Genomic DNA, 57,671 nt, shown 5'->3' on the forward strand with positions numbered 1-57,671 from the left:
GGGATTACGTGATTAACGGTAAAAGAGAATCCCTCTAAAAGCCCGAACAGCAGAAATTACTCGGTTAACGGTAGAAGAGAAGCCTTCTCTAAGCCCGAACGGCAGGAACTACGTGGAAAACGGTAGAAGAGAAGCCTTATTTAAACCCGAACGGGAGGGTTTACTTGGATAACGGTAGTATAGACACTCTCAATAAACCCTGCTTCTTTTAGCCATCAAGTCAAAATCCATCCATCCAAACAATCCACATACTCCTAAACACCCCCACCAGCAAACTCTTCCCTTTCTCCTTTGATTCAAGCACAGATTTTCCATAGGTTACATAAGATGTGGAAGTAAGAAAAACTTGAGCCAGATTTACAAACTTTCACGAAGTAGAAGAAGGTGAACGATATATGCTGACCGGTTTGCACATAGCTGTCATTGGCGGTGATGCAAGGCAGCTGGAAGTGATACGTAAGCTTATTGAGCTAGACGCGAAGCTTTCGCTTGTAGGATTTGACCAATTAGATCACGGCTTTACAGGTGCTTCAAAAGAGCAGATGAATGAAGTGGATTTTTCGACTGTCAATGCCATTATCCTTCCTGTACCCGGCACAAATTTAGAGGGGCAGGTTGATACAATTTTCTCAAATGAAAAAATTGTGCTAACAGAGGAATTAGTGAAGAATACACCAGAGCACTGCACCATTTATTCAGGAATCACCAATCCGTATTTGAATCAACTGGTTGCAAGTACAAATAGAAAGTTGGTTCAATTGTTTGATCGTGATGATGTTGCCATCTATAATGCAATTCCGACTGTGGAAGGTACCATCATGATGGTGATTCAACATACAGATATTACAATCCATAACTCCAATGTAGCGGTACTGGGGTTAGGGAGAGTAGGAATGAGTGTAGCACGATCTTTTGCCGCACTAGGTGCCAATGTTCGTGTAGGCGCAAGAAAATCAGAACATATTGCACGGATATTTGAGATGGGCGTCACTCCTTTTTATCTAAACGATTTGGCTGAGAATGTCACAGATGTCGATGTCTGTATTAATACTATTCCACACCTAATCGTTACATCGGATGTAATCTCTAAAATGCCTGCTCATACTCTCATTATTGATTTGGCATCCAAACCAGGAGGGACTGATTTCCGGTATGCCGAGAAAAGAGGAATTAAAGCATTATTAGCTCCAGGACTTCCAGGGATTGTTGCTCCGAAAACTGCGGGGCAGATCGTGGCGAATGTTTTGTCACAATTACTTAAAGAAGAAATGGAAGGGAGAAAGGGGAATTAACCATGCAATTAAAAGGAAAACGGCTAGGTTTTGGTTTAACGGGGTCTCATTGTACGTATGATGCGGTTATTCCGGAAATACAAAAACTACTAGATGCTGGTGCTGAAGTAAGGCCAGTAGTTACTTCGACCGTTCAACATACAAATACAAGATTCGGTCAAGGGGAAGATTGGATTAAACTGATTGAAGACATGACAGGATTTAAAGTGATAGATTCCATTGTAAAAGCAGAACCGCTTGGTCCTAAGATTCCATTGGATTGTATGATCATTGCCCCTTTAACCGGAAACTCAATGAGTAAATTGGCTAATGCCCTTACAGATTCACCTGTACTAATGGCTGCCAAGGCAACACTGAGAAATCATAACCCAGTAGTCTTAGGGATATCAACCAATGATGCCCTCGGATTAAATGGATTAAATTTGATGAGATTAATGGCTACTAAAAATATATACTTTATTCCTTATGGGCAAGATGCACCGGACAAAAAACCAAATTCCATGGTTGCAAGAATGGGTATGTTAATGCCAACAGTAGAGCATGCATTAGAGCATAAACAAATACAACCCGTCATCGTAGAAAGGTACAAAGACGATTTATAATAAAATTTGTTCAGAAGAGAAGAAAAGTAAGAATTTCTTCTCTTCTTTATTTCAGTAATATGATAAAATTAAAAACTATATATGAATATATATTCTGAAAGCTCAGTGAAATAGTAATAGAGCTATTTTAATAATGGAGAGGTGCTTAATAGATGAGTGGTTTACATGTAGCAGTTGTAGGCGCAACAGGAGCAGTAGGACAGCAAATGCTTCATACATTAGAAGAGAGAAATTTCCCGGTCAAGAAGCTTACGCTATTATCTTCGGAGCGCTCTGCAGGTAAAAAAGTATTATTTAAAGGGGAAGAAGTGACAATTGAAGTTGCGACACCTGATAAATTTGAGGGTGTTCATATAGCATTGTTCAGTGCAGGAGGAAGTGTTTCCAAGGAGCTTGCGCCTGAAGCGGCAAAGCGTGGAGCAATAGTGGTTGATAACACTAGTTTCTTCCGTATGGATCCAAATGTGCCTTTAGTAGTTCCAGAAGTAAATGAACAAGACATCAAATCCCATAACGGAATCATTGCCAACCCAAACTGTTCTACTATTCAAATGGTGGTTGCACTAGAACCGATTAGGAAGTCATATGGCCTGACTAAAGTTATTGTCAGCACTTATCAAGCAGTATCAGGAGCAGGTGCGGCGGCAATCGAAGAACTTGAATCCCAATCACAAGCCATTCTAAACAACGAAACATTTACACCAAGCATTCTTCCCGTTAAAGGGGATAAGAAACACTATCAAATTGCTTTCAATGCCATCCCGCAAATTGATAAGTTCGAAGAGAATGGTTTTACATTTGAAGAATTAAAAATGATAAACGAAACGAAAAAAATTATGCACGACCAGAACCTACAGGTTGCAGCTACTTGTGTACGTCTTCCAGTTGTAACAGGACATTCCGAGTCTGTATATATTGAAGTAGAAGACGAAAATGTGACTGTTCAAGATTTAAAGGCGTTGCTTGAAAAAGCTCCTGGCGTTGTACTGCAAGACAATCCTGCCGAACAGGTTTACCCGATGCCTGCTGATTGTGTAGGATCGAACGACGTGTTTGTTGGACGAATCAGGAAGGACTTAGATAACAAAAAAGGCTTCCATTTATGGATTGTATCTGACAACTTGTTAAAAGGTGCAGCTTGGAATTCCGTACAAATTGCAGAGAGCTTAGTGAAACTCGGCGTAATCAACCAATAACATGATAAAGAAAAGGTCTTTCAAAGACCTTTTCTTTTCGGAAGAAAGTCTCGTTTACCCCATCGCCATTCTTGAACAGTAAGCGCCTTCTGAGAAGGTACTATTTTCATCACATCTTTCGTATGTATTAAGGATGTTTCTAAACCGCGATGAGGTGTCAATATATGAAAATAATAGTTCAAAAGTTTGGTGGAACGTCAGTCAGGGATGAAGCCAGTAGACATGCTGCAGTCAAACATATTAAAAAGGCAGTGAACGATGGATACAAAGTGGTTGTCGTCGTATCTGCTATGGGAAGAAAAGGGGAGCCATACGCAACAGACACCCTTCTAAACCTTGTGGAACCAGGTAAGAACAACGTCTCAAAACGTGAAATAGATATGTTATTATCTTGTGGAGAAATCATCTCTTCCATCGTATTCAGTAGCCTGTTGCAAAAGGAAGGAATTTCTGCAACTGCGTTAAACGGTCCACAGGCGGGGTTTCGAACCAATAACGACCACACAAATGCCCGGATTATTGAGATGAAATGTGAGAGACTTCAAGAAATGCTAGACTTGCACCAAGTAGTAGTTGTGGCAGGATTCCAAGGGGAAACGAAAAACGGAGATATTTCGACCATTGGGCGTGGAGGAAGTGATACATCAGCAGCCGCATTAGGTGCAGCCCTTCATGCAGAATGGATCGATATTTTTACAGATGTAGAAGGGGTTATGACAGCAGATCCACGCATTGTAAAAGATGCTTCTCCATTGCCAGTTGTCACCTATAACGAAATATGTAACATGGCATATCAAGGGGCTAAAGTGATTCATCCGCGCGCAGTGGAAATTGCTATGCAAGCAAAGATTCCCATTCGAATAAGGTCTACTTATTCCAATTCAACTGGGACCTTAGTAACATCCCTAGATAAGATAGGAAAAGGTGCAGATGTAAAAGACCGCTTGATTACGGGAATAGCCCATGTACCTAATGTTACACAAATAAAGGTCTTTGCAAAAGAAGGCAATTATGGCATCCAAACCGAAGTCTTTCGGGCAATGGCCAATGAACAAATTAGCGTCGACTTTTTCAATATCTCCCCAACTAGTGTGGTCTACACCGTTACAGATGAGATGAGTGAAAAAGCGATACATGTACTGCAAAAATTGGGATATGAACCAAAAGTAAACCGTCATTGTGCTAAAGTGGCAACTGTTGGAGCGGGAATGACAGGAGTACCAGGGGTAACGTCTAAAATAGTGACAGCACTCTCAGAACTCGGCATACAAATTCTTCAATCTGCAGATAGCCATACCACAATCTGGGTACTTGTAAAACAAGAAGATATGATTAAAGCGGTGAATGCTTTACACAAGGCTTTCAATTTAGCAAGAAAACAAATAACGATCTTACATCCAACCGCAGAAGAAGGAGAGAAAACAGTTCATGATTAACTTTGGTAAAGTTTCTACAGCTATGGTAACTCCATTTGATAATAAAGGAAACATAGATTTTGAGAAAACAACACAATTGATCAACTATCTTATAAAAAACGGTACGGATTCCGTTGTTGTTGCCGGAACAACAGGAGAATCTCCTACACTATCAACAGAAGAAAAGCTTGCCCTTTTCGCTCATGTTGTAAAGGTGGTCGACGGTAGAATCCCTGTAATTGCAGGGACGGGAAGTAATAATACCAGAGCATCCATTGACCTTACCAAAAAAGCGGAGGCAGCAGGTGTTGATGCCATCATGCTAGTAGCGCCATACTACAATAAGCCAAGTCAAGAAGGACTTTATCAACATTTTAGTACCATCGCATCTGAAACTTCACTGCCTGTGATGTTATACAATATACCAGGAAGGTCCGTTGTTAACATGTCGGTTGAAACGATTGTTCGACTTTCTGAGATTGATAATATCGTTGCTGTTAAAGAAGCAAGCGGAAACTTGGATGCCATGACGGAAATCATTGCAGCTACACCAGATGAGTTTGTCCTTTACAGTGGTGATGACGGTTTAACCTTGCCGGTGCTTTCAATCGGAGGAAATGGTGTAGTTTCTGTAGCTTCACATGTGTTGGGAAATGAAATGCAAGAGATGATTCGTTCTTTTGAGGCAGGAGAATTTGCGAGTGCTGCGAAACAGCATCAAACATTGCTGCCTGTCATGAAGGGGTTATTCAGTGCACCAAGCCCTTCCCCAGTAAAAACAGCCCTTCAATTAAAAGGAATGGATGTCGGCGGTGTTAGACTTCCATTGGTGCCATTAACAGAACAGGAAAGAAATACGTTAACCAAACTTATAGAAACTATCTAATATGCAAAAAAACCAAGGCTTAATAGGAAGCTTTGGTTTTTTTTTGAGAAAAATTTTGATAACTGTTGATTTCCGTTCCAGGCGCTTCGCTTGCCTGCTGGCGGTCCGTGAGCCTCCTCACTCCGTTGCGGGGTCTCACCTGTCCCTTCCTCCCGCGGGCGTCTACGCGCCTTCCACTACAATCAACTTGGCTACTGCATTTACCTAAGGGTTTATGAAGACTATGTACCTGAGTAAACTCAAAAAGCAGTAGCGTTTCGTCATAGCAATCTATAGCTGTTGATTGGAGCAAAAGGCGGAGACTCCTCGAAAATGCTACGCATTTTCTTCGTGCGATGAATCGCTGCCGAAGCCTTCCTTGTCCTGAGGGAGATAGTGCTAGGTGGAGACCCCGCAGGCGTAGCCGAGGAGGCTCCAGCAGCGCCCCTAGGAAAGCGAAGCCATTTGCGGAAATCAACAGCGGTGCATAACTAGCAACTAAGATTAAAACCGGGCGGTTCGCCAGGTTTTCCTTAAATAAACCCATTAAATTCCAGTTGTTATAATATTTCTTGTATTCCAATTCTTTCATACGTTATAATTATTTCAAATGACATGGAGCGGATATTGATTTGGCACTAGGTAGCTGAAAATTTAATAGATCTCTTGATGCAAAGCGTGCATTATCGTCATAATTCGGTTTACAGATATATAGGAGGTAAAAAAGTGAATACACCACAGACAGAGAAACTTAAAGTGTTTGCCCTCGGGGGGATCGGGGAAATCGGTAAAAATATGTACGTTTTAGAAATAGAAGATTCCATTTATATTATGGATACTGGTGTTATGATCCCAGAAGATGGGATGCTCGGTATTGATATGGTCATACCAGATACGACATATCTTGAAGATAATAAGGACAAGATTCAAGGGATTTTCCTTACACATGGGCATGAAGAACATATAGGAGGACTTGCATATATCCTTAGAAAATTTAAAACTCCTGTGTATGGTACAAAGTTTACACTGGCACTTGCAAAAGAACTTGTGAACGGGCTTGGATTAAAAGGACAGGTGGAGTTTAAAGAGGTAGATGACAGCACTGTCTTAGAATTGCCACATACAACAGTAACCTTTTTTAGAACGAACCATAGCATTCCGGATTCAGTAGGCATTTGCTTTGATACCCCACAAGGGGCAATCGTTCATACAGGTGACTTTAAATTTGATCAATCCCAGTTATCCCAGAATGCTGATCTGGGCAAAATTGCGGAAATCGGGAATAAAGGTGTATTGTGTGTTCTTTCTGATAGCACAAATGCAGAGAAACCTGGGTATACAATTTCTGAATCCGTTGTCAGACAAGAGATTGCGGATGTAACCTATAATGCTAAGGGTCGTGTGTTTGCTGCGTGCCTGTCTACAAATGTCGGTCGAATTCAACAGATTGTTCAAGCTGCAGTGGACAGCAACAGAAAGCTTGTCGTCGTTTCACATCCAACAGATCGCAACTTCACGATTGCAACAGAACTGGAATATTTACACATTCCAGATAACTTGCTTGTACCAGTTAATGAACTTGGCAACCTAAAAGATGACAATGTAGTTGTGCTTACAATTGGGACGCATTCTCAACTTATGTCATCCCTTTTAAAAATGGCCAAAGGTACTCATAAACATGCTCAAATCAAACAACAGGACATTGTGATGATTGCAGCTTCCCCGTCACCTGGGACAGAATTAACCGTAGCTAAAGTGATAGACAAGCTCTACAGGGCCGGAGCAGTTGTCATTTACGGTCAAAAGAAAATTCATTCTTCCGGGCACGGTTGTCAGGAAGAACTTAAGTTAATGTTAAACTTACTTAAACCAAAATATGTTCTTCCTATCCAAGGAGAATTCAAAATGCAAAGAGCGCTCTCCAAAGTGGCAGAAAGCGTCGGAATCGAAAAAGACAACATCTTCTTATTGAATAAAGGAGAAGTAGTTGAGTTTAAAAAGGGTACTGGAAAATATGCTGGGAAAGTATATGCCGGAAATGTCCTAATTGACGGTCTTGGAGTTGGGGATATCGGTAATATCGTATTAAGAGATCGCAGGTTATTGTCTCAAGACGGCATTATGGTTGTGGTTGTGTCCATCAGTAAAAGCCAAAAAAGAATTATTGCCGGTCCAGAAATTCTTTCAAGAGGTTTTGTATATGTGCGTGAGTCAGAAGAACTTCTAGACAGAGCAAATGCTATCGTGACAGAAATTCTCGACAATGCCGTAAAAGAACAGATTCTTGAGTGGTCAAGCTTGAAGTTGAAAATTAGAGAATCCCTTAATCAGCACTTATATGAAAAGACTAGACGTCGACCAATGATTCTCCCTATTATTATGGAAGTCTGATACCGTTTCTTACCCGCAATGTGGCAGTTCCTGTCATGTTGCGGGTTTTGTTTTTGTTTTAGTTGCGAATGAAAAAAAGCATCGCGTCAATACTATACTGGAGAAAACTTATTTTATAAGGGACGGAAGGAGATTGTCGCATGTCTGATTTTACATACCAGTCATCGGAACAACCACAAGGAGAGCCTAACAAACCTGATGCAGGAAAGGATTCCTTAGTAAATAAAATTCAGCAGCTTGGTCAAACGAATGTTGCGCAAATGCCATCTGACTCCAAAATACATTGCCTGACCATTGTGGGTCAAATTGAGGGACACGTCCAATTACCTCCTCAAAATAAAACAACCAAATACGAACATGTTATACCTCAAATCGTTGCAATCGAGCAAAATCCAAATATTGAAGGACTGCTAGTAATATTAAATACGGTTGGTGGAGATGTCGAAGCTGGATTGGCTATTTCTGAAATGCTAGCTTCCTTGTCAAAACCAACAGTCTCACTCGTACTTGGTGGCGGGCATTCTATTGGGGTGCCTATTGCGGTATCTTGTGACTATTCTTTTATTGCTGAAACTGCCACCATGACTATTCACCCTGTGCGATTGACAGGTTTGGTCATTGGTGTTCCTCAAACCTTTGAATACCTGGATAAAATGCAAGATAGAGTCATCAACTTTGTAACAAAAAATTCGGGTATTCCTGAAGAGAAATTCAAGGAATTGATGCTTTCAAAAGGAAATTTGACTCGTGATATTGGGACCAATGTGGTTGGTGCGGACGCTGTCGAGTATGGATTGATTGATCAAGTAGGGGGAGTAGGAGAAGCCATCCGAAAGCTAAACGAGATGGTAGAGGAAAAAAATCCAGGTAAAACAGAAGAAGGGAAGATGCTGCAATGATTCTCTATACAACCATGCCTCAGGAATTAATCTTTCCTGTGGAAAATGGAGAATATGAAAAACAACGTGTGATTGATGTTAACGGCGTATCTTTGGTTGTTCAACAAACAGATATGAACGCCTATCAAATCGTCCGAAATTTGAGCACAGACCCTGCACACTATCTTAGTAACGAGTATTCCCCAGGTCAAACCATTAATTTTCTTTAACAATGTTTCAAGAGTTAGGGCTTATGTTATAATACAAGCATCAGAGGAAAAAGCAGCCAGTTTTTGTTGGCTGCTTTCGTCTTCTCATTATGGTTAGATAGGTGAGAATTATGTCAAAACGAAAAAAAAGACAAAGAAAAACCAAAAACCGGGATGAATGGAAACGCACAGTCACCTTTGAAGTAATGGGGCTGCTATTGTTGGCCATTACATGTATAGCGATTGCCAAACTTGGTATGGTAGGACAAACCTTTGTTCTATTATTTCGTTTTTTTAGTGGAGAATGGTATATGCTCATGCTTCTTGGGTTATTGCTCTTATCTGGATATATCATCTGGAAAAGAGAATTACCTACCTTCTTCTCAAGGCAATTGGTTGGTGTGTATGTTATTATGATGTCTGTTTTGTTGCTGAGCCATGTTACCTTGTTCAGGATGCTTTCACGCGGAGGCTCATTTGCTGATCCATCCGTTATCGGCAATACATGGGAGCTTTTTTGGCTGGAAGTAAACGGAGAAACAAGTACATCAGACCTCGGTGGGGGAATGATGGGTGCCATATTATTTGCTCTGTTCCATCTCCTGTTTGATGCAAGAGGTGCACAGTGGATCGCAATGATATTCATTGTAATTGGAATTATTTTAGTTACAGGTAAATCCCTCAATGACACTGTGATCAAAGTCGCTGCAGGCTTATTTGGATTTGCAAAGAACCAATGGCTAGCATTCATGGAAGATATGAAAGGCTGGAAAGAGGACAGTAACAAACGTAAAAAAGAAAAACAAGCAGAAGAGAAAAAACAGAAAGAAGAGAAAAAAGAAAAAACAGAAGAAGTCCTGGTTGTCGAGGATACCTCAACAGAAGAACTTATCTCTCCTCCTATCATCTCTTCTTTTAATGACCGAGAAACAGAACTAAATCAGGTGGAGGCGGAGCCTGTAGCTTCTACTAATAGAAGTGATGACAAAGATTCGGGCCAAGAAGAAGCCAGAGAACTAATTGCAAGCCCAATGGCGTTTACAGAAGTCGAAAATAAGGAATATGTTCTTCCGTCCCTTGATCTTCTAAACAAGCCAATAGCGAATCATCAAACTACAGAACATGAAAACATCTACCAAAACGCTAGAAAATTAGAGAAGACATTTGCTAGTTTCGGTGTTAAAGCAAAAGTGACAAAGGTTCATCTTGGTCCAGCCGTGACAAAGTATGAGGTATATCCAGATGTGGGTGTTAAGGTAAGTAAAATTGTAAACTTAAGCGACGATTTGGCGCTTGCCTTGGCCGCCAAAGATATACGAATAGAAGCCCCGATACCTGGTAAATCAGCTATTGGAATAGAAGTGCCTAATAATGAAGTCGCAATGGTTTCCTTAAGAGAAGTATTAGATACTAAACAGGCCGAAAAGCCAGATGCAAAATTATTGATTGGCTTAGGTCGAGATATTTCTGGAGATTCTGTTGTGGCAGAGCTGAATAAAATGCCCCATCTACTTGTTGCAGGTGCAACAGGGAGCGGAAAAAGTGTTTGCATAAACGGAATCATCACTAGTATTTTAGTACGTGCTAAGCCTCATGAAGTGAAAATGATGATGATTGACCCGAAAATGGTAGAGTTGAACATGTATAACGGGGTGCCTCATCTTTTAGCACCGGTTGTAACAGATCCTAAAAAGGCTTCCCAAGCACTGAAAAAAGTAGTAAACGAAATGGAACGTCGTTATGAACTGTTTTCCCACACCGGTACTAGGAATATCGAGGGTTATAATGATTACATAAAGAGGCACAACCAAGATGAAGAGGCGAAACAGCCATCCTTGCCTTACATTGTGGTAATCGTTGATGAGCTTGCAGACCTAATGATGGTAGCATCCTCTGATGTGGAAGACTGCATAACAAGGCTTGCTCAAATGGCCCGTGCAGCTGGAATACATCTAATCATTGCCACCCAACGACCATCTGTAGATGTTATCACTGGAGTGATTAAAGCAAATATTCCATCCCGGATTGCCTTTAGTGTTTCTTCTCAAACAGATTCTAGAACGATATTGGATATGGGGGGAGCGGAAAAACTTCTTGGTAGAGGGGACATGCTGTTTCTACCGGTCGGTGCTTCCAAACCTATAAGGGTACAGGGCGCATTTCTTTCCGATGAGGAAGTCGAACGAATTGTGGACTTTGTAATCGATCAGCAGAAAGCACAATATCAAGAAGAAATGATTCCTCAAGATATTAATGAAGAAGTGGAAGATGTAAATGATGACCTATATGATGATGCAGTTCAGCTTGTCTTAGAGATGCAGACTGCCTCTGTATCCATGCTTCAGCGTCGTTTCCGTATTGGCTATACAAGAGCAGCAAGGCTTATTGACGCCATGGAAGTAAGGGGAGTAGTCGGTCCGTATGAAGGCAGCAAACCGCGTACAGTATTAGTATCAGGAAATCAAAGTGAAGATGTAGGTTCATAAAATGTAAAGGTAAAGGCGGCTAAGAATAGCCGTCTTTTATTTTTCATAAAGAACGATAAGCTTATAAATCGCTTACTTTTTCGACAAAATCCTGTAATTTCTATTTATTTTACCCCTAAAAAGTGTTATATTATTTTGGATTAATAGGAAAACATGTAAAGTGTTTTGTAAACGGTTAATGGGGGATCAGTTATGACGATTCGGTCAGACAGCAGACATTTGTATTTACTAGTTGTAGACAAATTAAAGCAAGATATTGAGAACAAGGTGTATAAAGAAAAAGAGAAATTACCTTCTGAGTTCGAATTGTCTCGACGACTAGGAGTTAGCAGAGCAACATTGCGAGAAGCATTGCGGGTATTGGAAGAAGAAAATATTGTTGTAAGAAGGCACGGAGTTGGAACATTTGTTAATTCAAAGCCGCTATTCTCGTCAGGTATTGAACAGCTAAATTCTGTAACGGAAATGATTTCACAAGCTGGAATGAAACCAGGGACAGTCTTCTTGACTTCCACCATTGAGACACCAAGCGAGGAAGAATTAATTAAATTCAATGATAAAGAAATTCGCGAAGTTCTTCATTTTGAACGTGTACGAACAGCAAATGATCTTCCGGTTGTTTATTGTATTGATAAAATTCCTACTACGATTGTGGAAGACTATCAATCTTATAAAAACGAATCACTCTTAAAACTTCTGGAAAAAGAAGCAGGAAGATATATATCTTATGCCGTAACACATATTGAACCATTAGGCTATCATGATAAAATTTCACCTATCCTCGAATGTGAACCTGAAACGGCATTACTTGTACTAAAGCAAATGCATTACGATCAAAATGATGAACCAATTCTTTATTCACTTAATTACTTTAGAGCAGATAAATTTAGTTTCCATGTACTAAGAAAGCGTCCATAGAAGTTGTAAAAACACCACATAATCGTGGTGTTTTTATTTTGTGCATCTCTAGGTTGTCTGACTTGTAAATCTTTCTAATTTAACGTTATATTGGGTTTAGGACTATTTTTTGAACGTTATAGAAAGAATAGTACTGTCTATATTTTTATACGATTAATTAACAGGATGAAATCTGTTGTGCCCCCATCAAAGTAAAGGAGGAGATTTCTTGAAATTAGTTGATGAAAGAACGTACACCCTTAATGGAATTAACGTTCACACTATCCCGACCAATAAATTCAAGACGAATACTATTGTATTAAAAGTAAAGGCTCCGTTATCAGAAGAAGATGTGACAGTTCGAGCATTAATGCCGTATGTTCTTCAAAACGCAACAGAGTCCCATCCCCAACCTTCCCAATTCAGGGCATATCTTGATGAATTATATGGAGCTAGCCTTGCAGTGGATCTAAGCAAAAAAGGGGAAGATCACATCATTTCTATGAGGTTGGAGATTGCAAACGAGAAGTTTCTAAAAGATTCCACACCGCTCCTTGAAAAAGGGATTGAACTGTTGAGTGAAGTACTATTGAAGCCCGTAACCGAAGGAAATGGCTTTAAGACATCGACAGTGGATAAAGAAAAAAGGGCGTTAAAACAAAGAATTCAATCTGTATACGATGATAAAATGCGTTATGCAAGCCAACGTCTGATTGAAGAGATGTGTGCAGAAGAACCTTACCGCCTGAGTGCAAATGGTGAGAAGGAAAAAGTAGATGCCATAACATCAGAATCCCTGTATAACTATTATCAAAACATGCTAAAAACAAATGATATTCATCTTTACTTGGTTGGTGATATAAAAGAGGAAGTAGTAGATGAATATGTAAAAAGATACTTTGTATTGCCTGATCAGGATAACAAAGTAACGTCTTCTATTACACAACCTAATAAAGATAATAAAGAACCGAACGAAGTAATAGAACGCCAGGATATTAAGCAAGGGAAATTAAATATTGGGTACAGAACGAATGTGACTTTCAAAGATGACCTTTATTATGCTCTGCAAGTCTTTAACGGAATCTTTGGCGGATTCTCCCACTCCAAACTCTTTATCAATGTAAGGGAAAAGGAAAGTTTAGCGTACTATGCTGCGTCAAGGGTGGAAAGTCATAAAGGATTGTTGCTCGTCATGTCAGGTATTGACTTTTCCAATTACGAAAAAGCGGTAACAATCATTAACAAACAAATTGAAGCGATGAGGCATGGAGAATATACCGATGGGGAAATTTCTCAGACCAAAGCGGTCATAAAAAATCAAATTCTAGAAACCATTGATACTGCAAGAGGATTGATTGAAATCCTCTACAACAATGAGGTTTCAGAAGTTGACAAACCAATTGAGGCATTCCTTGAAGGGGTAGAAAATGTTACAAAAGAGCAGATTCAGGAAGTTGCCAAGTTGGTGGAACTCGATACAACCTATTTTTTAACTGGGAAGGAGGCGTAAGAGATGGAAAAAATCGAATTTAAACAACTAGAAGAGAACTTATATCATGAAACGCTTGAGAATGGATTACAAGTGTACCTTCTGCCGAAATCTGGGTTTCATAAGACATATGCAACATTCACGACAAAATACGGATCAATCGATAATAAATTTGTACCACTTGGTCAGGATGATTTTGTAACGGTACCAGATGGAATTGCTCATTTTCTCGAGCATAAGCTTTTTGAAAAAGAGCAGGGGGACGTTTTCCAAGATTTCAGTAAACAAGGTGCCTCTGCCAATGCCTTTACATCTTTTACAAGAACGGCCTATCTCTTCTCCAGTACATCAAATGTTGAACAAAACTTGGAAACGTTGATGGATTTTGTGCAAGCACCGTATTTTACGGAAAAAACAGTTGAGAAAGAGAAAGGAATTATCGGTCAAGAGATCACGATGTATGAGGATAATGCCGATTGGCGTGCCTATTTCGGATTGATTGAAAGCATGTTCCATACTCATCCAGTTAAAATAGATATCGCAGGGACTATTGATTCTATTTCCAACATAACAAAGGATTTGTTATACACATGTTATGAAACCTTTTACCATCCGAGCAACATGCTCCTATTCGTTGTAGGACCGATGGATACAACAGAGATGATGCAATTCATCAAAGATAATCAAGGAAAGAAAACATTTAAAGAGAAAGAAGAAATAAAACGTCAATTTGATGATGAACCTACATCGGTGAACGAAAAGAAGAAAGTCTTAAAAATGAATGTCCATACGTCAAAATGTATGGTGGGTATCAAGGAGTCGAATCCAACCAAACAAGGAACGGAGCTTCTCAAGCATGAATTAACAGTGAACATATTACTTGACCTTTTATTCGGAAAAAGCTCTGATCACTACCAAAAGCTTTATGATGACGGCCTGATTGATGAGACTTTTGCTTATGACTATACGGGAGAAAAGGGATTTGGCTTTGCAATGCTAGGCGGAGATACTTCAGAACCTGACAAGTTAGCAGAAAGAGTTCAAAATATATTGCTGCAGTTTGACCCAAATTCCATTCAAGAACAGGAACTGGAAAGAGTTAAAAAGAAAAAAATCGGATCCTTCTTGCGTGCTCTTAACTCACCTGAGTTTATCGCAAACCAATTTACGCGTTATGCATTTAACAATATGGACCTTTTTGAGGTCACACCTCAACTTGAGAAAATTACGCTTGAAGACCTACAAGCTGTAGCTAAGGATTTTATCAAAGAAGAAGCATTTACAACGTGCCAAGTTGTGCCAAAATAAAGATGCCACGAAGTCCGGTTCGCGACTACACGAACCGGCTTCTTTTTATAAGAGGGAGATTGACATGACCAAAACAGCACTTTTAATAGGAGCGAGTGGAGATATTGGCAGAGAAATTGCCAGAACCATTTTGAAAGAAGGCTACATAACCTATCTTCATTATCATCAAGATAAACAATCGGTACTTCATTTACAAGAAGAATTTGGCGAGGAAAAAGCCATTCCCATTCAAGCAGACTTAACGTGTGATGAAGGCGTGCATAAGCTCAAAAATAGCACCTATTCATCTGTTGATGCAATTATCTATAATGCAGGTACAACCTTTTATGGTTTGATGACAGACATCGATGAACAAACAAAGCAACAGATGATTCAACTTAACATAACATCATTATATTCAACCGTCCAAGCGTTTCTACCGGAAATGGTGAGAAAGAGATGGGGCAATATTGTGGTGGTTTCTTCGATCTGGGGAGAAATAGGGGCTTCATGTGAAGTGCTTTATTCTATGACTAAAGGAGCACAGCTCTCTTTTGTAAAAGCGTTGGCTAAAGAAGTAGCATTGAATGGAATTAGAGTCAACGCGTTAGCACCCGGCGCGGTGTCTACAAAAATGCTGAATAATTTATCAGAGGAAGAAAAACAGGAAATAAGTGATGATATACCTATGGGCAGATTAGCTCAACCTTCTGAAATTGCCGATTCCGTAAGCTTTTTACTTTCTGAGAAGTCTTCTTATATTACAGGACAAACGCTGGGAGTAAACGGAGGATGGAATTAACAGACCATGCATAAATCAGGAAGGAGCATCGCATACTAACTCTTGAACAAATGTGGAAGGAGGAGTTAATATGTCAGTACTTGATAACTGGGAACAATGGAAAGGTTTTTTAGGTGACCGTCTAAATCATGCAGAGCATGATGGGATGGACAATGGAGCTATTTCTCAACTTGCTTATGAAATCGGTGACTATCTTGCAAAAGAAGTAGAAGCAAAAAACCCGCAAGAGAAAGTTTTAGCTGATCTTTGGAAAGTGGCAAGCCCAGAAGAGCAACATGCAATTGCCAATATGATGGTTAAATTGGTTCAAAACGACGGAACGCATTAAGAGAGGCCTCTACCTCTCTTTTTTTTGTTGCCAAATTCATAAGGAATCACTTTCTTATTAAAGAAATATTGGATATGATAGAAGTAACATATATAAGAACGATTTGTTAGAGAGGGTGAAGGGGTTTGATGGAGAAAAAAGAGTGGTATTTAGAATATGAAATTCATATCAATAGGCCAGGACTACTTGGAGACATTGCTTCCCTTTTAGGAATGCTATCCATCAATATTGTGACAATTAACGGGGTGGATGATGCAAGAAGGGGAATGTTATTGCTAAGCGACTCAAATGAGCAAATAGTCCGGCTTGAATCTATCCTTAATACAATGGATAATATAACTGTTACAAAGCTGCGTGAGCCCAAATTGCGCGATCGGTTAGCTGTGCGACATGGAAGATACATACAGCGAGATGCAGATGATAAAAAGACGTTCCGCTTTGTACGGGATGAACTAGGATTATTGGTTGATTTCCTTGCAGAACTTTTTAAACAGGATGGTCATAAGTTAATTGGAATCAGAGGGATGCCTCGTGTAGGGAAAACCGAGTCCATTGTAGCTTCAAGTGTCTGTGCTAACAAAAGATGGTTATTTGTATCCAGCACATTGTTAAAGCAGACCATTCGAAGTCAATTAATAGAAGATGAATATAATGTGGACAACCTATTTATTATAGATGGTATAGTGTCAACCAAAAGGGCAAATGAAAAACATTGGCAGCTGATTCGTGAAATAATGCGGATATCTGCTGTAAAAGTGGTTGAACATCCTGATATTTTCGTGCAAAATACAGAATATAAAATAGATGATTTCGATTATATTATTGAGCTTAGAAATAATGAAGACGAAGAAATCACCTACGATGTAGTGCAACCAAATAATATGTTTGATGAGAATCCTTTTGGGGGTTTTGATTTCTAAAAATGTTGGAAGGTGTAATTGTTGACAGAACTAGGTAATAGACTGAAACAAGCAAGAGAAGAAAAAGGCTTGTCATTAGAAGATTTACAAACCGTTACAAAAATACAAAAAAGATATTTAATCGGAATAGAAGAAGGCAATTATTCCATTATGCCTGGTCAATTCTATGCCCGTGCATTTATCAGACAATACTCTGAGGCTGTGGGACTTGATCCTGAACTAATCTTTGAAGAATACAAAAACGATATCCCTGCAAATGACAAAGATGAAATTCCTCAGTTGTCTAGAGTGAAAACTCGAAAACAGGTGCCATCTTCAAAAAATACAAAGGTTTTCAATTTTATCCCTAAAGTGTTAATGTTCTTGGCCTTTGTTGCTGTAGTGGCCATCATCTATGTACTTGTACAGAACTGGGGAGTTGGAGGGGCATCTGACACTCAGGAGGAAAACAAAAACGTAGTCATTGACCCTGCGACATCAGAAAATGTAGACGTGGCTGAAGAAGAACAAGAACAAGAAGATGAAAAAGAAAAGCCTGAAGAGACGGAAAAAGAAGAACCTGTAGAAGAAGAAAAAACGACAACGGGTACGTTATCCGAAGTAAGTTCAAACAGCCCCAATGCGATATTAGAGTTAAAGGATACAGATAAATTCGAAGTGGAGATCTCAGCAGAGGGCCGAAACACGTGGGTGGGAGTAAGTAATGAGTCAGGAGAGTACTTCCTTAACAAAGAGCTTAAAGATGGAGAATCGGAAACAATCGATTTATCAGCCCAAAAAGAAATCTTATTTAATGTGGGTTGGGTACCGGCAACGAAAATGAAGATCAACGGCGAACCATTTAACTTTCCTTTTCCAGTAAATGACGTAACAACACAGAGAGTCACTATTAAATTTGTATCAAATGGTCAACAATAAAGTCATCTGGATGATGGCTTTTTTTGTACAGACCTTTTGAATAAAGCTTATAACAAAGCCAACAATCAAGCTATCAACCTTAATCAAACATTAGACAAAACTGTGTATTTTATGTATAGTGGAAAAGCAATATTGAATGCTGGAGGAATGAACGTGAATTTACCTAACAAAATTACTGTGTCAAGAATCTTTATGATCCCTATCTTTATGATTCTAATGCTTGCTCCATTAAATTGGGGAGATCTTGCCATTGGAGATGAATCCATTCCATACACACATCTTCTTGCTGCACTTATATTTATCATTGCGTCCATCACCGACTGGGTAGATGGTTATTATGCAAGAAAACTAAATCTTGTAACCAACCTTGGAAAGTTTCTTGATCCACTTGCAGATAAGCTTTTGGTGTCCGCAGCATTAATTGCACTTGTCGAGTTACAATTGGCTCCAGCGTGGATTGTTATTGTCATTATCAGCAGAGAATTCGCTGTTACCGGTCTACGATTAGTACTTGCCGGAGAAGGAGAAGTAGTAGCAGCGAACATGCTAGGCAAAATCAAAACTTGGGCTCAAATAATTGCAGTATCCGCACTTTTATTACATAACTTGCCATTTGAATTAATCGGGTTCCCATTTGCCACCATTGCTTTATGGATAGCTATGATTTTTACCATATACTCTGGCTGGGATTACTTCTATAAAAACAGACAAGCATTTGTTAATTCTAAATAGTCAAAAGAAAACGATTATCTACTATAATTTATAGCTGATGATTGGAGCAAATGGCTTAGACTCCTGCGGGGGAGTAGCGACATTGTTGAGACCCCACAACGAAGTGAGGACTCTCAAGGTCGGCCCCCGGAAAGCGAAGCCATTTGCGGAAATCACCAGCGGCGTTACCCAGACCCAACCATATCACTGTAATAAGGGGAGAGTGCCGTGATTAGAAATGCAGAAATTATTGCCGTAGGCTCTGAGTTACTCTTGGGACAAATTTGTAATACAAATGCCCAATTCCTTTCAAAGCAACTTGCAGAATTGGGAATCAACGTCTTTTATCACACGGTAGTCGGAGACAATCCATCTAGATTAGAAGAAGTGATAACAACAGCTAAACAACGCTCCAACCTTCTACTATTCACTGGAGGACTCGGGCCAACAAAAGATGACCTGACAAAAGAAACCATTGCAAGGGTGCTTAATAAACAATTGGTAATGGATGAACAAGCCCTCACCAACATTAAGGATTATTTCAATAAATCACACAGAGTGATGAGTGAAAACAACAAAAAGCAGGCGCTAGTATTAGAAGGCTCCTCTATCTTGGCAAATGACTTTGGGATGGCCCCTGGAATGGCATTGTCAGAAGGTTCTCATACATACATGCTCTTACCTGGTCCACCTAAAGAACTTAAGCCTATGTTTTCTGTATATGGCAGAGAATACTTATTAGACAAACTTGGAGTGAGAGAGCAAATTGTCTCCAAAGTTCTTCGTTTCTTTGGCATTGGGGAATCACAACTGGAAACAGATATAGAAGATATCATTGACCGACAAACAAATCCGACCATTGCACCGCTTGCAGGTGATAATGAAGTTACACTCAGATTAACGGCTAAACACCAATCCATTGACGAAGCAAATCGGTTAATTGATCAATGCGAAAAAGAAATTCTGGAAAGAGTCGGTGATTTCTTTTTTGGGTATGACGAAGATACCATCTATTCGGTCCTTTTTGAAAAGATACAAGAGTCTCACTACACTATTAGCAGTGCCGAGAGTCTAACAGGCGGTTTATTCTCTGAAAAAATGACAAGTTTCTCTGGTGCTTCCAAAGTCATGGAAGGTGCTATTGTTAGCTATACTAATAGCGTAAAGGAAAACGTACTTGGGGTAAAAAGACAAACACTTGAAGAAGATGGAGCAGTAAGCGAACTGACAGCCAAAGAAATGGCAATCGGCGTGAAAAAATTGCTGCAAACAGATATAGGCATCAGTTTTACAGGAGTTGCAGGTCCTGAAACGATGGATAATCAACCAGTTGGAACAGTGTTTATCGGAATAGCTCTCCCAAACGGAGAAGCTACCGTTCACAAAATACACTTAGCCGGAACGCGAGATGGCATAAGACAAAGATCGGCAAAATACGGTTGTCACTATCTATTAAAAGAATTGTTCAAGTAGTTGAAGGGGACTTCAGCTGCTTTTTCTTTTGGGGAATGGATGGGGGCTCGACTTTTTGGGGGTTAGTGGGAACGGAAGGGATTTGCGGTAAAAACTTATGAAAAGGAAGCAATTTGAGCGCGCATAATATGGTTCGGACAAAAGTATCAGGACTTTGGACATTTTAGTACAAATTTGGATATGGGTTCGGACAATTAAAGGTGGCTGTACGGACAAGAATTCACAGTGTTTGGTCATTTGAAAAATTTGTTCGGTCAATTTTTGAAAAACTTAGGTCAACTTTGCAAAAACTTAGGTCAACGTCATATCTTCGGTCAAGAATACAAAAACTTCGGACATTTCAAATCTGGCCCTCTTTGTTAGTCCTCTCCCTATCTCTAAACCCAGACAAAAATTCAAGACAAAAAACTAATTTTGTATTTTCTACTAAAATCCCATCAGAAAATCACTTTTTCCCTTAGAACAAACCTAATAGTTTACCCCAAAAACTAGCCATAAAAAAAACCGAATGGATGTTCGTTTTTTAGTTGCCAAACGAATAGAAAAAGGGTATAGTAAGAGTAGTTGATAGATACTATTCATTTAGTTTGATAGATAAGAGGAGGAAATTGTGTGAGTGATCGTAAAGCTGCTTTAGATATGGCGTTAAAACAGATAGAAAAGCAATTCGGAAAAGGTTCCATTATGAAATTAGGGGAGCAAACAGAACGTAAGATCTCTACTATTCCTAGTGGATCGTTGGCATTGGATGTTGCACTAGGTGCTGGCGGATATCCAAGAGGTAGAGTCGTAGAAATATATGGACCGGAATCTTCCGGTAAAACAACGGTTGCCCTTCATGCTATTGCTGAAGTTCAGCAACAAGGCGGACAAGCTGCGTTTATCGATGCGGAGCACGCGCTGGATCCAGTATATGCGCAAAAACTTGGCGTAAACATAGATGAGCTTCTTCTTTCTCAACCAGATACTGGTGAGCAAGCATTAGAAATTGCGGAAGCTCTTGTAAGAAGTGGTGCAGTAGACATTATCGTTGTCGATTCTGTAGCGGCCCTAGTACCTAAAGCGGAAATTGAAGGGGAAATGGGGGACTCCCATGTCGGTCTTCAAGCCCGTCTAATGTCTCAAGCGCTTCGTAAGCTTTCAGGTGCCATCAATAAATCAAAAACCATTGCCATTTTCATCAATCAAATTCGTGAAAAAGTAGGAGTAATGTTTGGTAATCCTGAGACGACTCCTGGTGGCCGTGCTCTAAAATTCTACTCTTCTGTACGTCTAGAAGTGCGTCGTGCAGAGCAGTTGAAACAAGGTCATGATATAGTCGGGAATAAAACAAAGATTAAAGTTGTAAAGAATAAAATTGCTCCTCCTTTCAAAGTAGCCGAAGTAGATATCATGTACGGTGAAGGTATCTCAAGAGAAGGAGAAGTAATTGATATGGGCTCTGATTTGGATATCGTCCAAAAGAGTGGATCATGGTATTCCTACAATGAAGAAAGACTTGGCCAAGGACGCGAAAATGCCAAGCAATTCCTAAAAGAAAACAAGGATGTTCTAAAAGAAATTCATCAGCAAATTCGTGACCACCATGGATTGGATAAAGAAGTAACCGCTCCAGCGGAAGAAGAAATGGATCAAGAAGAATTAGATTTTTAATACTCACCAACTAAGGCCCTGTACATGATTGCAGGGCCTTTCAATTTTTAATGCTAATGAGGTTTCCCTGTAACGAAAATCATAGATTAAAGGGATCTAAAACAGGACTAAATCCACCCAAATTCCTACAAATTTCATTAAAAACAGGATTAGTTTACCAAAAAGGTCATATCCTTACCGGGACAGGCTTGACAATAATTTTTCACAGATTTACAATTAGTATGTATAATTTACATTTTGTTAGAATTTTAGAGCTATAAAAAAGCAAAAGCCCTTGAGCTGTATGTTGACAAACATTGTTACAATGTACATGCCGACAATGAAATCTAGCAAGAAAAAAGTTCATAGCAAGAGGAGGTGTAATGATGGATTTTATGCCAATTATTATCTCCGCTTTGCTTGCCCTAATCGTCGGTGTAGTTGTTGGCTTTTATGTTCGTAAATCCATTGCAGAACAGAAGATTGCTGGCGCAAGAAGTGTCGCGGATCAAATTGTGGAAGATTCCAGACGCGAAGCTGAATCGCTAAAGAAAGAAGCACTTTTGGAAGCGAAGGACGAAATTCACAAACTTCGAACTGAAGCTGAACGTGATATTCGAGATCGTAGAAGCGAACTGCAAAAACAAGAAAATCGTTTAATGCAAAAAGAAGAGAATCTGGATCGAAAAGATGAATCGCTTGATAAGCGAGAAGTAGCATTAGAAAGGCGTGAAGATTCTTTAAACGATAGACAACAGCATATTGAAGAATTAGAAAGCAAAGTGGATGATATAGTGCGTAAACAGCAAGAAGAGTTAGAACGCATTTCAGCATTAAAACGCGAAGAAGCCAAACATATCATTTTGGATCGTGTTGAGAACGAATTATCCCACGACATTGCTCTTATGGTTAAAGAAAGCGAAAACAGAGCAAAAGAAGATGCGGATAAAAAGGCAAGAGAGATTCTCTCTTTAGCCGTTCAACGTTGCGCCGCCGACCATGTGGCTGAGACAACAGTATCCGTCGTTAACTTACCAAATGATGAAATGAAAGGCCGAATCATTGGTCGTGAAGGACGTAATATTCGTACTCTTGAAACACTTACAGGTATTGATCTTATTATTGATGATACCCCTGAGGCAGTTATTTTATCAGGTTTTGATCCAATCAGACGTGAAACTGCACGCATTGCTTTAGATAAGCTTGTCCAAGATGGACGTATTCACCCTGCGCGTATTGAGGAAATGGTAGAAAAATCAAGACGTGAAGTAGACGAATACATTCGTGAAATGGGAGAGCAGACAACATTTGAAGTTGGTGTACATGGATTGCACCCTGATTTAATCAAGATTTTGGGTCGCCTGAAATTCCGTACAAGCTACGGTCAAAATGTTCTTAAACATTCCATGGAAGTAGCATTCCTATCAGGCCTAATGGCTGCTGAGCTAGGTGAGGATGAAACACTTGCCCGCCGCGCTGGATTGCTACATGATATCGGAAAAGCTGTCGACCATGAAGTGGAAGGAAGCCATGTGGAAATCGGAGTGGAATTGGCAACGAAGTATAAAGAACATCCAGTTGTCATTAACAGTATCGCATCCCACCATGGTGATACAGAGCCAACTTCTATCATTGCAGTCTTGGTTGCTGCAGCAGATGCATTATCTGCGGCGAGACCAGGAGCGCGTAGTGAGACGTTGGAAAACTATATCCGCAGACTTGAAAAGTTGGAAGAAATCTCCGAAAGCTATGAAGGTGTCGAAAAGTCCTTTGCGATACAAGCGGGACGTGAAGTTCGCATCATGGTGAAACCAGATACCATTGACGATCTTGAGGCTCATCGATTAGCACGAGATATCCGAAAACGCATTGAAGAAGAACTGGATTATCCAGGACATATTAAAGTAACGGTTATTCGTGAAACAAGAGCCGTAGAGTATGCAAAATAAAGTGGTGCTTGCACCGCTTTATTTTTTTTTCTTCTTATGATTTGAATAAAATAATACACATGATGAAACGGAATATTCTCTGTAGATTGGATTGCAAGGTGTGAGACTCAACGAAAATGCTAGCACATTTTCTTCGTGCGAAGAAACGCTGCCTAAGCCTTTCTTTTCCTGAGGGAGATAGCGGTAGATTGAGACCCCTAAGCGCAGGAGGCTCAAGCACCGCCCAAAGGAAACACCTGGAACGCAATCTACAGAAGTAAGGTAGTAATTCCATAAATGAATTGATAATTCGTCGTACATTTGCATACAGCGCCTACATATGTAAAACTTAAATGAGAAATTGATTGTTAGAAGGGATTAGTGATTGTGAGGATTTTATTTATTGGAGATGTAGTGGGATCACCAGGTAGAAAAATGGTAAACGAATATCTGCCAAAATTAAAAAGTAAATATAGACCGGCTGTAACCATCGTTAACGGAGAAAATGCAGCCGGTGGAAAAGGAATAACCGAAAAAATCTACCAAGGTTTCTTAAAAGCCGGTGCAAATCTTGTCACACTTGGAAACCATACTTGGGACAATAGAGAGATATTTGAATTTATCGAAGGTGCTAAGCATATGATTAGACCTGCAAATTTTCCAAGTTCTAATCCAGGGAAAGGGATTGCCTATGTTCCTTTTGAAGGAAAAGAACTTGCGGTCATAAATTTACAAGGGCGTACTTTCTTGCCGCCAATAGACTGTCCTTTTAATAAAGTTGATGAGCTTGTTGAGGAAGCAAAGAAAAGAACACCATTTATCTTTGTAGACTTTCATGCTGAGGCAACTAGTGAGAAGCAAGCAATTGGCTGGTATCTCGATGGAAGAGTGACAGGTGTGGTAGGAACACATACTCATGTGCAAACGAATGATTATAGAATTCTACCAGAAGGAACGGCATATATAACGGATGTAGGGATGACTGGTCCTTATGATGGCATTCTAGGCGTGGAGAAAGAAGCTGTCCTCAAGCGTTTCACAACTGCTCTGCCGGTAAGGTTTGAAGTGACCGAAGGAAGGGCTCAGTTAAACGGGGTTCTAATAGATGTAGATATGAAGACCGGGAAGGCGAAGAAGATTCAGCCACTGATGATTAATGAGGATCATCCTTTCTTTGACTAAAAGAGAAGATAGAATATTTCGACGATTGCAATATAAGTTGAGGCATATACAGAGCTCTTCCTGAATATAGTAGGAATGAAATTATTAACAATTCATTCATCTATGGGTCTTTCACCATATACTGTAAATGTTAAGGAGGAGCTAGAAATGGAAATATTAAAGGTTTCAGCTAAGTCAAACCCAAATTCTGTAGCAGGGGCTTTAGCAGGGGTTTTAAGAGAACGTGGGGGTGCCGAAATCCAAGCCATAGGGGCTGGGGCACTTAATCAGGCAGTAAAAGCCGTTGCAATAGCGCGAGGATTCGTTGCACCAAGTGGAGTGGATTTAATCTGTATCCCAGCGTTTACAGATATTCTGATTGACGGAGAGGAAAGAACGGCTATCAAATTGATAGTGGAGCCGAGATAAAATAATCGTTTACTAAACCTGTTTGCTTGTAATTGCAAACAGGTTTGTTTTATTCTAATTCAATGGTGCAGATTACATGCTGATTCACAATACTGGAGGGGCTGTTCTTGAGGATTTTTGATGCGCACTGCGATGTGCTTTGGAGAATGTGGGAAAATAGAGAGATTTCTTTTAAAGATAGTGAAGTGTTGCATGTAACGTGGGACGGATTAAAGAAGTCGGCTGCTAAAGTACAATGTTTTGCTGTGTATGTTCCGGAAAAAGTAAGGCAGGAATCAGCTTTTGATGTAGCCTTGGAAATGATTGATCTATTTTATGAAGAGATCATAAACAAATTCCCAAATATGAAACTTGTTACCACCAAAAAGGATATCGACGAGTTGACAGAAGGGCAAATAGGAGCCATTTTGTCATTAGAAGGCTGTGACGCAATAGGAACGGATATGGAAAAACTGAGAACATTGTATCGATTAGGAATCTCGTCTGTCGGGTTAACTTGGAATCATGCTAATGCAGTTGCAGATGGGATCTTAGAAGAAAGAGGTGCTGGGCTAAGTTCATTCGGAAAACAGGTTGTGAAACTGAACAACGACCATTTTATTTGGACAGATGTTTCCCACCTTTCTGTTAAAGGCTTTTGGGATGTAATGGACTTAGCTGAGTACGTAATTGCTTCACATTCCAATTGCAAAGAGATTTGTCCTAACCAACGGAACTTATCGGACGAACAAATACAAGCGCTTATCCAAAAGGATGCAGCAATAGGGGTTACCTTTGTTCCTTCATTCTTAACAAGCGATCCACAGGCGAGTATTCCTGATATTCTCCGTCATGTGGAACATTTTTGTACACTAGGAGCAGTAAATCATATAGGATTTGGTTCAGACTTTGACGGAATTGATCAGACTGTAAAGAGCTTAGGGAGAATGGAAGATTATTATCATTTAATAAATAGTTTATTAAAATACTATTCTGAAACAGAAGTAAAAGGCTTTTTATTTGATAATTTCTTTAAAAGGTTCCCTAAATAAGAGGGGCATTAAGCGGTTTTCAGCCCATAAACTGTACGGTTAAAATATCCAAATTTTTCGAAAGAAATTAAATCTAAGGCTTGTATTTTTAAATAATTAGGTCTACAATGAAAGCGTTTAGTACATATTCAGCGGTTTTTTCTTATTTTTATTTAATAGGTAGCTTCTAGTTATATAATGGGAATAATGCTACAATAAATATTGTACAAAATTCTGAAAACGAACGTAGTTAAAGGGGTGTAAGGCACATGATCAATCAACTTTCATGGAAAGTTGGAGGGCAACAAGGGGAAGGTATCGAAAGTACTGGTGAGATTTTCTCCATTGCATTAAATCGTTTAGGCTATTACTTATATGGTTATCGCCATTTTTCTTCTCGTATCAAAGGTGGACATACGAACAACAAAATTCGTGTGAGCACAACTCAGGTCCGTTCCATTTCCGACGACCTTGATATATTAGTAGCGTTTGACCAAGAAACAATCGACGTAAACTATCATGAGCTTCGTGAAGGTGGAGTGGTAATTGCGGATGCAAAGTTTAAACCTAGTATACCAGAGGATGGGGTAGCTACATTGTATGCTGTACCATTTACGGAAATTGCTACGGAACTTGGAACTTCATTGATGAAGAACATGGTTGCAGTCGGAGCTTCAAGTGCCATCCTTGATCTAGATGCGGAAGCATTCCGTGAGGTTGTGCAAGAAATATTCGGTCGTAAAGGTGAATCCATCGTTGAGAAAAACATGGATGCAATCCGAGCAGGTGTTCAGTTTATTAAAGATCAAGCTGAAAGTGTAGAAACAATGCAGCTTGCAAAAGCAGATGGTAACAAGCGTCTGTTCATGATCGGAAATGATGCGATTGCATTGGGTGCTGTAGCTGCTGGTTCCCGTTTTATGCCGGCATACCCAATTACTCCAGCATCTGAAATTATGGAATACTTAATTAAAAAACTTCCAAAATTCGGTGGAACCGTTATTCAAACGGAAGATGAGATTGCTGCATGTACGATGGCAATTGGTGCTAACTATGCAGGTGTGCGTACTTTGACTGCATCAGCAGGACCAGGCCTTTCCTTAATGATGGAAGCAATCGGACTTTCCGGTATGACAGAAACACCACTAGTAGTCGTAGACACGCAACGTGGCGGACCAAGTACAGGGTTACCGACAAAAATTGAACAGTCAGACCTAATGGCAATGATCTATGGTACACATGGAGAAATCCCTAAAGTAGTCATGGCTCCGAGTACAGTACAAGAAGCTTTCTACGATACAATTGAAGCATTTAACATTGCAGAAGAGTATCAAGTACCGGTAATTCTGTTGACAGATCTACAATTGTCCCTTGGAAAGCAGTCTGTTGAAGCATTAGATTACAAAAACATTGAGATCAGACGAGGAAAGCTTGATATTAACCAGGAGATTCCTGCATCTGACGATAAAGCATATTTCAAACGTTATGAAGTAACCGAAGATGGCGTTTCCCCACGGGTCCTTCCTGGTATGAAAAACGGCATTCATCACGTTACAGGTGTAGAACACGAAGAAACGGGTAAACCTTCTGAGGTTGCTGCGAATCGACAAGCACAAATGGACAAGCGTCTTCGTAAGTTAAATAATCTTAAATTCAATACGCCAGTTCATGTTAGTGCAAAACATGAAGAAGCAGATGTACTGCTTGTTGGTTTTAACTCGACGCGCGGGACGATCGAAGAGGCGATGGAAAGATTGGAGAAGGATGGAGTGAAAGCTAACCACGCACAAATCCGCCTTATCCACCCATTCCCAACAGAAGAAATTGCACCACTTGTCAAAGCGGCTAAAAAAGTTATTGTTGTGGAGTACAATGCTACAGGACAACTTGCTAACATCCTTAAAATGAATGTAGGCGAGCATGAAAAAATCCGTAGTCTCTTGAAGTACGATGGGGATCCATTCTTACCGAAAGAAATCCACACAAAATGCAAGGAGTTGTTATAAATGGCAACGTTTAAAGATTTTAGAAATAATGTAAAACCTAACTGGTGCCCTGGTTGTGGAGATTTCTCGGTACAAGCTGCCATTCAACGTGCTGCCGCGAATGTTGGACTAGAACCGGAAAACCTAGCAGTAGTTTCTGGTATCGGGTGTTCCGGACGTATTTCTGGATATATCAACTCTTACGGTTTTCATGGTATTCATGGACGTTCTCTACCTATCGCACAAGGTGTGAAAATGGCGAATAAGGATCTTACAGTTATCGCTTCAGGTGGAGATGGAGATGGTTTTGCCATTGGTTTAGGACATACAATCCATGCTATCCGTCGAAATATTGATGTTACATACATCGTAATGGATAACCAGATTTATGGACTAACAAAAGGCCAAACCTCACCGCGTAGTGAAGTAGGATTTAAAACGAAATCCACTCCACAAGGTTCCATTGAATCCTCACTATCTGTCATGGAAATGGCGCTAACAGCAGGTGCGACATTTGTAGCACAAAGTTTCTCAACAGATTTAAAAGATTTGACTTCCTTGATCGAACAAGGAATTAACCATAAAGGATTCTCTTTAATTAACGTGTTCAGCCCGTGTGTTACATATAATAAAGTAAACACATATGACTGGTTTAAAGAAAACTTGACAAAGTTGGCTGATATTGAAGCTTATGATCCTCATAATAAAGTGTCTGCAATGCAGACCTTAATGGAGCATAATGGACTGGTAACAGGATTAATCTATCAGAATAAAGATCAACAATCCTATCAGGATATGGTTCCAAACTATAGTGCTGAGCCTCTGGCAAAAGCAGATCTTCAGTTAGATGAAGACCAATTTAATGATTTAGTGAAAGAATTTATGTAACACACAAACGAAGTCCTGGATTTAATGCCGGGACTTTTTTTTATTAAAATTGTAAACGCTTTCTTCGGAATCAAAAAAAGTCATTATTTTTTATCTGACATAATCAGTTGTCCTTCTCCAGTGGACAAATCGGTTTACACAAATCCTTATAGATGATACACTCTTACTAGTATTTAAGAATGTTAGTTTTATTTTTATAAGGGAGTGTTCTCTGTGAATGGAAAAATGAAGGCAATTGTGAAGCATCATCGAGGATATGGTGCAGAACTTCAAATGATAGATATACCAAAAATTAAAGATGATGAAGTTTTAATAAAAGTAAAAGCAACATCCATTTGTGGTACGGATGTTCATATTTATACATGGGATGAGTGGTCACAAAGCAGGGTAAACCCACCGTATGCTTTCGGTCATGAATTTGCTGGAGAAATTGTGGAAGTAGGTAGCAAGGTTACTAATGTTCAATTAGGCGACCAAGTTTCCGCTGAGACACACATCGTTTGTTACAAATGTCCACAATGTCTAAAAGGGGACTACCACATCTGTAAAGATACAAAAATTATTGGAGTTGACACACAAGGCTGTTTTGCTGAATATGTCGCTCTTCCTGCGGTAAATGTTTGGAAAAATCCTAACGATATGCCTTATGATGTTGCTTCTGTCCAAGAGCCAATGGGAAATGCGGTTCATACAGTACTTGCAGGCGATGTTACTGGAAAATCCGTAGCAGTAATTGGTTGCGGTCCTATCGGGATCATGGCTGTTGGTGTTGCAAAGGCGGCAGGTGCTTCCCAAGTTATTGCCATTGACTTGAATGAATATCGTTTAGATCTTGCAACGAAAATGGGTGCTACCACAGTTATCAATGCGAAAGAAACTAACCCGGTAGAAGAAGTGATGAAGTTGACAGAAGGACATGGTGTGGAAGTGGTTTGTGAAATGTCAGGCCACCCTATTGCTATGAATCAAGGATTTAAAATGATTACAAATGGAGGAAGAGTATCTATTTTGAGCTTACCTGTCCGTCCTGTAGAGCTTGATATCACGAACGATATTGTTTTCAAGGGTGTTACGGTTCAAGGTATTACAGGTAGAAAAATGTATTCTACATGGCAGCAAGTATCAAGTCTTCTAAAGTCAGGTCAGGTAGATGTGAAACCGATGATTACTCACCACTTTCCACTTGAAGAGTTCGAAAAAGGCTTTGATTTAATGATTTCTGGTCAATGTGGTAAAGTTGTACTACATCCATAATAGTAAACAGGAGGGGTTAACATGAAAGGTTTTGAATACTTACAAGAAGAATTAGATCAAATGAAAGAACAAGGTACATTCCGTAAATTAGTACCGTTAGAGTCCGATCAAGGATCCAAAGTTGTGATCAACGGCAAAGAAGTGATTCAGCTATCTTCCAATAACTATCTAGGATTGACTACCCATCCTCGTTTAGTGAAGGCTGCCTTAGAAGCTACAGAAAAATATGGTGCCGGGACAGGTTCAGTCCGTACCATTGCCGGAACCTTCACCATGCATGAGAAATTAGAAGAAAAACTAGCAAAATTTAAACATACAGAAGCAAGTCTTGTTTTCCAATCCGGATTTACAACAAACCAAGGAGTCCTTTCTGCTATTCTATCTCCTGAAGATGTTGTAATCTCTGATGCGTTAAACCATGCCTCCATTATCGATGGAATTCGTTTAACAAAGGCTGCTCGAAAAGTGTACAAGCATGTTGACATGGAAGATCTAGAACGTGCATTAAAAGAATCCAGCGACTATCGCAAGCGTCTAATCGTAACGGATGGCGTGTTCTCCATGGATGGAAATATTGCTCCGCTTGATAAAATTGTCGAGCTAGCTGAAAAGTATGATGCACTTGTAATGGTAGATGATGCGCATGCTTCAGGTGTACTAGGTGAAAACGGACGTGGTACCGTCAACCACTTTGGATTGGATGGCCGTGTGCATATTCAAGTTGGTACCTTAAGTAAAGCGGTCGGTGTTCTTGGAGGTTATGTAGCGAGCTCTCGTTCCTTAATTGACTATCTAATTCATAAAGGCCGTCCGTTCCTCTTCAGTACTTCACATCCACCAGCAGTAACTGCTGCATGCGATGAAGCAATCCAAGTTTTACTTGAAGAGCCTGAACTTATTGAAAAGTTATGGGACAATGCGAAATTCTTTAAAGATGGACTTATGAAACTAGGCTTTGATACTGGAGAAAGCCAAACACCAGTTACACCTGTTATCGTAGGGGACGAAGCTCTTTCACATAAATTCTCTGATAAGTTGTTAGAATACGGAGTTTTTGCCCAAGGTATCGCATTCCCAACAGTTGCAAAAGGACTGGCACGTGTAAGAACAATTGTAACTGCACAACACACAAAAGAAGAACTTCAAGAAGCTCTAGACATTTTCGAAAAAGCTGGAAAAGAACTAGGGATTATATCGTAATAACCATAGAGAGACACCTCATCAGTGTCTCTCTTGTTATGTGTTTAATATGTAGGACCTTTAATTTATCGTAAATATGTAGATTTATGTAAACTTCTCCATATTTATTGTTTAAGAAGCCATAAAATTATATACTATGTTAATGTGTAGAGTTTTATGCGCTCTACTTTTCTGGAAAGGAGTTATCACAATGAATGAGAAACAAAGAGTGGAAGCAGGACAAGTAGTCACTGGAAATTCTTCGGACAAAAAATCCGAAAAGGATTTCAGCAAATACTTTGAATCTGTTTATGTACCACCTTCCCTAAAAGATGCGAAAAAACGTGGAAAAGAAGAAGTTGCCTACCAAGACTTTTCTATTTCTGAAGAATTTAAAAACCTTGGGGTCGGCAAGAAATTTTATATTCGTACGTATGGTTGTCAGATGAATGAACATGACACAGAAGTAATGGCGGGGATCTTCCTTGCATTAGGATACGAACCAACCTATACTGTGAACGATGCGGATGTTATTCTTTTAAATACCTGTGCCATCCGGGAAAATGCAGAGAACAAAGTTTTTGGTGAACTAGGACACTTAAAAACTTTGAAAAAATCCAGACCAGGCTTGTTGATTGGTGTATGCGGCTGTATGTCCCAGGAAGAATCAGTAGTAAATAAAATATTGAAAACATATCAGCAAGTTGACATGATCTTCGGTACCCATAATATTCACCGACTTCCTAACATTTTAAAAGACGCGTATATGTCCAAAGAAATGGTGGTAGAAGTTTGGTCCAAAGAAGGGGACGTTATTGAAAACCTTCCAAAGAACCGCAAAGGTGAAATCAAAGCTTGGGTAAATATCATGTACGGCTGTGACAAATTCTGTACGTACTGTATTGTGCCTTATACAAGAGGAAAAGAACGCAGCAGACGTCCAGAGGATATTATTCAAGAAGTGCGTCACTTGGCAGCACAAGGTTATAAAGAAGTTACGTTGCTTGGGCAGAATGTAAATGCGTATGGGAAAGATTTTGAGGATATGAAGTATGGGCTAGGCGACTTAATGGATGAAATCCGTAAAATTGACATTCCTCGAATCCGTTTCACCACCAGTCATCCAAGAGACTTTGATGATCGTTTAGTGGAAGTGCTTGGTAAAGGAGGCAATCTTCTCGACCATATTCACTTACCAGTTCAATCAGGTAGTTCTGAAGTGTTGAAATTGATGGCGCGTAAATATGATAGAGAACGTTACCTTGAGTTAGTAGGCAAAATCAAAAAGGCAATGCCAAATGCTTCATTAACAACGGATATCATTGTAGGGTTCCCTAACGAAACTGAAGAACAGTTTGAAGAAACAATGTCCTTGTATCGTGAAGTGGAATTTGATACAGCTTATACTTTCATCTATTCTCCACGTGAGGGTACTCCTGCTGCAAAAATGGTGGATAACGTACCTCTTGAAGTGAAGAAAAAACGTCTTCAACGTCTAAACGCACTTGTGAATGAGATTTCTGCGAAGAAATTAAAAGAGTACGAAGGTAAAGTTGTAGAAGTGTTAGTGGAAGGGGAAAGTAAGAAAAATCCGGATGTCCTTGCAGGATACACAGATAAAAGTAAACTAGTTAACTTTAAAGCACCAAAATCTGTCATCGGTAAAATTATCAAAGTAAAAGTGGTCAAAGCGAAAACTTGGACATTGGATGGAGAATTGGTGGAAGAAGTAGCAGAAGAAGTACTGGAGGTATAATAATGGCAAAATATACGAGAGCAGATATAGTAGAAAGAGCAAAAGAATTGGCACAGATGATCGCTGACACGGAAGAAGTAGAATTCTTCAAGCGTGCAGAAGAACAAATCAATGAGAACCAAAAGATCAAAGAAATGGTTGCAAGTGTGAAGAGCTTGCAAAAGCAAGCTGTAAACTTCCAGCATTACGGAAAAACAGAAGCATTAAAGAAAACAGAAGCGAAGTTAGATGCAATTTTAGCAGAAATGGATGAGATTCCAATTGTACAAGAGTTCAAAACTTCTCAAACAAACGTGAACGACCTTTTACAATTAGTATCTTCTTATATCTCTAAAACTGTTACAGACGAAATCATTGTTGCAACAGGTGGAGATGTCCTTCGTGGAGAAACCGGCTCCTACGTAAAAAACACCACATACGGTGGAGGAAGCTGCTCATAATTATTTTTAGAAAAGCATGGAAGCTTAATTCCATGCTTTTTTTAATATAAAAATTTTATGATACCGTTGATTTCCGTTTCAGGCGATTCGCTTGCCTGCGGGCGGTCCGTGAGCCTCCTCGGCTTGCAGCCTGTGGGGTCTGTCTCACACCTGTCCCTTCCTCCCTGCTCCGTCTGCGCGCCTTCCACTCCAATCAACTAAGTGACTTCATTTCATGTTAGTGTATTTAATAACATCTGCCGTGGTTTACTTAATTTTCAGCTGTTGATTGGAGCAAAAGGCGAAGACTCCTGAGGGAGATAGCGCTAGGTGGAGACCCCGCAGGCGTAGCCGAAGGAGGCTCACGTCAGCCCCTAGGAAATCGAAGCCATTTGCGGAAATCAACAGCGGTGGTAGACCGCCTAAAAATCTTTAAATTTTAATGGGTACTTTGGTTTTGTAAGATTTTTTATCGTCTGCTGCACCTTGTGATTTTTTCAAAAAATAGGCACATATCCAGATAAGCTTGCATACAATGAACTATACGTTAATGTGTTAGAAATCATTTAGTTATGCAGCAAATTCAATCTAATCACAATTGTCATTTAACCCGCATAGGATGAAATGAAGATTGTAATGAGGAGGGTGTATGCTCGAATGTCTGAATACAGAGAAATTATCACAAGAGCAGTAACCGGCAAAGGTAGAAAGTTTACGCAGTCTAAACATACGATTAGTCCCTCGCATCGTCCTACAAGCATTTTAGGATGCTGGGTCATTAACCATACGTATGATGCGAAAAAAGTGGACGATACCGTGGAAGTAAAAGGGAAATATGATATTAACGTCTGGTATTCACACAGTGATAATACAAAGACGGAAGTAGTGACGGAAACGGTTTCCTACAAAGATGTTGTGAAGCTGAGGTATAAAGATGAAAACAGCCTCGGTGATGATCATGAAGTATTAGCGCGGGTCCTACAACAGCCTAATTGCTTAGAAGCGAGCATCGCGGATAAGGAAGCAAAAGTGGAAGTACAAGTGGAAAGAGAGTTCTTGACTGAAATTATTGGAGAAACCAAAATTACAGTAGAAGTACATCCAGACACATTGGCGGATGATAATGACTGGGATGTTGAAGAAGATGAGTTCGAGGACTTAAATCCAGACTTTATCGTCGACGGTTACGAAGAATAGAGGAAACCGGGGAGCAAATTGCTTCCTGGTTTTTTCGTTTTTTAGAAAATAGACAATATAAGCTGGATTTTTTGGTGATTTTGAATGAAAATGCCCTTGTTTTAGTTGTGAATTTTTGGTTCGGTCACATTTTTTCTACCTTTGGACAAAATACCTTGGAATTTTAATAGGTTCGGACAAAATAATAGGGAGTTCGGTCATTTCAAATTAAGGTTCGGTCAAATATTGAAAATCTTCGGTCAACTTTCCGAAATCTTCGGTCAAAATCGTAAAATCTTCGGTCAATTTTCAAAAAACTTCGGACATTTAGACTCACTAAACTTTTAATGATAACCAAAATCATAACCATCACTTGAATTTTTATACCACCCCATTATACCACACCCAATTTACCACTGATGATTTCCACGTATTCCTCAACCCCCTGATACACCAAAATATGATATAATAAAGCAGCAAAAAACAATAGTTGGGGGATTACGATGGCTTCTTATACGCCGATGATACAGCAATACCTGAGAGTAAAGGCAGATTATCAAGATGCCTTTTTATTTTTTCGCCTTGGCGATTTTTATGAAATGTTTTTTGAAGATGCGACAAAAGCATCTCAAGTGCTTGAAATTACATTAACTAGCCGTGACGGTGGAGGAAAAGAACGAATTCCTATGTGTGGGGTACCTTACCATTCGGCTCCAAATTATATAGATCAACTAATTGAAAAAGGGTATAAAGTAGCAATTTGTGAACAAGTCGAAGACCCGAAGCAGACTAAAGGGGTTGTGAAAAGAGAAGTAGTTCAACTCATCACTCCTGGTACTGTCATGGAAACAAAAGGTCTATCAGACAAACAAAACAATTTTTTGACTACCATTACCAACTTTGAAGACGGGACTTTTGGACTTGCGTATGCAGACCTTTCGACAGGAGAATTACATACGACTGTCATAACCGGACCTGTGCAGCAACTTGTGAATGAAGTATATTCCATTGGAGCAAAGGAAATCGTGGTTTCTGAAAATTTCCCACTAGACCTGGTTCAAATGATAAAAGAAAGAATGATTACCACATGTTCTTATGAGGAAGCAACGGATATCCCAATGGAATTTAACCAAATTGTTAAAAATTTGGAACAAGAGAAGTTACAAATGTCTGTTGGACGACTACTCCATTATTTAAAAAGAACACAAAAACGAAGTCTTGATCATCTTCAACCTGCAAGGTTTTTTGAATTAGATCAATCGATGAAAATAGACCTTTTTTCAAAACGCAACCTTGAGTTGACAGAAACCATTCGTTCAAAAGGGAAAAAAGGTTCCTTGCTCTGGTTGTTAGATCAAACCGTGACAGCAATGGGTGGACGCTTGTTAAAGCAATGGGTGGACAGGCCGTTAATCAATTCTAAACAGATCGAACAACGTCATGATCTAGTAGAAACGCTTATTAATGAGTATTTTACAAGACAAGAAATAAGAGAGTTATTAAAAGAAGTGTATGATCTAGAGAGGCTTGCCGGAAGGGTGGCATTTGGAAATGTAAATGCAAGAGACCTTGTGCAACTACGTAAGTCTCTATCTCAGATCCCTTTTCTTAAGTCAATGGTGGAAAAGCTTCCAATAGATAATACTGTCATACTCGACAACATGGATGAGTGTGAAGAATTGACGGCACTTCTTCATGATAGCTTACTAGAACAGCCTTCTATGTCGGTTAAAGAGGGAAACATGATGAAAGATGGTTTCCATGAAGAACTGGATAAATACAGAGATGCAAGAAGAAACGGCAAGACTTGGATAGCTGAATTAGAAAAAAGAGAACGAGATTTAACGGGCATACGGTCTCTTAAAATAGGTTATAATCGTATTTTTGGATATTATATTGAAATAACAAAAGCGAACATCTCCTCTCTTCCTGAGGGCAGGTATGAGAGAAAGCAGACACTTGCTAATGCAGAACGTTATATCACAGAAGAATTAAAAGAAAAAGAGACACTAATCTTAGAAGCAGAAGAAAAAATTGTTGCACTAGAATATGAGCTTTTCCTAAAGTTAAGAGAAGAAGTGAAAGCATATATTCCAAGACTGCAAAAACTAGCAAAAGCAGTCAGTGAAATCGATGTTCTACAATGCTTCGCAACCATCAGTGAGGACCGGTACTACACAAGACCTTCCTTTAACGATGAAAGAAAGGTGTATATCACAGAAGGTCGTCATCCGGTAGTGGAAAAAGTGATGGATGCAAATGAGTATGTACCAAATGACACGTGGATGGATAAGGAAAATGAGATGCTGCTTATCACAGGACCTAACATGTCTGGTAAAAGTACGTATATGCGTCAAGTGGCCCTGACAGCCATTCTTGCTCAGATTGGTTGTTTTGTCCCGGCAAAAGAGGCGTCCCTTCCCATTTTCGATCAGATATTTACAAGAATTGGAGCTGCGGACGACTTAATCTCTGGTCAAAGTACTTTTATGGTCGAGATGCTGGAAGCACGTAACGCCATTGTCTATGCAACACAGAACAGCTTGATTCTTTTTGATGAAATCGGCCGTGGAACATCCACTTATGATGGTATGGCACTTGCCCAGGCATTAATAGAGTATATCCATGATAAAATTGGAGCAAAAACCTTGTTCTCTACCCATTATCATGAATTGACTTCCTTAGACAAAGAGCTTAACAAGCTTAAGAATATTCATGTCAGCGTCGTCGAGCAAAATGGGAAAGTGGTGTTTCTTCATAAAATGAAAGAAGGGCCAGCAGATAAAAGCTATGGAATTCATGTGGCAGAATTAGCGGAACTTCCGGAAGAATTAATAACAAGAGCCCAAACCATTTTAGAAAAATTAGAAAGTCAGCCAAAGAGCGAACATGTCGAAGTGGCTGCAACAAAAGAAGGTCAGAAAGTAGAACAAGATCCACTTACACAACTGTCTTTCTTTGCAGAAACAGAAGATAAAAAGCAGATGGACAAACTGTCTAAAAGTGAAAAAACAGCTCTTGAGAAGCTCAAAAAATTAGAGTTGCTTGAAACGACACCGCTTGAAGCGTTAAATAAACTGCACGAAATTCAAAAGTTATTAAAAGTGAAATCATAAAAAGGAAGGAGGCAATAGAATGGGAAAGATTGTCCAGTTAGATGAGAGTTTAGCAAATAAAATAGCTGCTGGCGAAGTAGTTGAACGACCTGCTTCAGTTGTAAAGGAGTTGGTGGAGAACGCGATTGACGCAAATTCTACCATCATTGAAATTGAACTCGAAGAAGCTGGTCTTTCAAAGATTCGTGTGCTGGACAATGGAGATGGAATAGAGCAGGAGGATTGTCTCACGGCATTTCAACGCCATGCAACAAGTAAAATAAAGAATGAAAATGATTTGTTCCGTATCCGGACCCTTGGTTTTAGGGGAGAGGCACTACCGAGTATTGCCTCCGTTTCTCTCTTTGACATCACCACAAGTACAGGAGAAGGTGCAGGGACTCATTTGAGTTTCAAAGGTGGAGTGTTGGAAACCCAGGAACTGTCGAGCAGTCGAAAAGGGACCGATATTGTGGTGCAACACTTATTTTTTAATACTCCTGCACGATTAAAGTATATGAAAACGATCCACACGGAATTAGGCAATATATCTGATATGGTGAATCGGCTTGCATTAGCACATCCTTCTATTTCCTTCCGTCTTAGCCATAATGGCAAAAGGATGCTTGCTACAAACGGAAATGGTGATAGTCTGCACGTTTTAGCTGCCATCTATGGAATGAATATCGCGAAGAAAATGGTACCTATTCACTTTACTTCCTTGGATTTTGAAGTAAAAGGGTATATTGCGTTGCCGGAAGTGACAAGAGCATCCAAAAATTATATCTCAACGATTATTAATGGGCGCTATGTGAAGAACTATACAGTGGTAAGAGCAATTCAAGAAGGTTATCATACACTCCTGCCAATTGGGAGATATCCGATTGTCTACTTAGAAGTACTAATGGATCCACTTTTAGTAGACGTAAATGTGCACCCTGCCAAATTAGAAGTAAGACTGAGTAAAGAGGACGAACTGTACAGACTGGTTGCAGATGGGATAAAAGATGCATTCCAGAAGAAACAACTTATTCCTTCCAACAGCCCAAGAAAGCAGCCAAGTTACACGGAGGAACCAAAACCTACTCAACAAACCTTTACACTTGATGAAAGTTTTCCGCTTGAACGTCCCGAACCAAAACAGGAACCAACTTTTATCAAGCAAAAAGAAGAAAGTAGAACGTTTCAGGTTGCTGAACCTTCTGTAACATGGGGACAAACCGACAATTACGAAGATAGCCAAGAAAATCAGGATGAAACGTATTTGAATGTTTCAATTGACGAGGAAGAGAGAATTGAAAAGCAGCACCAATCTCTCCCTGAGAAAAAAAGGGAATCTCGTATTCCTACCCTTTATCCTATAGGACAGATGCATGGTACCTATATCGTAGCGCAGAATGAAAATGGGTTATATCTAATCGACCAGCATGCAGCACAAGAGCGAATCAACTACGAATATTATTATCAAAAACTTGGCCGGGAAGAAAGAAATTTACAAGAGCTTCTTGTTCCTTTGACCATTGAATGTTCTTTAGACGAATATTTGTTTCTTGAAGATCATACCGAAGCTTTCGCAGAAGTAGGCATTATGCTGGAACCTTTTGGTCACCAAACTTACATCGTAAGGGCTCATCCAGTTTGGTTTCCAAAAGGAGAAGAAAGAGAAACAATAGATGAAATGATTAATTTATGTTTAGAAAAGAAGAAGATTAACATCTCGGACTTAAGAGAAGAAGCGGCAATCATGATGAGCTGCAAGGCAGCCATAAAGGCCAATCATCATCTTAGACAAGATGAGATAACGGCACTTTTAAATACGTTGAGGGAAGCTGAAAATCCGTTTACATGCCCTCATGGAAGACCAATTCTCATTCATTTTTCATCTTATGAATTGGAAAAAATGTTTAAACGGGTCATGTAAAAATAAGAATTTTTTATCAATGAGATTGGACTCTGGTAAAAATGGGTATAATGATATCTTGTGATAAAGAATAATTGAGAGAGTGAGTGAGCGGTGGGAGAGAAACAAAGAGTTATTGTAATCATAGGTCCTACAGCTGTAGGGAAAACAAAAACAAGTGTAGAACTGGCAAAAAGGATCAATGGTGAAATTATCAGCGGAGACTCCATGCAAATCTACAAGACAATGGATATTGGAACTGCCAAAATAAAAAAAGAAGAGATGCAGGAAATCCCTCACTATCTCATTGATATTAAAGAACCTCAAGAAGCGTATTCTGTCGCAGAATTCCAACAAGATGTTCGGAATAAGATTGACGAAATAACTTCAAGAGGTCGAATCCCAATCATTGTCGGTGGAACGGGTCTATATATTCAATCTGTCCTATATGACTACCAATTTTCAGAAAGTGGGAAAGATGAGGAAACTCGTCTTCGTTTTGAAAAAAGAAGTCAAGAGATTGGGGTGGAAAAGTTACATCAAGAGCTTGCTGAAATTGATCCGAAAAGTGCAGCAAATATTCATCCTAATAATGTGAGAAGAGTAATCCGTGCGCTGGAAATATTCCATACTACTGGGAAGACCATGTCCGAGTACCAGGATACCCAACAACCTGAACCTTTGTACGACATTGCCTTGATTGGTCTAACCATGGATAGAGAAGTGTTGTATGAAAGAATCAATCTACGAGTGGACCTGATGATGGAGGAGGGTTTGCTAAGTGAAGTGCAGACTCTTTATGACAAGGGGATTCGCAATTGCCAGTCCATTCAAGCAATCGGCTATAAAGAGCTGTACGCATACCTGGATGGAAAAGTAACGTTAGAACAGGCTGTGGATGACTTAAAGCAGAACTCAAGAAGATATGCTAAAAGACAGCTCACTTGGTTTCGCAATAAAATGGATGTCACTTGGTTTGACATGACAAATGCAGATTTTGAGCAAAAGTTATCACAAATTTTCACGGTTATAGCAGGAAAGCTTCGACTTGAGGCGAATAAGTAAGGAAGATAGAGATAAGAGGAGGAAGAAAAGATGAAGCAATCAATAAATATCCAAGATCAAGTTCTTAACCAATTAAGAAAAGATGGAACAAGTGTAACGGTATTCTTGCTGAATGGGTTTCAACTTCGCGGATTAATTAAAGGGTTTGATAATTTCACTGTGCTTTTGGAAACAGAAGGAAAGCAGCAGTTGATTTATAAACATGCCATCTCTACCTTTTCTCCATCAAAGAACGTGCAAATTGAAACAGAAGCGTAAAACCAGCTAAATGCTGGTTTTTTATTTTGAATAAAAGAAACATATAGCTCACTAATTATCATATATTTAGTTAGTAAATGGAGAAATTCTCTCCATTTGTTTTATTGAGGAAATAATACGCTCGAAAAGGGGTAATTATTTCTCGGGAAAGCGCATAATATGACAAGTTTGTCAATAGTTTGATGAAAATATATGAAAATTGTTGAAAGAAATCGAAAAAGAGTAAATCTACTGAGAAAATGGTAAAGGATCTTATGAATTGCATCAGGATATGTCGGATTTTGGCGTGGAAATGAGGTGGACATTCTTGGATCAACCTATAAAAAATCAAAATGGGAAAATAAATATTGTCTTAAATGGGCAAAAAAAGCCGCTGAGAGTCACCCATGTACAAACACTTGAGGAGCCGCTTACTCCTACCAACCATGCAATTTTGCAGGAAATAGAACGGGAAATGGGGGAATTAGTAGGGTTACAGGAAATGAAAAAAGTGGTCAAGGAAATCTATGCATGGATATATGTGAACAAAAAGCGGGAAGAAGTAGGATTGAAAACAGAGAGGCAAGTGCTTCATATGATGTTCAAAGGTAATCCTGGTACGGGTAAGACGACTGTTGCGAGGTTGATTGGAAAGTTGTTTTGTGACATGAATGTACTCTCAAAAGGGCACCTGATTGAGGCGGAGAGGGCAGATCTTGTCGGGGAATACATTGGTCATACAGCCCAAAAGACAAGGGACCTTGTGAAAAAAGCGTTAGGTGGCATCTTGTTTGTAGATGAAGCCTATTCGCTTGCGAGGGGTGGAGAAAAAGATTTCGGAAAGGAAGCAATTGATACCCTTGTAAAGCACATGGAAGACAAACAACATGAATTTATCTTAATACTTGCAGGCTATCAGCGTGAGATGGAAGAGTTTTTACGGACAAATCCCGGTCTAATTTCCCGCTTTCCAATAATTGTTGATTTTCCCGATTATTCCGTAGAAGAATTAATGGAGATTTGTCATCGAATGCTTAAAGAACGAGAGTATATCATGAGCAAAGAGGCAGAGTGGAAAATGCGCGAGCATCTTAATCAGATGAAAAGTGTATTGTTGCCTTCTGCTTTCAGCAATGGACGCTATATACGAAATGTCTTGGAAAAATCTATTAGGACGCAAGCTATGCGTCTTCTCTTGTACGATAGCTTTCATAAGAACGAATTAATGACGATTGAAGCAAAGGATCTTTTGTTAAAATAAGTAAAAATAGCAGCCAAGCGGCTGCTATTTTCATGTTATCCAATACTTTTATTCACTTGTTCCAAATCGTCGTTTATAGCATCAGCTGTTAATTGTCCCGATAAAGTCACCATTGGTACTCCGCCTCCTGGGTGAGTAGACCCGCCAGTGAAGTATAGGTTATCAAGCAGCTTACTTCTGCAAGGTATCTTAAAGCCGCCATTCTTTTTGCGATCTGTCACTACCCCGTAAATTGACCCTCCATTTGCTCCATAGAGGTTCATTAAATCGTTAGGAGTAAAGCTGTATTCGAACTCAATAGATGAGGTTAAGCCATCTAACCCCATTCTTTCTAGTTTAGTAAGTACTTTTTCGCGATAAATATCCTTATATTCATCCCATGTCTCGCCTTCTTTTAATGGAGGAACGTGGGTAAGCACAAATAGGTTTTCTTTCCCTTGTGGTGCTTGGCTTGGATCCGATTTAGACGAAACCCCAATATAGATAGTAGGATCAAGTGCAGGTTTGCCTTCATTGAAGATTGTGTGGAACTCGAGTTCAGGGTCTTCTGAGAAGAAGAAATTATGATGGGCCAATTCGTCATATTTTCTGTTCACCCCTAGTAGTAAAACCAGGCCGGAAACGGTTGGGGAAAACTTTTCTAAATCTGCAACAGCTTTATTGGCCATGGGAACATCTTTTAACAAGGTTTTATAGGTCGGAATAGCCTCAAGGTTGGAAACAATGAGATCAGCAAGAATTTCTTCCCCGTTTTCTAAGGTTATGCCGGTGGCTTTTTTTCCATCTGTTGTAATTTTACGAACCGAAGTATTTAAACTGTACGGTACACCCATCTCATCCAATAGGCTCTTCATCGCTTCTGCAATCTTGTACATGCCACCTTTTACATAATAAATGCCTAATCCTAGCTGAACATGTGTTAATTGTGACAAGACAGCAGGAGCATGGTATGGAGAAGAACCTATATACATAATCATGAAGTTAAAAAGCTGTTGAAGGTGTTTATCTTCAAAATACTTTTTTGTGATCTGATCCATCGATTTCATAGGGTCCATTCCAATGAGTTCTTTCAGATTATGCAAAGCACGAAGTTCACCTAAACCTGAAAGGCTCTTCTTGTAAAAACTCTTCATGCTGTATTCATACATTTTGCTGCAATAATTCAAAAACTCAAAAAATCCGTTTGCGTCTTTGGATGAGTATTCTCTAATTTGCTCCAACATTTTAGGGAGATCGCTTGTTACATCTATTTTTGTACCGTCTTCAAAGAAGGTTCTCCATTGAGGCTCCACTCTTTCAATGGTAATATAATCATGTAAATTTCTTTTTGCGCTTGCAAACAATTGTTCCAGCACCCAAGGCATCGTCAGGATGGAGGGACCGGTATCAAAAGTAAATCCCTTACCGGAACGTATGTTTAACTTACCTCCAAGACGCTCTCCTTTTTCAATAACATGTACATCGTAACCGTCGGCGGATAGTCGGATAGCGGCTGATAGACCTCCAAGACCGCCACCAATTACTACTACTTTTTTCCTCATTCTTATTCCTCCTTATGAAAACTAATAAGTTTGACTAGACTGACTAGTAGTTAGAAGTAAAATTTAAGTGTATATAACTTTTCATTTTACCCTTTTTTTCTATTTTCAAACAAAAATAGATGTATTTGGAGGAGTTTATCATGACAGCTTTACTATTAATTATGACATTATTACTAGGGAGAGTACTGTTTTTTCATATTCCGAGCTTATTGTTTACACGTGAGAAAGCTCCTTTACTGAATAAGGTATCTATTATAATCCCTGCTAGAAATGAAGAAGGAAATCTTCCCGAATTACTAGGGTCTTTGCAGAGATATCTCGGAAAGGTAAAAGACATTATCGTGGTGGATGACCATTCTACCGACCAAACGGTTAAACTGGCGCGGTCTTATGGCGCACGTGTTGTGAAATTAGAGGACCTTCCTGCTGGATGGTTTGGGAAATCCTTTGGGTGTTGGAACGGGGCTTTACGTGCAACGGGAGAAATATTGCTATTTATAGATGCCGATACGATTATCTCTGAAAATGGCATAGAGAACATGCTTTCCGCCTACAAGGGAAAAGGCGAAGTGCTTTCGATTCATCCTTACCACCACATTAAAGAAAAATACGAAAGCTTATCGTCTTTTTTCCACTTGGTGGTTATGGGATCTCTTGGTGCCTTTCATATCTTGCAAAAATCGCTGCCGGTAAGGGGGGCGTTCGGTCCGTGTCTGCTGATTCATCGCGAAGATTATTTTAAGTACGGTGGTCATCAGGCGATTCAGGGGGAATTAATGGAGAACATGGCATTTGGTTTTCTGGTGCAAAAGCATGGGGGAAAAGTTACATGCTACAGCGGATTAGGAGCAATCGAAATGAGGATGTACCCAGAAGGTTTTGTTTCCATGTGTAACGGCTGGAGCAAAAGCTTTGCGACAGGGGCATCAAAAACAAGTATTTGGTATTTAATGTTGGTTTGCGTATGGCTTGGAGGTTTGATGACATTTCTCACAAGCTATCAAACCCTTCCTTTAGAACTATATGTGACTGGATATATGCTAATCGCATTGCATCTAAAGAGAACGCTTGCCATTGTCGGAAACTTTGGATGGGGAACTGCATTATTATTTCCCATTCATTTAGTATTCTTTTTTATCTTGTTTGGCTACTCTTGTGTGCAAACCTTTTTCAAAAGGAATGTTACTTGGAAAGGACGGAAAATTGACCTGTAGAATTGGCGAAAAAAAACAGGAGGCCGTTTCACCTCCTGTAAACATTCATGTAAAATGCACCGGAAATTTAAGCAGCACGCTGTAAACTTCGGTTAGGCAACCTCCATTTGTACGTGTAGGATAAAACACGTAAAGAAACGATCCCTACAAATAGGATATAAAGTTGCACAGGGGAGCTTGCTATTCCAAAACCGATGATTAAGCCGGCAAGTATAGCCCAAGCGGCATATATTTCCGCTCTTAATACCAGCGGCCTTCTACCTGCCAGCAGATCACGAATGATACCGCCGCCGCTACCCGTCAATACTGCTGCAACCACGACTGCGCTGATGGGATGATCCATGCCTGTAGCAAACAATGCCCCTTGAATGGCAAAGGCGGCTAGGCCGATTGCATCAAAGAAATTGCCCCACTTCCTCCAATGTTTTAATAAATTGTTTGGAAACAGGAAGACTGTAGTCATCGCGACCAGAGCAACTTGAAACAGCATTCCTTGCTCCCAAAGTGCCGAGACAGGAACACCGATGAGAAGGTTTCGCACGGCTCCGCCCCCAAATGCTGTCACGATTCCTAATATATAAACGCCGAGTATATCATACTCTTCTTCCATCGCTACAATCGCTCCGCTTATTGCAAATGCGATAGTCCCGATGATGCTGAAAACTTCCCAAGTCATGCGATCACTCCACTAAAAATATACAATATCTATAAAGCCTTCCTGATTTTATATAGAAAACCGCCAGAATGCAATAGTTTTAAAGGATTTAATAGAGAAAAAAAGCATATTTTGATATGATTAAGGAACTTGTTTAATCATCATTTATCATATTTTAGAAAAAGGGGTTACGCATTTGAACGAAACGCAAAAGAAAGACAAGGAAAGGGTTATATTAGTAGGCTGTCAACTGCCAAAAGATGATGATCAAACTTTCTTTTATTCCATGGAAGAATTATCATCCTTGACCAAAACAGCAAACGGAGAAGTTCTAGTTTCTTTAACACAAAAAAGAGACCGGGTTCATCCTGCTACATACATAGGAAAAGGGAAACTAGAGGAGCTAGTCCAACTGGAAGAAGAGCTGGAACCTGAAATCATTATCTTTAATGGAGAACTGGCACCAAGTCAAAACAGAAACCTTTCTAAAATGTTAAATGCCAGAATCATTGACCGAACTCAGTTAATCTTGGATATTTTTGCTCAGCGTGCTAAATCAAAAGAAGGTAAACTCCAAGTAGAGTTAGCTCAGCTTCAATACCTTTTACCCCGCCTTGGTGGAAAGGGTGTAGAACTGTCTCGTCTTGGAGGCGGTATAGGAACAAGAGGCCCGGGTGAAACGAAATTAGAATCTGATCGCAGACATATTAATAGAAGAATTGTGGATATCAAAACACAGCTAACATCAATTGTCAGTCACCGTGAAAGATATCGTGAGCGCAGAAAAAGAAATCAAGCATTTCAACTCTCCTTGGTCGGTTATACGAATGCGGGCAAATCAACCATCTTTAACCGCCTGACCGAAGCAGGTACCTTTGAGGAAAACCTATTGTTTGCAACGCTAGATCCGACAACAAGAAAGGTCATGATGCCATCTGGTTTCAACGCTCTTCTGACTGACACTGTTGGATTTATCCAGGACCTACCGACCTCACTTGTAGCAGCATTTCGTTCGACACTGGAAGAAGTGACAGAAGCGGATTTGATTTTACATGTGGTCGATAGTTCAAGTCCTGATCACGTCAACCATGAAAAAACGGTAGACAAATTACTGAAAGAACTTGGAGTGGAAGGTGTTCCGGTTTTAACTGTTTATAATAAGAAAGATCAAACCACAGAAGGATTTACTCCTGCTTATAACGAAGAAATCTTGCATATAAGTGCTTTAGACGCTCAAGACATCGCCTTATTGACGCAAAAGATAGAATCCCTCATCAAAAATCAGATGGACACCTATCAGATCATTGTGCCGTCTTCAGAAGGAAAACTAATTGCACAATTAAAACAAGAAACGGTCCTTACTAAAATGGAGTTCACAGAAGACACAGAAAGCTATGACTTACAAGGATACTATTTTGATAACTCAAAATTGGCTTCTGTTATTCAGCAAAGAATGAAGAAATAGAGGAGATTTATTATGTTCCATTTATTACAACATGGGGAAGTCATTGAACCAATCGTACGTAAAATAGAAGAGAAGCTTCAAGAAGGATTCCAGCAAGTGGATGCTGGCGTGGAAACGAACCAATTCCGCGTACTAAAAAGCTTTCAGGAGAACCGTGTCAGCGATTCTCATTTCATTCCATCCACTGGATATGGGTATGATGACATTGGACGAGATACATTAGAAAAGATTTACGCAGAGGTGTTCGGTGGGGAGGCTGGCCTAGTACGTCCGCAGATCATCTCAGGCACACATGCTATCTCCATCGCCCTGTTTGGGGTGTTGCGCCCTGGTGATGAACTTCTTTATATTACTGGAAAGCCATATGATACGTTGGAAGAAATCGTAGGAATCCGCGGAAGTGGCGTGGGCTCATTAAAAGAGTACAACATCGGCTATAAAACCATCGATCTCAAAAATAACCGCGGTATTGACTGGGAGGCTGTCAGCAATGCAATAACGCCTTCCACCAAAATGATTGGTATTCAGCGTTCAAAAGGTTATGCAACAAGACCGTCTTTTACAATAGAAGAAATGAAAGAAATGATTCGTTTTGTAAAGGAAATCAAACCGGATGTGGTTGTGTTTGTTGACAATTGTTACGGCGAATTCGTAGAGCTTGAGGAGCCGTGTCATGTTGGAGCAGATTTGATGGCCGGTTCTCTTATTAAAAACCCTGGTGGAGGCATTGCCAAAACAGGTGGGTATATCGTTGGGAAAAAAGAGTTGGTGGAAGCTTGTTCTTACCGAATGACTTCCCCTGGAATCGGGGCGGAAGCTGGTGCCAGCCTTTACAGCTTACAAGAAATGTATCAAGGTTTCTTCCTTGCTCCCCATGTAGTGGGACAGGCGTTAAAAGGAGCCATGTTCACCGCCGCATTCTTAGAAGAGCTAGGAATGAATACTACCCCAAGTTGGGATGCACACCGTACCGACTTGATTCAATCGGTGCAATTCGATGACAAGGAAAAAATGATTGCCTTTTGTCAGGCTATCCAGTATGCATCACCTGTTAATTCTCATGTTACACCATATGCAAACTATATGCCTGGGTATGAGGATGACGTGATCATGGCTGCTGGCACCTTTATTCAGGGAGCAAGCATCGAGCTGACGGCTGATGGTCCAATAAGAGCGCCGTATGTTGCATATGTTCAAGGAGGCTTAACGTACTCCCATGTTAAGATTGCTGTTTGTAGTGCGGTGGATCATCTGATTGGTAAGGGGTTAATGGAATAATTGGAGTTATTTTGAGCCTAGGGGAGTCCTGGGCTTTATTTGTTTTATGGGGGTTTGATGGTATGGAGATATGCTTGGGAGGGCGTTTAGGAGGGCTGTCTGTTCCTGTTTGGAGTAGGGGAGAGTGCGATTGGTCGTAGAGAGGCGGTTTCTGAGATGTATGACGCCCGGTGCAGGGGAAAAAGCAGAGGAGCCGTCGTCATAGGAGGTGTATGACGACCGGTGAAGGGGAAAAAGCAGAAGAGCCGTCGTCATAGGAGGTGTATGACGACCGGTGAAGGGGAAAAAGCAGAGGAGTCGTCGTCATAGGGGATTAATTCTTAGATCTCGTTGTAATTATTTTTACACATTAATATGGACTTGACTGTTTCTGCTACCGTTTGGAGTATGAGAGAGCGTGTTCGGTAGTAGAGAGTCGTTCTCTGCTCCCGTTTGGAGTATGAGAGAGCGCGTTCGGTAGTAGAGAGGGGGTGTCTGCTCCCGTTTGGAGTATGGAAGAGTGCGTTTGGTCGTTGAGAGTCATTCTCTGTTCCCGTTTGAAGTGTTGGAGAGCGCGTTCGGTAGAAGAGATTCGTTCTCTGTTCCCGTTTGAAGTGTGGGAGAGCGCGTTCGGTCGAAGAGAGTCGTTCTCTGTTCCCGATTGGAGTATGGGAGAGTGTGTTTGGTCGTAGAGAGGGCCTCTCTGTTCCCGTTTGGATTATGGGAGAGTGCGTTCGGTCGTAGAGAAGCGTTCTCTGCTCCCGTTTGGAGTATGAGAGAGCGCGTTCGGTCGTAGAGAGGGCCTCTCTGCTCCCGTTTGGAGTATGAGAGAGTGCATTCGGTAGTAGAGAGTCATTCTCTGCTCCCATTTGGAGTGTGGAAGAAAACATTCGGTCGTAGCGAGGGTCTCTCTGTTCCCATTTAGACTTTAGTAGAGGGTGTTGAGATGATTATCATAAGCGGGATGAAAACAGTCTTGAAAGAGATTTTGAGTTGAGAGTGCCTTCATAAGTGGTATGAAGACAATTCCAAGGGGATAGTCAAGTTGAGAGTGTCTTCAAAACTGACATGATGACAATTTCAAAGGAGATGCCAAGTTGAAAGTGTCATCATATCTAATTGATAACTTTTACCCGGCGATCTAAAAACCACAAAAATGCATGTTTCTAAGCGGACAGAACAGGTTATAAGATAAAGGGGACAAAAACCAGCATACATACCTGTCGTAACCTACATTTCTTCACATTATTCCTCCGAATTACTCTATTTTATAAAAATAATGTTAGAAAACCTAACATGTTGTTGACAGATTATCTAACATCGCATAAACTAAGAGTAACTTCATAGGAAATGATGAAAGGAGGATTTGTAGTGAGTGACAATATTAGACGTTCAATGCCATTATTTCCAATAGGAATTGTCATGCAGCTAACAGAATTGTCAGCTCGACAAATCCGATATTATGAAGAAAATGGGCTTGTATTCCCGGCTCGTTCTGAAGGCAACCGCCGACTTTTTTCTTTTAATGATGTCGATACTCTATTAGAGATAAAGAACCTCATTGAGCAAAAAGTGAACATAGCTGGCATCAAACAGCTGATGACAGTCAAACAACAGCACAATGAAGTCCCTTCAGAAGAAGTGGCAAAAGTTGCTGCTAAGCCAGAACTGTCAGATGACCAACTGCGCAAACTACTTCGTGCAGAAATGATGCAAGCGGGAAGATATAATCGAACTAGTCTCCGTCAAGGTGACATGTCCCGATTCTTCCATTAATTTTTCTGAGTTTTTTGGTAAGTTTTTAGTAAAACTAAAATAGTAAAATTTTTGAGGAGGAACTTTATTATGGCTAAGTACACACACGAGGACATCAAACGTATCGTCCAGGAGGAAAATGTAAAATACATCCGTCTTCAATTTACGGATATTCTTGGAACAATTAAAAACGTAGAAATTCCTGTAAGTCAATTGGAGAAAGCATTGGACAACAAAATGATGTTTGATGGATCTTCCATTGAAGGTTTCGTTCGTATTGAAGAATCTGATATGAACTTATACCCTGATCTTGACACATTCGTAGTATTCCCATGGACTTCTGAAAAAGGGAAAGTTGCACGTTTTATCTGTGACATCTACAATCCAGACGGAACTCCATTTGAAGGGGACCCTCGTGCAAACTTAAAACGTATGTTAAAGGAAATGGAAGACCTAGGATTTTCCGATTTCAACCTTGGACCAGAGCCAGAGTTCTTCCTATTTAAATTAGATGAAAAAGGCGAGCCTACATTAGAGCTTAACGATAAAGGTGGATATTTTGATCTTGCTCCAACAGACCTCGGTGAAAACTGCCGCCGTGATATCGTTCTTGAGCTTGAAGAAATGGGATTTGAGATTGAAGCTTCTCACCATGAAGTAGCTCCTGGACAACATGAAATTGATTTTAAATATGCAAGCGCAATTCAAGCTTGTGATGACATCCAAACATTTAAACTTGTTGTAAAAACAATCGCTCGTAAGCACGGATTGCATGCAACATTCATGCCAAAACCACTTTTCGGAGTGAACGGTTCTGGTATGCACTGTAACCTTTCCTTGTTTAAAGATGGCGAGAATGCGTTTTATGATGCAAACGGTGACTTAGAATTAAGCGATACGGCAAGACACTTTATTGCAGGTATCATCAAGCATGCTACTTCTTTCACTGCAGTAACAAACCCTACTGTGAACTCTTATAAGCGTCTTGTACCTGGATACGAAGCACCTTGTTATGTTGCATGGTCCGCTCGTAACCGTAGTCCATTAATCCGTATTCCAGCTTCTCGTGGTATCTCTACTCGTGTAGAAGTTCGGAGTGTAGACCCTGCAGCAAACCCATACCTAGCTATGGCAGTATTGTTGAAAGCTGGTCTTGATGGCATTAAGAATAAATTAGAAGCTCCAAAACCAATCGACCGCAACATCTATGTGATGAACAAAGAAGAGCGCGTTGCTGCTGGTATTGCTGACCTTCCGGCAACACTTGCTGCTGCTCTTGAAGAGTTAAAATCAAATGAAGTGATCCAATCTGCTTTAGGTGAGCATTTACTTGAGCACTTCATTGAAGCAAAAGAAATCGAGTGGGATATGTTCCGCACGCAGGTTCACCCATGGGAGAGAGATCAGTATTTAACTCAGTACTAAAAAGAAAAACCCCTTGATACCATTGGTATTGAGGGGTTATTAAATTCATTGGATTAGTTAGCTGAAAACGTAGTTTTAACTCCCTATCTATGTGAATAAGTTTAACCTTACTCTCTGGAAATGTACTTTTGAACGCCATATACACAATATCAGTTAAGTGACAACCTTTAAGGTCGCCACTTAAATTGAAATTTATTTTGCCGCTTTGAATTAGGGGACTATTAACACCAGTTACAACCGCCGTAATTTCCTCCGTAGTTTCCACCACTGTATGAACCGCCAACAAACGAAGCACCAACGATAACTAGAAGAATAAACAAAACAACTACAAGCGCAAACCCTCCGCCTTTGTTGTCATCTTTATGCCCTTCATAACTCATACTTTACACCACCTTTTCTTCAGGTACCATATCATATGTAAATGGTTCTTTATTTGGTTGGGACAATGGTTTATCAGAATAAAAAGGGCTACTCTCACAAAGTTATATGAAGAAACTATATACGTGTTGGCCATTGCTTGTCACATTAAACCAACTACTTTGGGCGACTTGTACGTAGAGAGGTGTTTTGATGACGCACCGTTGTTGGAACAGTTGCAAAATGAATTGAGTGTCTTTTAAAGCTTATAGTCTAATGCCATTTAAAAGTCATGAAAAAAGTTATATCAATTATTTATGAATGTTGAATCCTTTTGTATCAACGTTAATGAGTGTTGGGTGATTTAATTTAATGAGCTGAAATATGTTCCGCACGCAGGTTCACCCATGGGAAAGAGATCAATATTTAACTCAGTACTAATAGATAAGGAACCTTCGCGCTGCTGTGTGCGAAGGTTTTTTTTTTGCGTTTTGTGAATGTTGTCCAGTCATAATATCCCCTTAAAACAAATAAACTTTACTAGTAAGTGTACAAGGGAGTGGCTAAATGGCTAAAGTGAATCATCCTACAGTAACAGCTGAAATGATAGAAAAGTATTATGAGTGCAATAAGCAAAGAAAAGAATTAGAGAAACAGATGGAAGAATTAAAAGAGCGATTTCATCTTTATTTTGACAAAAGCTTTGGAGAAGATGAGAAGGCAGAGGTAGTCATGGGTGGGTACAAACTGCAAAGACAGGTTAGGAAATCAGAGAAGTATACCGATGAAACGGTTCAAAAGCTTGAAGCCCTTAGTATGAACGAATTGATTAAAACAATCAAAAAACCCGATGATGCAAAAATTAAAGCAGCCATTCAATTAAATTTACTGAAAGAAGAAGAACTTAAAGATTTTTTGGTAACTAATTCATCATTAGCAATAACAGTAAAACCGCTTTTGCCAAAATAGATGGAGAGGGAGTCTTCGATATGTCAGCTGAAAATCAAATTAGACCTGTTACTAAGGGAGCTTGGTTTCGTATCGTTTTTCTTGCCTTTGCACTAATTAATCAATTGCTAGTAGTATATGATAAATCACCTCTTCCTTTTACAGAAGAACAGCTGGAACAACTTTTTAGTTTGGTTTGGACATCTGTGGCTGCGCTTTACGCTTGGTGGAAGGATAACGACTGGTCAGAAAAAGCAAGAAGTAGGACAAAATAAAGGATAAGTGAGACCGAGGTGACAGTTGCCTTGGTTTTTCTGATTTTCAAATAATAAATGTTGACAAGGAGTGTGGAGATAATGAAAATTTTACTTTTTGCTGATCCAGGAATAGATGATTCTTTAGCCATAATCTACGCACTACTAAATCCAAAGATTGAGCTAATGGGAATTGTAACCGGCTATGGTAATGTCTCCGTCTATGATGCCACAAGAAATGCAGCCTACCTACTTTATCTGGCAGGGGAGACAGATATTCCGGTAATAAGGGGAGCATCCCAACCAGTAAGTGGAAAACATACAAATTTTTATCCAGAAATACATGGACCTTCAGGTTTAGGACCAATTATGCCTCCACCAGATTTTCAAGCAAAAATTAGTCCCTTCGAAACAATATTTGAAATTATTGAAGAAAACATAAACGACATCGTTATAGTGGATGTCGGCAGGCAAACTTCCCTTGCATTAGCCTTTAATTTAAGACCTGAATTAATGGAGGAGGTGAAAGAGATATATCTTATGGGAGGTGCTTTTATGGTACCTGGAAATGTAACAGATGCAGCTGAAGCGAACTTCTGGGGGGATCCCATTGCTACAAACGTTATCTTGAACAAGGCTAAAAAAGTATATATAACACCTCTCAATGTGACGAATAGAGCCATAGTGACTAGGGATCTTGCAACTTTCATATTTATTCAGACAAATAGCCCTTATAAAATTTTCATTCCTGCATTAACTGATTATTATTCAACATTTTATGATCAAGTGATGCCAGATGTAGAGGGTTCCCCATTACATGATGTATTCACTCTCTATTATTTAGTGAATCGAGATAAGGCATACACCATACAAAGAGACGTAAGGGTTGAAATAGTCGACGGGAGCAAAGGTTTGAGTATGGCAGATATGAGAATGGCATATAATCAACCTGAGTCGGAGCATTATATTGTAATGGATTTTGACTATAATGATTTTATTGAGGACTTTATTAGGGTGAATGTTGGTGGTTGAAAATAAAAGAAAAAAGCCGATAGACGGCTTTTTTAGTGGATATTGCGATAAACACCAATCACTTTACCAAGAATACTTACATTGCGCACAATAATTGGTTCTAATGTTGAGTTTTCTGGCTGTAATCGAATATAATCTTTTTCTTTGAAGAATCGTTTAACAGTAGCCTCATCCTCTTCTGTCATGGCAACGACGATGTCTCCGTTGTTCGCCGACTGCTGTTGACGAACGATAACATAGTCTCCGTCAAGAATGCCGGCTTCAATCATACTGTCCCCCATTACCTCTAGCATGAACACTTGCTCGTCTGGTGCAACGTAGCGATCAGGAAGCGGAAAGTAATCCTCCACATTTTCGATGGCTGTTATGGGCTGCCCTGCAGTAACTTTACCAATAATCGGCACATTGACTGCAGAAATCTTAGGAATGAGTTCATCTTCCATAATTTCAATGGCTCTTGGTTTTGTAGGGTCTCGGCGAATGAGTCCTTTGCTTTCAAGTCGCGCAAGGTGACCGTGAACTGTGGAACTGGAAGCTAGACCAACTGCTTCTCCAATTTCTCTGACGGATGGTGGATATCCTTTTGCTTGGACTTCTTTTTTTATGTAATCCAATATGTCCTGTTGTCTTTTTGATAGTTTCATATTCCGCACCTCTATCATTTATATTAGTGGTAGTATAGCATGTTTTGGCATAAAATACAAACATAAGTTCGAATTATTGACAAGAATATACGTTCGCTTGATAATATTAGTTTAATAGAATGGTGGAGGATATCATACATGAAGGGAATCATTTATTGTCGAGTGAGTACAAAAAAAGACACACAGGAAACTTCTCTGACTCGTCAAAAAGAAGAATTAGTTTCATTAGCAGCAAATAGAGGAATTGACATTATCGAGATAGTAGAAGAACAGGCGAGCGGCTACGATTTGGATCGGGAAGGTGTTTTTCAAATCATTGAACTTATTTCAAGTCAGCATATCGATGTCCTTCTAATACAAGATGAAACAAGGCTTGGCAGGGGGAATGCCAAGATCGCTTTTTTACATTGGCTAAAGAAACATGCCATTAAGATCTATTCGATAACGGATGATGGAGAGTTGAAATTATCCGATTCAGATTCGATGGTCATGGATATAGTAGCAATTGTTGAGGAATACCAAAGAAAACTACATAACTTGAAAATAAAAAGGGGCATGCAACGAGCTGTTCAAAGAGGATATAACCCTACAAAAAACCTCAAGAATCTACATATGAGCCCTGGACGCGAAAAAATTGAGGTCCCCATAGAAGAGATTGTTAGGCTTCGTAAAAATAAGCTCACGTTTCATGAAATCGCTGCCACATTAAGAGGACTTGGTTATGACGTGTCCAAAGCAACTGTAAACAGGCGGTACCGGGAGTATATGGAAGAGAACGATACCGGTTTGCTTGTAAAAAAAGAACCTCTCTAGTAAGATAAAAGCATATCTTCCCAAGGATGAAAGAAGGAGTTCTCTATGTTATCAAAAGAAAAAATTGCAAGAATCAATGCACTTTCCAAAAAGGCCAAGAGTGAAGGGCTTACAAAAGAAGAAGCAGCGGAACAACAGAAGCTTCGTCAGGAATATATTAAGACTTTCCGTGCTTCCATGGAAAATACACTACAAGGCGTAACAATCATGGATCCGGAAGGAAATGATGTCACTCCGGAAAAATTAAAGGACTCAAAAAAGAATTTAAAGCATTAATTGCTTTTTTTTAGAACACTGGAACATACTATTTATGATAAAATATAATTTTTCCAAGAAAAAATAAGTTAAAGAGAAAGGATGGAAAAGATGACACAACATATAGATCAACTTTCCATTAACACAATTCGTACACTATCAATCGATGCAATTGAAAAAGCTAATTCTGGCCATCCAGGGATGCCAATGGGTGCAGCACCTATGGGTTATTCTTTATGGACAAGATTCATGAACCACAACCCAAAGAATCCGAACTGGTTCAATAGAGACCGCTTTGTTCTATCTGCTGGTCATGGTTCCATGTTGCTTTATAGCCTATTACATTTAGGCGGCTACGATGTTTCTATGAATGACTTAAAAGAATTCCGTCAATGGGGAAGTAAAACTCCTGGACATCCTGAATTCGGTCATACTCCTGGCGTAGATGCAACAACTGGTCCACTTGGACAAGGTATTGCGATGGGTGTCGGAATGGCAATGGCAGAACGCCACTTGGCAGCTACATACAATAAAGAAGGAATGGAATTGGTAAACCACTATACATATAGCATTTGTGGAGATGGAGACCTGATGGAAGGCGTTTCTGGAGAAGCTGCTTCCCTTGCTTCACACTTAAAATTAGGGCGTTTCATCGTACTTTACGATTCCAATGATATTTCACTTGATGGTGATTTAGATCGTTCCTTCTCTGAAAGCATTGAAACTCGTTTCAAAGGATACGGTTGGCAATATATCCGCGTGGAAGATGGAAACAACCTGGAGGAAATTGCAGCTGCAGTTGAAGAAGCACAAAGTGATGTATCCCGTCCAACTATGATTGAAGTGAAAACTACCATCGGTTATGGTTCACCAAACCGTGCAGGTAAATCAGATGTGCATGGTGCTCCATTAGGTGCAGATGAATTAAAGTTAACGAAAGAAGCTTATAAATGGACATTTGAGAACGACTTCCATGTTCCGGAAGAAGTATACACGCACTTCCGTGAAACGGTTGCAGATAAAGGGGCAAAAGTGGAAGCGGAATGGAATGAGCTTTTTGATGCTTATAAAACTAAATACCCTGAGCTTGGAAAACAGCTTGAAGCAGCGATGAAAGGTGAACTTCCTGAAGGATGGGATTCTGAGATTCCTGTTTATGAAGAAGGAAAAAGCTTGGCTTCCCGCGCTTCTTCCGGTGAAGTGCTGAATGCTATTGCGAAACAAGTACCTTACTTCTTTGGTGGATCTGCTGACTTGGCTGGATCTAACAAAACGAATATCAAAAACGAAGCGGACTTCACAGCCGAAGACTATAGTGGTCGTAATATCTGGTTTGGGGTACGTGAGTTTGCAATGGGTGCAGCAATGAACGGTATGGCGCTTCATGGCGGATTAAGAGTATATGGTGGTACGTTCTTTGTATTCTCTGATTACTTACGTCCAGCTATCCGTCTTGCAGCTCTTCAGCAACTGCCTGTCACATATGTGTTTACACATGACTCGATTGCAGTTGGAGAAGATG

General features: G+C 39.8%; 49 protein-coding genes and 1 pseudogene (1 of these 50 running past the window's edge). 46 read left to right on the forward strand and 4 right to left on the reverse strand.

Translation table 11 applies throughout. The features are described from left to right. The first annotated feature begins 395 nt into the window (after nt 1-395). The 35 genes from dpaA to spoVK all read left to right on the forward strand — a co-directional run bounded on the left by dpaA (nt 396) and on the right by spoVK (nt 42,534). Entirely contained in the window at nt 396-1,292 is an 897-nt protein-coding gene (gene dpaA / locus AAV98_RS15515; protein WP_060666461.1) for a dipicolinic acid synthetase subunit A, read from the forward strand. A gap of 2 nt (nt 1,293-1,294) precedes the next feature. After that, nucleotides 1,295-1,894 carry a dipicolinate synthase subunit B gene (locus AAV98_RS15520; protein WP_060666462.1) on the forward strand — a complete coding sequence of 200 codons (600 nt, stop codon included), beginning with the start codon at nt 1,295-1,297 and terminating at the stop codon, nt 1,892-1,894. A 152-nt stretch (nt 1,895-2,046) separates the two neighbouring features. Then, nucleotides 2,047-3,090, forward strand: coding sequence for an aspartate-semialdehyde dehydrogenase (gene asd, locus AAV98_RS15525; protein WP_060666463.1), 1,044 nt, complete (start codon nt 2,047-2,049; stop codon nt 3,088-3,090). Nucleotides 3,091-3,254: 164 nt separating this feature from the next. Then, complete coding sequence (gene dapG / locus AAV98_RS15530) at nt 3,255-4,526, forward strand: aspartate kinase (protein ID WP_060666464.1); 1,272 nt, start codon at nt 3,255-3,257, stop codon at nt 4,524-4,526. Further along, nucleotides 4,519-5,391 (forward strand): 4-hydroxy-tetrahydrodipicolinate synthase, encoded by an 873-nt coding sequence (gene dapA, locus AAV98_RS15535; protein ID WP_060666465.1) that lies wholly within the window; start codon nt 4,519-4,521, stop codon nt 5,389-5,391. The genes dapG and dapA overlap by 8 nt, the downstream gene beginning before the upstream one ends. 705 nt (nt 5,392-6,096) lie before the next feature. Beyond that, a complete protein-coding gene (locus AAV98_RS15545) occupies nt 6,097-7,761 on the forward strand; it encodes a ribonuclease J (RefSeq protein ID WP_060666467.1) in 1,665 nt (554 codons plus the stop codon). Between the two features lie 140 nt (nt 7,762-7,901). After that, nucleotides 7,902-8,660 (forward strand): ClpP family protease, encoded by a 759-nt coding sequence (locus AAV98_RS15550; RefSeq protein ID WP_060666468.1) that lies wholly within the window; start codon nt 7,902-7,904, stop codon nt 8,658-8,660. Continuing rightward, on the forward strand, nt 8,657-8,869 hold the full coding sequence (locus AAV98_RS15555) for a YlzJ-like family protein (protein ID WP_060666469.1): 213 nt from the start codon (nt 8,657-8,659) through the stop codon (nt 8,867-8,869). Before AAV98_RS15550 ends, AAV98_RS15555 begins: the two co-directional genes overlap by 4 nt. Before the next feature lie 110 nt (nt 8,870-8,979). After that, entirely contained in the window at nt 8,980-11,334 is a 2,355-nt protein-coding gene (locus tag AAV98_RS15560) for a DNA translocase FtsK (RefSeq protein WP_060666470.1), read from the forward strand. Nucleotides 11,335-11,526: 192 nt separating this feature from the next. Continuing rightward, entirely contained in the window at nt 11,527-12,252 is a 726-nt protein-coding gene (locus AAV98_RS15565) for a GntR family transcriptional regulator (protein WP_060666471.1), read from the forward strand. A 208-nt stretch (nt 12,253-12,460) separates the two neighbouring features. Beyond that, nucleotides 12,461-13,741, forward strand: a complete 1,281-nt coding sequence (gene yfmF, locus AAV98_RS15570; protein WP_060666472.1) for an EF-P 5-aminopentanol modification-associated protein YfmF — start codon at nt 12,461-12,463, stop codon at nt 13,739-13,741. 3 nt (nt 13,742-13,744) lie between these two features. Continuing rightward, entirely contained in the window at nt 13,745-15,028 is a 1,284-nt protein-coding gene (gene yfmH / locus AAV98_RS15575; RefSeq protein WP_060666473.1) for an EF-P 5-aminopentanol modification-associated protein YfmH, read from the forward strand. Nucleotides 15,029-15,092: 64 nt separating this feature from the next. Then, nucleotides 15,093-15,809, forward strand: coding sequence for an elongation factor P 5-aminopentanone reductase (gene ymfI / locus AAV98_RS15580; RefSeq protein ID WP_060666474.1), 717 nt, complete (start codon nt 15,093-15,095; stop codon nt 15,807-15,809). A gap of 70 nt (nt 15,810-15,879) precedes the next feature. Beyond that, nucleotides 15,880-16,137 (forward strand): DUF3243 domain-containing protein, encoded by a 258-nt coding sequence (locus tag AAV98_RS15585; protein ID WP_060666475.1) that lies wholly within the window; start codon nt 15,880-15,882, stop codon nt 16,135-16,137. A gap of 128 nt (nt 16,138-16,265) precedes the next feature. Then, nucleotides 16,266-17,057, forward strand: coding sequence for a DUF3388 domain-containing protein (locus tag AAV98_RS15590; RefSeq protein ID WP_060666476.1), 792 nt, complete (start codon nt 16,266-16,268; stop codon nt 17,055-17,057). Between the two features lie 21 nt (nt 17,058-17,078). Further along, complete coding sequence (locus AAV98_RS15595) at nt 17,079-17,975, forward strand: helix-turn-helix domain-containing protein (protein ID WP_060666477.1); 897 nt, start codon at nt 17,079-17,081, stop codon at nt 17,973-17,975. A 147-nt stretch (nt 17,976-18,122) separates the two neighbouring features. Beyond that, entirely contained in the window at nt 18,123-18,707 is a 585-nt protein-coding gene (gene pgsA / locus AAV98_RS15600; RefSeq protein ID WP_156317810.1) for a CDP-diacylglycerol--glycerol-3-phosphate 3-phosphatidyltransferase, read from the forward strand. Nucleotides 18,708-18,914: 207 nt separating this feature from the next. Continuing rightward, nucleotides 18,915-20,159 carry a competence/damage-inducible protein A gene (locus tag AAV98_RS15605; RefSeq protein WP_060666478.1) on the forward strand — a complete coding sequence of 415 codons (1,245 nt, stop codon included), beginning with the start codon at nt 18,915-18,917 and terminating at the stop codon, nt 20,157-20,159. A 612-nt stretch (nt 20,160-20,771) separates the two neighbouring features. After that, nucleotides 20,772-21,812, forward strand: a complete 1,041-nt coding sequence (recA, locus tag AAV98_RS15610; RefSeq protein ID WP_060666479.1) for a recombinase RecA — start codon at nt 20,772-20,774, stop codon at nt 21,810-21,812. Nucleotides 21,813-22,174: 362 nt separating this feature from the next. After that, nucleotides 22,175-23,740: a ribonuclease Y gene (gene rny, locus AAV98_RS15615; protein ID WP_197284310.1), complete on the forward strand. Its 1,566-nt coding sequence runs from the start codon at nt 22,175-22,177 to the stop codon at nt 23,738-23,740. 366 nt (nt 23,741-24,106) lie between these two features. Next, entirely contained in the window at nt 24,107-24,901 is a 795-nt protein-coding gene (locus tag AAV98_RS15620; RefSeq protein WP_060666517.1) for a TIGR00282 family metallophosphoesterase, read from the forward strand. Nucleotides 24,902-25,048: 147 nt separating this feature from the next. Continuing rightward, a complete protein-coding gene (spoVS, locus tag AAV98_RS15625; protein WP_010193268.1) occupies nt 25,049-25,309 on the forward strand; it encodes a stage V sporulation protein SpoVS in 261 nt (86 codons plus the stop codon). Between the two features lie 107 nt (nt 25,310-25,416). Then, nucleotides 25,417-26,340, forward strand: coding sequence for a dipeptidase (locus AAV98_RS15630; RefSeq protein ID WP_060666481.1), 924 nt, complete (start codon nt 25,417-25,419; stop codon nt 26,338-26,340). A 248-nt stretch (nt 26,341-26,588) separates the two neighbouring features. After that, the gene (locus AAV98_RS15635) at nt 26,589-28,325 is read left to right on the forward strand and encodes a 2-oxoacid:acceptor oxidoreductase subunit alpha (protein WP_156317812.1); all 1,737 of its coding nucleotides are present in this window, start codon (nt 26,589-26,591) and stop codon (nt 28,323-28,325) included. Next, nucleotides 28,326-29,192 carry a 2-oxoacid:ferredoxin oxidoreductase subunit beta gene (locus AAV98_RS15640; RefSeq protein ID WP_060666482.1) on the forward strand — a complete coding sequence of 289 codons (867 nt, stop codon included), beginning with the start codon at nt 28,326-28,328 and terminating at the stop codon, nt 29,190-29,192. Nucleotides 29,193-29,405: 213 nt separating this feature from the next. Beyond that, entirely contained in the window at nt 29,406-30,446 is a 1,041-nt protein-coding gene (gene tdh / locus AAV98_RS15645) for an L-threonine 3-dehydrogenase (RefSeq protein ID WP_197284312.1), read from the forward strand. Nucleotides 30,447-30,467: 21 nt separating this feature from the next. Further along, nucleotides 30,468-31,646 carry a glycine C-acetyltransferase gene (locus AAV98_RS15650; RefSeq protein WP_060666483.1) on the forward strand — a complete coding sequence of 393 codons (1,179 nt, stop codon included), beginning with the start codon at nt 30,468-30,470 and terminating at the stop codon, nt 31,644-31,646. A 190-nt stretch (nt 31,647-31,836) separates the two neighbouring features. Next, nucleotides 31,837-33,381, forward strand: a complete 1,545-nt coding sequence (miaB, locus tag AAV98_RS15655; protein ID WP_060666484.1) for a tRNA (N6-isopentenyl adenosine(37)-C2)-methylthiotransferase MiaB — start codon at nt 31,837-31,839, stop codon at nt 33,379-33,381. Nucleotides 33,382-33,383: 2 nt separating this feature from the next. Beyond that, nucleotides 33,384-33,821: a RicAFT regulatory complex protein RicA family protein gene (locus AAV98_RS15660; RefSeq protein WP_060666485.1), complete on the forward strand. Its 438-nt coding sequence runs from the start codon at nt 33,384-33,386 to the stop codon at nt 33,819-33,821. Nucleotides 33,822-34,457: 636 nt separating this feature from the next. Further along, complete coding sequence (locus tag AAV98_RS15665; RefSeq protein ID WP_060666486.1) at nt 34,458-34,997, forward strand: outer spore coat protein CotE; 540 nt, start codon at nt 34,458-34,460, stop codon at nt 34,995-34,997. Between the two features lie 482 nt (nt 34,998-35,479). Next, nucleotides 35,480-38,092 carry a DNA mismatch repair protein MutS gene (gene mutS / locus AAV98_RS15670; protein ID WP_060666487.1) on the forward strand — a complete coding sequence of 871 codons (2,613 nt, stop codon included), beginning with the start codon at nt 35,480-35,482 and terminating at the stop codon, nt 38,090-38,092. A gap of 19 nt (nt 38,093-38,111) precedes the next feature. Beyond that, nucleotides 38,112-39,992 (forward strand): DNA mismatch repair endonuclease MutL, encoded by a 1,881-nt coding sequence (mutL, locus tag AAV98_RS15675; protein ID WP_060666488.1) that lies wholly within the window; start codon nt 38,112-38,114, stop codon nt 39,990-39,992. A gap of 93 nt (nt 39,993-40,085) precedes the next feature. After that, nucleotides 40,086-41,036, forward strand: a complete 951-nt coding sequence (miaA, locus tag AAV98_RS15680; RefSeq protein WP_060666489.1) for a tRNA (adenosine(37)-N6)-dimethylallyltransferase MiaA — start codon at nt 40,086-40,088, stop codon at nt 41,034-41,036. 30 nt (nt 41,037-41,066) lie between these two features. Further along, nucleotides 41,067-41,294: an RNA chaperone Hfq gene (gene hfq / locus AAV98_RS15685; RefSeq protein ID WP_010193436.1), complete on the forward strand. Its 228-nt coding sequence runs from the start codon at nt 41,067-41,069 to the stop codon at nt 41,292-41,294. A gap of 307 nt (nt 41,295-41,601) precedes the next feature. Further along, the gene (gene spoVK / locus AAV98_RS15690; RefSeq protein WP_060666490.1) at nt 41,602-42,534 is read left to right on the forward strand and encodes a stage V sporulation protein K; all 933 of its coding nucleotides are present in this window, start codon (nt 41,602-41,604) and stop codon (nt 42,532-42,534) included. A 35-nt stretch (nt 42,535-42,569) separates the two neighbouring features. Here spoVK and AAV98_RS15695 read toward each other — a convergent pair whose 3' ends face one another. Beyond that, nucleotides 42,570-44,075 carry a phytoene desaturase family protein gene (locus AAV98_RS15695; RefSeq protein ID WP_060666491.1) on the reverse strand — a complete coding sequence of 502 codons (1,506 nt, stop codon included), beginning with the start codon at nt 44,073-44,075 and terminating at the stop codon, nt 42,570-42,572. 140 nt (nt 44,076-44,215) lie between these two features. Here AAV98_RS15695 and AAV98_RS15700 point away from each other — a divergent pair, with 140 nt between their 5' ends. Continuing rightward, nucleotides 44,216-45,289 (forward strand): glycosyltransferase, encoded by a 1,074-nt coding sequence (locus AAV98_RS15700; RefSeq protein ID WP_197284314.1) that lies wholly within the window; start codon nt 44,216-44,218, stop codon nt 45,287-45,289. A 67-nt stretch (nt 45,290-45,356) separates the two neighbouring features. Here the strand turns inward: AAV98_RS15700 and AAV98_RS15705 are convergent, their stop codons facing one another. After that, nucleotides 45,357-45,965 (reverse strand): trimeric intracellular cation channel family protein, encoded by a 609-nt coding sequence (locus AAV98_RS15705; protein ID WP_060666493.1) that lies wholly within the window; start codon nt 45,963-45,965, stop codon nt 45,357-45,359. A gap of 175 nt (nt 45,966-46,140) precedes the next feature. Here AAV98_RS15705 and hflX point away from each other — a divergent pair, with 175 nt between their 5' ends. The 4 genes from hflX (at nt 46,141) to glnA (ending at nt 51,846) form a co-directional block, all read left to right on the forward strand. Then, on the forward strand, nt 46,141-47,409 hold the full coding sequence (gene hflX, locus AAV98_RS15710; protein ID WP_060666494.1) for a GTPase HflX: 1,269 nt from the start codon (nt 46,141-46,143) through the stop codon (nt 47,407-47,409). 12 nt (nt 47,410-47,421) lie between these two features. Continuing rightward, the gene (locus AAV98_RS15715) at nt 47,422-48,687 is read left to right on the forward strand and encodes a methionine gamma-lyase family protein (protein WP_060666495.1); all 1,266 of its coding nucleotides are present in this window, start codon (nt 47,422-47,424) and stop codon (nt 48,685-48,687) included. A gap of 1,350 nt (nt 48,688-50,037) precedes the next feature. Further along, nucleotides 50,038-50,442 carry a MerR family transcriptional regulator gene (locus tag AAV98_RS15720; protein WP_060666496.1) on the forward strand — a complete coding sequence of 135 codons (405 nt, stop codon included), beginning with the start codon at nt 50,038-50,040 and terminating at the stop codon, nt 50,440-50,442. Between the two features lie 69 nt (nt 50,443-50,511). Further along, nucleotides 50,512-51,846 carry a type I glutamate--ammonia ligase gene (glnA, locus tag AAV98_RS15725; protein ID WP_060666497.1) on the forward strand — a complete coding sequence of 445 codons (1,335 nt, stop codon included), beginning with the start codon at nt 50,512-50,514 and terminating at the stop codon, nt 51,844-51,846. A gap of 272 nt (nt 51,847-52,118) precedes the next feature. Here the strand turns inward: glnA and AAV98_RS20035 are convergent. Further along, nucleotides 52,119-52,226: pseudogene (locus tag AAV98_RS20035) on the reverse strand (YjcZ family sporulation protein); the annotation flags it as partial. 544 nt (nt 52,227-52,770) lie between these two features. Between AAV98_RS20035 and AAV98_RS15730 the strand changes: the two are divergent. The 3 genes from AAV98_RS15730 (at nt 52,771) to AAV98_RS15740 (ending at nt 54,437) form a co-directional block, all read left to right on the forward strand. Further along, nucleotides 52,771-53,172 (forward strand): hypothetical protein, encoded by a 402-nt coding sequence (locus tag AAV98_RS15730; RefSeq protein ID WP_060666498.1) that lies wholly within the window; start codon nt 52,771-52,773, stop codon nt 53,170-53,172. A gap of 20 nt (nt 53,173-53,192) precedes the next feature. Continuing rightward, the gene (locus AAV98_RS15735) at nt 53,193-53,426 is read left to right on the forward strand and encodes a phage holin (protein ID WP_060666499.1); all 234 of its coding nucleotides are present in this window, start codon (nt 53,193-53,195) and stop codon (nt 53,424-53,426) included. Nucleotides 53,427-53,507: 81 nt separating this feature from the next. After that, complete coding sequence (locus AAV98_RS15740) at nt 53,508-54,437, forward strand: nucleoside hydrolase (protein WP_060666500.1); 930 nt, start codon at nt 53,508-53,510, stop codon at nt 54,435-54,437. Between the two features lie 32 nt (nt 54,438-54,469). On the opposite strand, the gene lexA is transcribed toward AAV98_RS15740, so the two are convergent. Further along, entirely contained in the window at nt 54,470-55,081 is a 612-nt protein-coding gene (lexA, locus tag AAV98_RS15745) for a transcriptional repressor LexA (protein WP_060666501.1), read from the reverse strand. A 138-nt stretch (nt 55,082-55,219) separates the two neighbouring features. Here lexA and AAV98_RS15750 point away from each other — a divergent pair, with 138 nt between their 5' ends. The 3 genes from AAV98_RS15750 to tkt form a co-directional block, all read left to right on the forward strand. Continuing rightward, the gene (locus AAV98_RS15750; RefSeq protein WP_060666502.1) at nt 55,220-55,894 is read left to right on the forward strand and encodes a YneB family resolvase-like protein; all 675 of its coding nucleotides are present in this window, start codon (nt 55,220-55,222) and stop codon (nt 55,892-55,894) included. Nucleotides 55,895-55,939: 45 nt separating this feature from the next. After that, entirely contained in the window at nt 55,940-56,170 is a 231-nt protein-coding gene (locus AAV98_RS15755) for a DUF896 domain-containing protein (RefSeq protein ID WP_060666503.1), read from the forward strand. Between the two features lie 90 nt (nt 56,171-56,260). Next, on the forward strand, nt 56,261-57,671 hold the 5' portion of the coding sequence (tkt, locus tag AAV98_RS15760) for a transketolase (protein ID WP_060666504.1). Its footprint extends 596 nt past the window's final position; only the first 1,411 of its 2,007 coding nucleotides appear in the window; the start codon lies at nt 56,261-56,263; its stop codon lies off the right edge, out of view.

The organism is Bacillus sp. CHD6a, assembly GCF_001293645.1.
In the GTDB taxonomy this organism is placed as follows: domain Bacteria; phylum Bacillota; class Bacilli; order Bacillales; family Bacillaceae_I; genus Sutcliffiella_A.

Bases quoted from the DNA above. Each gene is read 5' to 3' on its own strand.
- AAV98_RS15705 (WP_060666493.1), bottom strand. From the start codon at position 45,965: ATGACTTGGGAAGTTTTCAGCATCATCGGGACTATCGCATTTGCAATA.
- yfmH (WP_060666473.1), top strand. From the start codon at position 13,745: ATGGAAAAAATCGAATTTAAACAACTAGAAGAGAACTTATATCATGAA.
- spoVS (WP_010193268.1), top strand. From the start codon at position 25,049: ATGGAAATATTAAAGGTTTCAGCTAAGTCAAACCCAAATTCTGTAGCA.
- AAV98_RS15520 (WP_060666462.1), top strand. From the start codon at position 1,295: ATGCAATTAAAAGGAAAACGGCTAGGTTTTGGTTTAACGGGGTCTCAT.
- AAV98_RS15560 (WP_060666470.1), top strand. From the start codon at position 8,980: ATGTCAAAACGAAAAAAAAGACAAAGAAAAACCAAAAACCGGGATGAA.
- AAV98_RS15750 (WP_060666502.1), top strand. From the start codon at position 55,220: ATGAAGGGAATCATTTATTGTCGAGTGAGTACAAAAAAAGACACACAG.
- ymfI (WP_060666474.1), top strand. From the start codon at position 15,093: ATGACCAAAACAGCACTTTTAATAGGAGCGAGTGGAGATATTGGCAGA.
- dapA (WP_060666465.1), top strand. From the start codon at position 4,519: ATGATTAACTTTGGTAAAGTTTCTACAGCTATGGTAACTCCATTTGAT.
- pgsA (WP_156317810.1), top strand. From the start codon at position 18,123: ATGAACGTGAATTTACCTAACAAAATTACTGTGTCAAGAATCTTTATG.
- AAV98_RS15640 (WP_060666482.1), top strand. From the start codon at position 28,326: ATGGCAACGTTTAAAGATTTTAGAAATAATGTAAAACCTAACTGGTGC.
- AAV98_RS15700 (WP_197284314.1), top strand. From the start codon at position 44,216: ATGACAGCTTTACTATTAATTATGACATTATTACTAGGGAGAGTACTG.
- hfq (WP_010193436.1), top strand. From the start codon at position 41,067: ATGAAGCAATCAATAAATATCCAAGATCAAGTTCTTAACCAATTAAGA.
- AAV98_RS15715 (WP_060666495.1), top strand. From the start codon at position 47,422: ATGTTCCATTTATTACAACATGGGGAAGTCATTGAACCAATCGTACGT.
- AAV98_RS15735 (WP_060666499.1), top strand. From the start codon at position 53,193: ATGTCAGCTGAAAATCAAATTAGACCTGTTACTAAGGGAGCTTGGTTT.
- AAV98_RS15550 (WP_060666468.1), top strand. From the start codon at position 7,902: ATGTCTGATTTTACATACCAGTCATCGGAACAACCACAAGGAGAGCCT.
- AAV98_RS15660 (WP_060666485.1), top strand. From the start codon at position 33,384: ATGGCAAAATATACGAGAGCAGATATAGTAGAAAGAGCAAAAGAATTG.
- asd (WP_060666463.1), top strand. From the start codon at position 2,047: ATGAGTGGTTTACATGTAGCAGTTGTAGGCGCAACAGGAGCAGTAGGA.
- AAV98_RS15730 (WP_060666498.1), top strand. From the start codon at position 52,771: ATGGCTAAAGTGAATCATCCTACAGTAACAGCTGAAATGATAGAAAAG.
- rny (WP_197284310.1), top strand. From the start codon at position 22,175: ATGATGGATTTTATGCCAATTATTATCTCCGCTTTGCTTGCCCTAATC.
- AAV98_RS15585 (WP_060666475.1), top strand. From the start codon at position 15,880: ATGTCAGTACTTGATAACTGGGAACAATGGAAAGGTTTTTTAGGTGAC.
- AAV98_RS15635 (WP_156317812.1), top strand. From the start codon at position 26,589: ATGATCAATCAACTTTCATGGAAAGTTGGAGGGCAACAAGGGGAAGGT.
- glnA (WP_060666497.1), top strand. From the start codon at position 50,512: ATGGCTAAGTACACACACGAGGACATCAAACGTATCGTCCAGGAGGAA.
- AAV98_RS15755 (WP_060666503.1), top strand. From the start codon at position 55,940: ATGTTATCAAAAGAAAAAATTGCAAGAATCAATGCACTTTCCAAAAAG.
- dapG (WP_060666464.1), top strand. From the start codon at position 3,255: ATGAAAATAATAGTTCAAAAGTTTGGTGGAACGTCAGTCAGGGATGAA.
- AAV98_RS15740 (WP_060666500.1), top strand. From the start codon at position 53,508: ATGAAAATTTTACTTTTTGCTGATCCAGGAATAGATGATTCTTTAGCC.
- AAV98_RS15665 (WP_060666486.1), top strand. From the start codon at position 34,458: ATGTCTGAATACAGAGAAATTATCACAAGAGCAGTAACCGGCAAAGGT.
- mutS (WP_060666487.1), top strand. From the start codon at position 35,480: ATGGCTTCTTATACGCCGATGATACAGCAATACCTGAGAGTAAAGGCA.
- AAV98_RS15555 (WP_060666469.1), top strand. From the start codon at position 8,657: ATGATTCTCTATACAACCATGCCTCAGGAATTAATCTTTCCTGTGGAA.
- AAV98_RS15695 (WP_060666491.1), bottom strand. From the start codon at position 44,075: ATGAGGAAAAAAGTAGTAGTAATTGGTGGCGGTCTTGGAGGTCTATCA.
- AAV98_RS15590 (WP_060666476.1), top strand. From the start codon at position 16,266: ATGGAGAAAAAAGAGTGGTATTTAGAATATGAAATTCATATCAATAGG.
- lexA (WP_060666501.1), bottom strand. From the start codon at position 55,081: ATGAAACTATCAAAAAGACAACAGGACATATTGGATTACATAAAAAAA.
- mutL (WP_060666488.1), top strand. From the start codon at position 38,112: ATGGGAAAGATTGTCCAGTTAGATGAGAGTTTAGCAAATAAAATAGCT.
- miaB (WP_060666484.1), top strand. From the start codon at position 31,837: ATGAATGAGAAACAAAGAGTGGAAGCAGGACAAGTAGTCACTGGAAAT.
- AAV98_RS15650 (WP_060666483.1), top strand. From the start codon at position 30,468: ATGAAAGGTTTTGAATACTTACAAGAAGAATTAGATCAAATGAAAGAA.
- AAV98_RS15565 (WP_060666471.1), top strand. From the start codon at position 11,527: ATGACGATTCGGTCAGACAGCAGACATTTGTATTTACTAGTTGTAGAC.
- dpaA (WP_060666461.1), top strand. From the start codon at position 396: ATGCTGACCGGTTTGCACATAGCTGTCATTGGCGGTGATGCAAGGCAG.